Genomic DNA, 57,671 nt, shown 5'->3' with positions numbered 1-57,671 from the left:
GATCGGCAGCAGAATCAGGCTCACGATCAGGCCGAAACCCGGCGCCGGGGCCGCTGGCAACTTGGCGACGATGGCGCTGGTGGACTCTTCCAGGCCCATGTGGGACTCGGCAACGCCAGCCTGCTGCACCGCTTTGTCGTTGCCGTGGGTCCAGGCCTTCAAATCGTCATTGGTGACGTGGGGGCCATAGACTTCGGCACGAATATCGTCGGTCATCGGGTAAAAGCGGCGGGTCATGCGCCCCGCCACGCGATAGCCGACGTAGCAGAGCAATGCAGTGATCGGCAGGCCGAACATCAGCACCCGACCCAAATCCGCCCCCAACTGACTGGCCGCCGCCACGGCGCCTGGATGGGGCGGCAGGAATGCATGCACCGTCAGCAGCGCCGCACACATCGGCAAGGCGAACATCAGCAGCGGTTTGCGTGCCCGGCGCGCCACGCCGTAGGCCAGCGGCATCAGGATAATCACCCCGACCTCAAAGAACACCGGCACGCCGATGATGAACCCGGCGATGGTCAGCGCCAATGGCGTGCGGCTGTTGCCGAATCGCTCGATCAGCGACTTGGCCAGGGCCTCGGCGCCACCGGAAAGCTCGATGATCCGCCCGATCATCGCGCCCAGGGCGATGATGATCGCGATATGACCGAGGGTCTTGCCCATGCCGCCTTCGATGGTCGCCACCAGGTCGGCCGGTTTCACCCCGGCCACCAGCGCCACCACGATACTCACCAGCATCAGCGCGACAAACGGCTGGAATTTGTACTTGAGGACCAGGAATAGCAGCAGCGCAATACCCGCGCCGGCAGTCAACATCAAAATCAGTGGGCTCATTCGAAAATGTCCTGTTGTTATTGTTTTTTGGCGCAAGCCGGCCCCGTCGAAATCCGCAGGCGGGTCTCGCTGGAGGCTTGCAGTGTCGGTCTACGGGTTACCAGTGCGCGCCGAACGTCTCGCGCAGTTCATCCAATGCCGCTTGATCCATCGGCGCGGGCCGAGGGTTGCTCATCAACCAGAGCCTGGCGGTTTCTTCCAACTCTTCCAGGGCATAGCTGGCCCTGGCCACTGAGCTTTCCCAGACCACCGGTCCGAGGCGTTCGAGCATCACTCCGCGCACACTGTTGGCCAGTTGCGCCACTTGCTCGGCGACCTTGGGCGAACCAGGGCGTTGATAGCCGATCAATGGAATGTGCCCGACCTTCATCACTTGGTAGGGCGTGAGCGGCGGCAGGATATCGTCGTCGCGCCACACACCGGCGAGGGTCAGCGCCACCAGATGGGTGGAATGGGTATGCACCACGCCGCCCACCGAAGGATTGCGGTCATACACCTGCCGATGCAGGGCCAGGGTCTTCGAAGGTTTATCCCCGGACACCCACTCGCCTTGCAGGTTGACCTTGGCAATTGCCGCCGGCTCAAGACGGCCGAGGCAGACGTCGGTAGGGGTAATCAGCCAACCATCGTCGAGGCGCGCGCTGATATTGCCGGCGCTGCCGACGGTGTAGCCGCGCTGATACAGGCTGCGGCCGACGTCGCAGATTTCTTCGCGCTGGGCCTGCTCGTCGATGCCGCTCATTGGGCATCTCCGGCCAGGTGCGCGAGGGCTTTGGCAAAGAAGTCGCGGCCACCGAAGTTGCCCGACTTCAGTGCCAGCGCCAGCGGTTCGGCGGAGCTGCTGAGCGTGGCCGGCACGCCGGGGTCGATCTGCGCACCGATCTGCAACAGGTTGACGCCAAGCGCCTTGACCACGGCGCCGGAGGTCTCCCCGCCCGCCACCACGAAGCGCCGCACACCTTGCTCGCGCAGGCCGGCAGCAATCTCGCCCAACGCCTCCTCCACCAGCGCCCCGGCGCGTTCGACGCCGAGTTGTTGCTGCACCGCCTTGACCTCGGAAGGGGTGCTGGTGGCGTAAATCAACACGGTTTGTGAACTGTCACGGGCAAAGGCCAGCGCCTGTGCGACCACAGGCTCACCCGCGGCCAGGGCGACGGGGTCAATGCGCAACGCCGGGCGACCGGCTTCGCACCACGCGGCCACCTGGCCGAGGGTCGCTACCGACGCACTGCCTGCCAGCACCACTTCGCCGCCGCCGACCGTGGGCAATGCGCTGACATCCAAATCACGCAGTTTACCGGCGCGTCGAAAATTGCCCGGCAGGCCCAACGCCAGGCCCGAGCCGCCCGTCAGCAACGGCAAGTCGGCGCAGGCACTGCCCAATGTGTAGAGATCCTGGTCCGACAGCGCGTCAGCGATGGCGATGCCCACCCCCTGCTCGCGCAGCTCGGCAATCTTCTGGCGTGTAGCGTCGACACCCGCGGCGACCGCGTCGTAGCGCAGCAACCCCACCGGTAATTGCGTCTGCTGTTGCAGCACCCGCACCAGGTTCGCGTCGCCCATGGGCGTCAACGGGTGGTGCTGCATGCCCGATTCGCTGAGCAACTGGTCCTGCACAAACAAGTGGCCACGAAAAATTGTCCGGCCGTTTTCCGGGAAGGCCGGGCAGGCCAGCGTGAAGTCACTGCCCAGCGCCTTGAGCAACGCCTCGCTGACCTGGCCGATATTACCGGCGGCGGTGGAATCAAAGGTGGAGCAGTACTTGAAGAAAATCTGCTCACAGCCCTGCCCGCGCAGCCACTCCAACGCGGCCAGTGATCCTTCGACGGCCTCGACAGCAGGCGTGGTGCGCGACTTGAGCGCGATGACGATGGCATCGGCATCCAGCCCATCGGCGACTTCGCGGCTGGGAATGCCAATGCTCTGCACCGTACGCATACCGCCGCGCACCAGCATGTTGGCAAGGTCGGTGGCGCCGGTGAAATCGTCGGCAATGCAGCCCAGCAACGGGCGTGCGGTGGGGTTAGTCATGGAGCGGTCCTCACACAGATTCGGGCTTGGCGGTCGGCAGATCGATGCCAGGGAAAATCTTGATCACCGCCGAATCGTCCTCGCGGCCGAAACCGGCGCTGGAGGCCTGCATGAACATCTGGTGCGCCGTGGCCGACAGCGGCAGTGGAAACTTGCTCGCACGGGCGGTATCCAGCACCAGGCCCAGGTCCTTGACGAAAATGTCCACGGCCGACAGCGGCGTGTAGTCGGCCTTGAGAATGTGCGGCACGCGGTTCTCGAACATCCACGAATTGCCGGCGCTGTGAGTGATCACCTCATACAAGGCATCGGCGTCGACCCCTTCGCGCAGGCCCAGGGCCATGGCTTCGGCGGATGCGGCGATGTGCACCCCGGCGAGCAATTGGTTGATGATCTTGACCTTGGAGCCCAGCCCGTGGACATCGCCCAGGCGATAGACCTTGCCGGCCATGCCCGCGAGTACCGCTTCGGCCTTGGCATAGGCGGCCTGCGGGCCGGACGTCATCATGGTCATTTCGCCGGCGGCGGCTTTGGCCGCACCGCCGGAAATCGGCGCATCCAGGTACAGCAGGCCGTGTTCGCCCAGGCGCTGGCCCAGTTCTACGGCGTAGGTCGGCGCCACGGTGGCACAGCCGATCAACAGGCTGTCTGGCCGCAACGCCGCCACGGCACCGCCTTCACCAAACAACACGGTCTCGGTTTGTTCGGCGTTGACCACCACCGTGATGATCACATCGCACGTGTCCGCCATGTGTGCGGGCGATGTGCACGCCACTCCGCCTTCGCCGGCGAACTGTTGGGTGACTGCCTCACGCACATCACAGGCATGCACATTGAACCCGGCGCGCAGCAGCGAGCGGGCAATGCCCAGCCCCATCGCGCCCAAACCGATCACACCGACATTCTTATTATTCATGGGTACTCCAGGGGAAAACGGCGGCTGACACCACACCGGCGAGCCGCGTTGGAATTGTGATCGATCATCCACCAATGAACGGATTATGTGAAGTATTTTTTCAATCTAACATTTTTTAACATCGACTCGATTAAATCTCACACCCGCCCTTTATCGCCTCACCTCATTTTCGCCACTTGTGCTTTGCGTATTATGGTATACCATCATACGAAATCCTCCCCCACACCTGATGGAGCCGCTCATGAGTTTCGAAATCCGCAAGATCGTCAGCTATGTAGAAGAGACCTTTATCGAAGGCGGCAAAGCCTCCGACACTCCGGTAAAAATGGTCGGCCTTGCCGTCGTACTGAAAAACCCCTGGCTCGGTCGCGGTTTCGTGGAAGACCTCAAGCCTGAGATCCGCGCCAACTGCTCCGACCTCGGTGCCCAGATGGTCGAGCGTCTGGTGAGCATCATCGGCGGCGCTGAAAAGATCGAAGCCTATGGCAAGGCAGCCGTGGTCGGTGCCGACGGCGAGATCGAACACGCCAGCGCGATCATCCACACCCTGCGCTTTGGCAACCACTACCGTGAAGCGGTCAAGGCCAAGAGCTACCTGAGCTTCACCAACAAGCGCGGCGGCCCAGGCACCTCGATCCAGGTGCCAATGATGCACAAGGACGACGAAGGCCTGCGTTCGCACTACATCACCCTGGAAATGCAGATCGAAGACTCACCGCGTGCCGACGAAATCGTCGTGGTCCTGGGTTGCGCCGACGGCGGCCGCCTGCACCCGCGCATCGGCAATCGCTACATCGACCTGGAAGAACTGGCGGCGGAAAGCGCCCAGTAAGCACGGCCGGCCACCACAACAAAAAGCATGCAGGAGCGCTCCATGATTCGGCTCACCGCTGAACACACACCGGCTGGCACCAGTTACCTGGCGACCGGCCAAGGCCAGCCTGTGGTTTTGATCCACGGCGTGGGCCTGAATAAAGAAATGTGGGGCGGCCAGGTGGTTGGCCTGGCCACGAATTACCGCGTAATCAGCTACGACATGCTGGGCCACGGCGCCAGCCCGCGCCCGGCCGCCGGCACGCCGCTGCTCGGTTACGCCGACCAGTTGCTGGAACTGCTCGACCACCTGCAACTGCCCAAGGCCACGGTGATCGGCTTTTCCATGGGCGGCCTGGTAGCGCGTGCCTTTGCGCTGCATTACCCGCAACGCCTGCAAGGCCTGGTGGTGCTCAACAGTGTGTTCAACCGCAGCCCCGAACAGCGCGAAGGCGTGATCGCCCGCACCGCCCAGGCCGCCGAACACGGCCCGGATGCGAATGCCGAAGCGGCGCTGTCGCGCTGGTTCAGCCGCGAATACCAGGCGGCCAACCCGGCGCAGATTGCTGCGCTGCGCGAAACCCTGGCGGGCAACGATCCCCAGGGCTACCTCACCACCTATGAACTGTTTGCGACCCAGGACATGTACCGCGCCGACGACCTGGGCAACATCCAGGCGCCGACCCTGGTCGCCACCGGTGAGCTGGACCCCGGCTCCACGCCGCAGATGGCCCGGCAACTGGCCGAGCGCATTCCCGGCGCGACCGTTGCGGTACTGCCCGAGCAACGGCATATGATGCCGGTAGAATCGCCGCGCCTGGTCAACCAGCTGCTGCTGGGGTTTCTTGAAACGGCACACTCCCAACAACACCCGATAAAGGGGATCGTGGCATGACGCTTGAACGCTTCCAGATGTGCATCGGCGGTGAATGGGTCGATGCCCTGTCCGGCAAGACCTTTGACAGCCTCAACCCGGCGCTGGCCGAGCCTTGGGCGCAATTGCCCGACGCCGACGAAGCGGATGTGGAGCGCGCCGTACAGGCCGCCCAAACCGCTTTCGACAGCCCGGCCTGGCGCGGCCTCACCGCCACCGCACGGGGCAAACTGCTGCGTCGCCTGGGTGACCTGATCGCCGCAAACACAGAGCGACTGGCCCAACTGGAAAGCCGCGACAACGGCAAGCTGATCCGCGAGACCCGTGGCCAGGTCAGCTACCTGCCAGAGTTTTTCCACTACACCGCAGGCCTGGCCGACAAGCTTGAAGGCGGCACCCTGCCGCTGGATAAACCCGACCTGTTCGCCTACACCGTGCACGAAGCCATGGGCGTGGTTGCCGCGATCATTCCGTGGAACAGCCCGCTGTACCTCACCGCGATCAAGCTCGCACCGGCCCTGGCGGCGGGCAACACCATTGTGATCAAACCGTCGGAACACGCCTCGGCGACCATTCTCGAACTGGCACGCCTGGCGCTGGAAGCCGGGATCCCACCGGGTGTGGTCAACGTGGTCACCGGTTACGGCCCGAGCACCGGCGCCGCCCTCACCCGCCATCCGCTGGTGCGCAAGATCGCCTTTACCGGCGGCGCGGCCACGGCGCGGCATGTGGTGCGCAGCAGCGCCGAGAACTTCGCCAAGCTGTCCCTGGAATTGGGCGGCAAGTCGCCGAACATCATCTTTGCCGATGCTGATCTGGACAGCGCCATCAATGGCGCGATTGCCGGCATCTACGCGGCGTCCGGGCAAAGCTGCGTGTCCGGCTCGCGCCTGCTGGTGCAGGCTGAAATCTACGACGAATTCGTCGACCGCCTGGTGGCACGCGCCCAGCGCATCCGCATCGGCAACCCCCAGGACGACGCCAGCGAAATGGGCCCCATGGCCACCGCGCAGCAACTGGCCGTGGTCGAAGGCCTGGTCGCCGATGCCATCGCCGAAGGCGCGCGCCTGCGCACCGGCGGCAAGCGCCCACAGAACCTCGGCGAAGGTTGGTTCTATGAGCCAACGCTGTTCGAGTGCGACCGCAATTCGATGAAAATCATGCAGGAAGAAGTGTTCGGCCCAGTGGCCTCAGTCATCCGTTTCAAGGATGAAGCCGAAGCTCTGGCCATCGCCAACGACTCGCAGTTCGGCCTCGCCGCCGGTATCTGGACCCGTGACCTGGGCCGCGCCCATCGCCTGGCGCGGGACGTGCGTTCGGGGATCATCTGGGTCAACACCTACCGTGCGGTGTCGGCGATGGCGCCCATCGGCGGTTTCAAGAACAGCGGGTACGGGCGCGAAAGCGGCATTGATTCGGTACTGGCCTACACCGAGCTGAAGACGGTGTGGATCAACCTCTCCCAGGCGCCCATGCCTGATCCTTTTGTGATGCGTTAAGAGTCCACGACCATGATCGAACCCGGCATTTATAAAGACGTCATGAGCTCCTTCCCCTCCGGCGTCACGGTGGTCACCACCCTCGACCCGGACGGCGGTATCGTCGGCATTACCGCCAGCGCGTTCAGCGCGCTGTCGATTGACCCGGCGCTGGTGCTGTTCTGCCCCAACTATGCGTCGGACACCTACCCGATCCTGCGCGACAGCAAGCGGTTTGCAATCCACCTTTTGTCTGCCGACCAGACCGCCGAAGCCTATGCCTTTGCCAGCAAGGGCAAGGAAAAGGCCAAGGGCATCGAGTGGCACTTGAGCGAACTGGGCAACCCGCTGCTGGCCAAGGCCACGGCGATCATCGAGTGCGAGTTGTGGCGCGAATACGACGGTGGTGACCACGCGATCATCGTCGGCGCGGTGAAGAACCTGATCCTGCCCGCCGAACCGGTCACGCCGATGATCTACCACAAGGGCAAGCTGGGCCCACTGCCGACGCTGGCGTGAGGCGTCCGGGGGGCCGTGAGGGTTTGTCGCTTAAAGAACGCAGCATGATAAACTTGGGCACGATTTTCGGCCCTCAATCGGCCCCCGGCCGGCCGAGGCCTCCAGTCAACCGCCACATTCAGAGCTAACCCCATGAAACGCGCGCCCCTCGACGACAGCTTCAAGGTCAATCACAACCCGGTCACCCTGCGCGAAATCGTGTTGGAAAAACTGCGCAGCGCCATCATGAACTTCCAGTTGCTGCCCGGTGACCGCCTGGTGGAGCGCGACCTGTGCGACCGTCTCGGCGTCAGCCGCACCTCGGTACGCGAAGCCTTGCGTCACCTGGAGTCCGAAGGCCTGGTGGAGTTCGCCGATGCCAAGGGCCCGCAAGTGGCAATCATCACCCTGGCCGACGCCGTCGACATCTATGAACTGCGTTGCGTGCTCGAAGGCTTGATCGTGCAGCTGTTCACCCTGCGCGCCAAGGCCAAGGACATCAAGGCCCTGGAAAAAGCCCTGGAAGAAAACCGCAAGGCCCTCAAGGACGGTGAACTGCAGCAGGTCATCGACTCGGTCCAGGGCTTCTATGACGTGCTGCTCGAAGGCTCCGGCAACCACGTGGCCGCTACCCAATTGCGCCAGTTGCAGGCCCGCATCAGCTACCTGCGTGCCACCTCCGTGTCCCAGGAAAACCGTCGCGGCACCAGCAACCAGGAAATGGAACGCATGGTCCAGGCGATCAAGAGCGGCGACCCGCTCGCGGCCCACCAAGCGTGTGTCGATCACGTGCGCGCCGCCGCCGCCGTGGCTCTGGATTACCTCAAGCGCAAACAGGAAGAGACCGGCAAGACGCCGGAAATCACCCTGCCGATCGCGCTCAAAGAACCGCGCATAGGCCGCTGACCGTGCCCAGCCCGCGCTTTTGCCCGACCTGCGGCGGCAGTGACCTCGGTCACCAACTGCCACCGGGCGATACCCATGAGCGCCTGATGTGCCGGGGCTGCGGCTATATCCATTACATCAATCCCAAGATCATCGCCGGCTGCATCATCGAGCAGGACGGCAAGTACCTGCTGTGCCAACGGGCTATTCCCCCGCGCCCCGGCACCTGGACCTTGCCCGCAGGCTTCATGGAAGGTGGCGAAACCACTGAGCAGGCGGCGTTGCGCGAGGTGTGGGAAGAAAGCGGCGTACGCGCCGAGATCGTCTCGCCCTACTCCATCTTCAGCGTGCCGAAGATCAGCGAGGTGTACATCATCTTCCGTGCGATTGCGCTGGAGATCACCGGGCAGTTCGGGCCAGAGACGCTGGATTACAAATTCTTCGCACCCGAGGACATTCCCTGGGACAGCATCTACTACCCGGCGATCCGGCAGATCCTCGAGCGTTATATCGAGGAGCGGCAGGCTGGGGTGTATGGCATTTATATCGGCAACGACGACAGCGGCAAGATTCACTTCATTCGCTGACCTCAAGGCCAAACACGAATCAAAATGTGCGAGGGGGCTTGCCCCCGATGGCGGTGGTTCAGCTACCTTATTCAGTGGCTGACACACTGCTATCGAGGGCAAGCCCCCTCCCACATTTGGACCACTATTTGGCTTGATAACTAGGGTGCCAAGCCTTCCACGATGATGATCTGCGCCACCCCCGCGCCCTTACGGTGCGCCTTGGCTTGCTGATACTCGGCAGACTCATAACACGCCACCGCCTGCTCGTAGCTATCAAACTCGATCACCACATTACGCTGCCGTGCCGGCCCGCCTTCCAGCGCCGCACTGCGCCCGCCCCTGGCCAGAAACCGCCCGCCGAACTTCGCAAACGCCGCCGGCGCGCGCTGGGTGTATTGCGTGTACTGCTCTGCATCAGACACATCCACATGGGCGATCCAATAGGCCTTCATCGTGACATCCTCTTGTTTAGATTTTGTGGTATACCATAATACATACAACCAACAAGTCGAGCATTTCACATGGCCTTCAACAGCATTGCAGACATCATCGAAGACTACCGCCAAGGCAAGATGGTGCTTCTGGTGGACGACGAAGACCGGGAAAACGAGGGTGACCTGTTGCTGCCCGCCGCCTGCTGCACCGCCGAGACTATCAGCTTCATGGCCCGTGAAGCCCGCGGCCTGATCTGCCTGACACTCACCGACGAGCACTGTCAGCGCCTGGGCCTTGAGCAAATGGTGCCGAGCAATGGCAGCGTGTTCAGCACCGCGTTTACCGTGTCCATCGAAGCCGCCACGGGCGTGACCACCGGCATCTCCGCCGCCGACCGCGCACGCACCGTGGCAGCGGCCGTGGACATCAATGCCGGACCGACCGACATCGTGCAACCGGGGCATATCTTCCCGTTGCGCGCCAAGGATGGCGGCGTGCTGACTCGCGCCGGGCATACCGAAGCCGGTTGCGACCTGGCGCGCCTCGCCGGGCACACGCCGGCCTCGGTGATCGTCGAAGTGATGAACGACGACGGCACCATGGCCCGCCGTCCGGAGCTGGAAGTCTTCGCACGCAAACATGGCATCAAGATCGGCACCATCGCCGACCTGATCCACTACCGCCTCAGCACCGAACGCACCGTGGTGCGCATCGGTGAGCGCGACCTGCCCACGGTGCACGGCACCTTCCGCCTGATCACCTTTGAAGACCGTATCGACGGCGGCGTGCACATGGCGATGGTCATGGGCCAGTTGCACCGCGATACACCTGCATTGGTGCGCGTGCATGTGATCGACCCGCTGCGCGACCTGGTCGGTGCCGACTACAGCGGCCCGTCAAACTGGACGCTGTGGGCTGCCTTGCAACGCGTGGCGGCCGAAGGCAGCGGCGTGGTGGTGGTGCTGGCCAATCATGAGTCGTCCCAGGCCCTGTTGGAGCGCGTACCGCAACTGACCCAGGCGCCGCGCCAGTTCAGCCGGTCGCAGTCGCGCATTTACTCGGAAGTCGGCACCGGAGCGCAAATTTTGCAGGACCTCGGGGTGGGCAAGTTGCGCCACCTGGGCCCACCTTTGAAATACGCAGGCTTGACGGGTTACGACCTCGAAGTAGTGGAAAGTATTCCCTTCGTTTCATGACCCGGCCAGATAGCCGGTATGGCAAAGTGCTTGCGCAAAGCTTGGAATACCATAATATGATATTCCATAGGTTGGATGACCTTTATAACGTCATCCACACCGACTGCTCCCGATAGGCGGGCATCCAAAGCCCCGCTCATAAACACAACAATGAGGGCGTAAAAATGGTGTTGAACAAAGGTGCAACCGCAGCGCTGTTTGCGGGACTACTGAGCGTGACCAGCCACGTCGCGCTGGCGGCCGAAAGCGTCAATTTCGTGAGCTGGGGCGGTAGCACCCAGGATGCGCAGAAGCAGGCGTGGGCTGACCCGTTCAGCAAGGCCAGCGGTATCACCGTCGTGCAGGATGGCCCCACCGACTACGGCAAACTCAAAGCCATGGTCGAGAGCGGCAACGTGCAGTGGGACGTGGTGGATGTGGAGGCCGACTTCGCCTTGCGCGCCGCCGCCGAAGGCCTGCTCGAACCGCTGGACTTCTCGGTGATCCAGCGCGACAAGATCGACCCGCGCTTCGTCTCCGACCACGGCGTCGGTTCGTTTTTCTTCTCCTTCGTGCTTGGCTACAACGAAGGCAAGCTCGGCGCGGACAAACCCCAGGATTGGACCGCGCTGTTCGACACCAAGACCTACCCCGGCAAACGCGCCCTCTACAAATGGCCAAGCCCTGGCGTGCTCGAACTGGCGCTGCTGGCCGACGGTGTACCCGCCGACAAGCTCTACCCTCTGGACCTGGACCGCGCCTTCAAGAAACTCGACACCATCAAGAAAGACATCGTCTGGTGGGGCGGCGGCGCGCAGTCGCAACAACTGCTGGCCTCCGGCGAAGTCAGCATGGGGCAGTTCTGGAACGGCCGTATCCACGCCCTGCAGGAAGACGGTGCACCGGTCGGCGTGAGCTGGAAGCAAAACCTGGTGATGGCCGACATTCTCGTTGTGCCTAAAGGTTCGAAAAACAAAGCGGCAGCGATGAAATTCCTGGCCAATGCCAGCAGCGCCAAGGGCCAGGCGGATTTTTCCAACCTGACCGCCTATGCGCCGGTGAACATCGACAGCGTGCAGCGCCTGGATTCAGTCCTCGCACCCAACCTGCCGACGGCGTATGCCAAGGACCAGATCACCCTCGATTTCGCCTACTGGGCCAAGAACGGCCCGGCCATTGCGACACGGTGGAATGAATGGCTAGTCAAATGAAAATGACGGCAACCACACCGACCGGGAGCGCCCTCGGCGCTGCCGGTGCGGTACCGGCCAAGACACCCTCGCCGTCCCTGGCACAGCGTTGGCGCGGATCGAGCAACCTGATCCCGGCCCTGCTGTTTCTCGGCCTGTTCTTCCTCGCGCCGCTGATCGGCCTGCTGCTGCGCGGCGTGCTGGAGCCGGTGCCGGGCCTGGGCAACTATGAACAGCTGTTCGCCAACTCGGCCTATGCCCGGGTGTTGCTCAATACCTTTTCGGTGGCGGGACTGGTGACCTTGTTCAGCCTGCTACTGGGCTTTCCGCTGGCCTGGGCAATCACTCTCGTGCCGCGTGGTTGGGGGCGCTGGATGCTGAGCATTGTGCTGCTGTCGATGTGGACCAGCCTGCTGGCCCGCACCTATTCCTGGCTGGTGTTGCTGCAAGCCTCCGGGGTGATCAACAAGGCGTTGATGGCCATGGGCATCATCGATCAGCCATTGGAGATGGTGCATAACCTCACCGGCGTGGTGATCGGCATGAGCTACATCATGATCCCGTTCATCGTGCTGCCGTTGCAGGCGACCATGCAGGCCATCGACCCGATGATCCTGCAGGCCGGCTCGATCTGCGGCGCGAGCCCGTGGACCAACTTCTTCCGTGTCTTCCTGCCGCTGTGCCGGCCGGGGTTGTTCTCCGGCGGGCTGATGGTGTTCGTGATGTCTCTCGGTTACTACGTCACCCCGGCGCTGCTCGGCGGTGCGCAGAACATGATGCTGCCCGAGTTCATCATCCAGCAGGTGCAGTCGTTCCTCAATTGGGGCCTGGCCAGTGCCGGCGCCGCGTTGCTGATCTTCATCACGCTGGTGCTGTTCTACTTCTACCTGAAGCTTCAGCCGGAATCCCCGGTTGGCGCCAGCAACGCGAGGTAAGCCGTCATGCTCCTGACCCCCAACGCCATGAGCCGCAGGATGCGCTTGGGCCTCTACACCACCACCGGGTTGATCGGCCTGTTCCTGCTGCTGCCGATCGTGTTTATCGTGCTGCTGTCGTTCGGCTCATCGCAATGGCTGGTGTTCCCGCCGCCCGGCTGGACGCTCAAATGGTACGGCCAATTCTTTTCCAACCCCGATTGGATGAACGCCGCCATGGCCAGCCTCAAGGTCGCGGTGTTGACCACGGTGTTCGCCGTCGTCCTGGGCCTGCCCACCGCATTTGCCCTGGTGCGCGGGCGCTTCCCCGGCCGCGAGTTGCTTTACGGCCTGTTCACCCTGCCGATGATCGTGCCGCTGGTGATCATCGCCGTGGCGGTGTATGCGCTGTTCCTCAAGCTGGGCTACACCGGCACGATGTTCGCCTTTGTGGTCAGCCATGTGATCGTTGCGCTGCCGTTTACCATCATCTCGATCATCAACTCGCTGAAGCTGTTCGACCAGTCGATTGAAGACGCGGCGGTGATCTGCGGCGCCTCGCGCTTGCAGGCCGTGTTCAAGGTGACGTTCCCGGCGATTCGCCCTGGGATGGTCGCCGGTGCACTGTTCGCGTTCCTGGTCTCATGGGACGAAGTGGTGCTCAGCGTGATGATGGCCAGCCCGACCCTGCAAACCCTTCCCGTAAAAATGTGGACCACCCTGCGCCAGGACCTGACGCCTGTGATCGCCGTCGCCTCGACGCTGCTGATCGGCCTCTCGGTGCTGGTCATGGTGATTGCCGCCGCCGTTCGCCGGCGCACCGAAACCCGCGCTTGAGCGCCGAGGATTAAGACATGAGTGCAGTGATCAAAGACCCCGTGCAAACACCTGGCCAAAGCCTGGTGAGCCTGCGCAACCTGAACAAGTTCTACGGCGAATTTGCTGCCGTGGACAACATCTCGCTGGACATCCAGGACGGCGAATTCCTCACCTTCCTCGGCTCCAGCGGCTCTGGCAAAAGCACCACCCTGTCGATGCTCGCCGGTTTCGAAACGCCGAGCAGCGGCGAGATCCTGGTCAGCGGCCAATCGCTGGTCAACGTGCCGCCGCACAAGCGCGACATCGGCATGGTGTTCCAGCGCTACTCGCTGTTCCCGCATTTGTCGGTGCGCGACAACATCGCCTTCCCCCTGGCGATCCGCAAACTGGCCAGCGCCGAGCGCGAAAAGCGTGTCGACGCCATGCTCAAGCTGGTGCAGCTTGAGCAGTTCGCGCATCGCCGCCCTTCGCAACTGTCCGGTGGCCAACAGCAACGAGTCGCCATCGCCCGCGCGCTGGTGTACGAACCGCGCATCCTGCTGATGGACGAACCCCTCGGCGCCCTCGACAAAAAGCTGCGTGAAGACCTGCAGGACGAGCTGCGCCAGCTGCACCGGCGCCTGGGCATCACCATCGTCTACGTGACCCACGACCAGGAAGAAGCCATGCGCCTGTCCCAGCGCATCGCGATTTTCAGTCACGGCAAGATCGTCGGCCTGGGCAGCGGCTTCGACCTGTACCAGAACCCGCCGAACGCGTTCGTGGCGTCGTTCCTCGGCAACTCCAACTTCCTCAAGCTCAAGGCCCAGGGCAACGCAGTGGCGTCGTTCGAAGGCCAATCCCTGTCGATCCGCCTGACCACCGGGTTGCGCACCGAACAGGACGTGCTGCTGATGGTACGCCCGGAAAAAGCCCTGGCGCTGAGTGTCGAACAGGCCGCCGAGCAACCGCTGGCGGCGGGCTGGAATGAAGTGTCGGCCATCGTCGGGGAAGTGTTGTTTCTCGGCGAAAGCCAGACCTGCACCGTGCGCACCCTGGGCGGCACGTCGATGACGGTCAAGGCGCTATCGGCTGCGGGTATGCCGCTCAAGGCCGGCGACCCGGTGCGTGTGCGCTGGGCGACGGCGGATGCGTGTGTGTATACCGAGTGGGCCGAAAGCGACCTGAACAAGGCCGCTGGCGCGCATTGAGTCACGGTTGTGGGGCCAATGACGATTGCCTATCTGCTCAAAAACAACGCAAATCAAATGTGGGAGGGGGCAAGCCCCCTCCCACATCCAGACGAGAATCCCGGCGCTGGCGCCCCTCGCCACAAGGTTATGACAGTCGGTAGACCGCCTTGGCCTTGCGGGTGTGTTGACGTGTCGCCAGGCAGTAATACAACGGACACGTCACCACCAAACCCACCAGCCACGACAGGTCCGCGCCTTCCACCAGGTTGGCCCACGGCCCCACGTACAGCGACGTATTGGCAAACGGCAACTGCACGATGATGCCGATGAAGTACGCCACGATCGCATGCAGGTTAAAGCGCCCATACACGCCGCCATCAGCCTGGAAGATCGAAGCGATGTCATAGACGCCGCGCTTGATGACGTAGAAGTCGATCAGGTTGATAGAAGCCCACGGCACCAGTACCAGCAACAGCGCGAGGATCAGGCCGATGAACTGCGAGATGAAATCCGCCGACGCGCCCAACGCCACCACGCAACAGCCGGCGAGGATCACGCCCGACAGCACCACGCGCACTTTGATACTGGGAGTCCAGTGGCTGGCGAAGGTCTGGATCGAAGTGACGATCGACAGCACCGCGCCGTACAGATTCAAGGCGTTGTGGCTGATGATATTGAGCAAAAACAGCACCATCAGGATCGGCCCCAGCCAACCGGTGGCCTGCTTGACCGCTACCATGGCTTCGGTGCCCTCGGGCGTGGCGAGTGCGGCAACCAGGCCAAAGGCGAAGGACAGGATCGTGCCGAGGGTGGCGCCCAGGTAGGTCGCAATGAAAGGCCGGGTAATTCCGATGTCCGCTGGCAGGTAGCGCGAGTAGTCGCTGGTATAGGGCGAAAAGCTGATCTGCCAGATCACCCCCAGCGACACGGTGGCCAACCAGCCAGCCGCGTTGAAGCCGCCACGGCTCAGGAAATCCGCTGGTAGGTCATGGGCAAAGATGTAGGCAAACCCGGCGAGCAATGCGCTGCCCATCACCCAGGTGCCGATACGGTTCAAGGTGTGGATAAAGCGGTAGCCGATCACGCCGATGGCGGTGGCGCTGAGGGCGCCGATCAGGATGCTCGCCGGCACCGGCACCGACGGCACGATGCCGACGATGGATTTGCCAGCCAGCACGATGTTGGAAATAAAGAAGCCGATGTAGATCAGTGCGGCGAAGAACACAATCAGCAAGGCGCCGTAGCGGCCGAACTGGCCACGGCTCTGCACCATCTGCGGAATGCCCATGCGCGGGCCCTGGGCCGAGGCAAGGGCTATCACGATACCGCCGAGCAGGTGCCCGAGGGCAATTGCCAGCAGTCCCCAGGCCAGATTGAGGTGGAATACCTGGGCGACCATGGCGCCGGTGACGATGGGCAGCGGCGCGATGTTGGTGCTGAACCATAAAGTGAACAGGTCGCGGGCCTTTCCGTGGCGCTCTGCGAGAGGGACGTAATCGACCGTGTGATGCTCGATCAGGGGGTCTTGCCGGGACATCTGGGGCATGGAAATGAACTCGCGTTGTCTGATCTTATAGTTGTTTGACGCCATACCGGGGGGAGCTCTTCGGCCCTCTCGGATGAACACCATATTATGGTATTCCAACATTTCCACAAGACTGATCCGCTGTTTGTACCTGCAACTGATCCGGTTCCCTGTCGCCTTGAATCCTTTAAATTTCAGCCTGAACCCCAGCATTCATTGGATATTTCGCCAGAACAAGACGTTTATCGGGGGTTTAAAAAAGCGCTTGCAAGCTGTGTATTACGGTATACCATCATACCTACAAATTAATAAAAACCGCTCCACCGCCAGAGGACCGTCACATGATCGATGCCGCCATCTACAAACAAGTGATGGGTTCATTTCCGTCCGGGGTCACCGTGATTACCACGCTCGATGACGACGGCCAGATCGTCGGCCTCACCGCCAGCGCCTTCAGTTCCTTGTCCATGGACCCGGCCCTGGTGCTGTTCTGCCCCAATTACAGCTCCGACTCCTACCCCATTCTGATCAAGAACAAGCGCTTTGCCATCCACGTCCTGTCGGGCGGCCAGCAAAGCGAAGCCTATGCGTTTGCGCGCAAGGGCAAAGACAAGGCCCAAGGCATCGAATGGACGCTCAGCGCGCTGGGCAACCCGATCCTGGCGAATGCCACGGCGGTGATCGAGTGCGAGCTGTGGCGTGAATATGAAGGCGGCGACCACGCGATCATGGTCGGCTCGGTGAAGAACCTGATCGTGCCGGAACAGGCCAACGGGCCCTTGGTCTATTGCCACGGCAAAATGGGCGCCCTGCCCGTGCCTGCCTGACCTCCCAGCAAACCCGGTATTTGCGCAAAACAACAACAGATTAGAGGTAAGCACCATGAAGTTTTCGCTGTTCGTACACATGGAACGTTGGGACGAAAGTGTCAGCCATCGTCAGTTGTTCGAAGACCTGACCGAACTGACCCTGATGGCCGAGGCCGGCGGTTTCAGCACCGTGTGGATTGGCGAACACCACGCCATGGAATACACCATTTCGCCAAGCCCGATGCCGCTGCTGGCTTACCTCGCGGCCAAGACCACCACGATTCATCTGGGCGCCGGCACCATCATCGCGCCGTTCTGGCACCCGCTGCGGGTGGCGGGCGAATGCGCCTTGCTCGACGTGATCAGCAACGGGCGCATGGAAGTCGGCCTGGCTCGCGGCGCGTACCAGGTGGAGTTTGACCGCATGGCCGGCGGCATGCCCGCCTCCAGCGGCGGCCAGGCCCTGCGTGAAATGGTGCCAGTGGTGCGTGCACTGTGGAAAGGCGACTACGCCCACGACGGCGAGATCTGGAAATTCCCCACCTCCACCAGCGTGCCCAAGCCGATCCAGCAGCCCAACCCGCCGATGTGGATCGCCGCCCGCGACCCGGACTCACACAACTTCGCGGTGGCCAACGGCTGCAATGTGATGGTGACGCCGCTGATGAAGGGCGACGAAGAAGTCCTCGACCTGAAAAACAAATTCCAGGCGGCCCTCGACAACAACCCCGACGTACCGCGCCCGCAATTGATGGTACTGCGCCACACCCATGTGCACGCGGCCGATGATCCGGAAGGTTGGAAAGTCGGGGCCAAGGCAATCTCGAAGTTCTATCGCACCTTCGATGCCTGGTTCGGCAATAAAGAAGTCCCGGTGAATGGCTTCCTGGCGCCAAGCCCGGAAGAAAAATTCGCCGCCCGCCCTGAGTTCGAACTGGAAAGCCTGCACAAGACCGCGATGATCGGCACCGCCGCCGAGATCATCCCGCGCATCCAGTACTACCAGGAACTGGGCGTGGATGAGTTCAGCTTCTGGTGCGATAACAGCTTGTCTCATGCAGAGAAGAAGAAGTCGCTGGCGCTGTTTATCGAGCAGGTGGTGCCGGCGTTTCGTTGACTGCTTGCAGGCTTCGCATCAAGCAGATGCGGAGCCTGCACGTCCGGCAATCAGCTGAACAATTCGACACCCAACTGGAACGCAACCCACAGCGCCAGCCCCGTGGCAAAGAGCAGCGCGATATTTTCGAACAGGTTGTTGCGGTATTCCTTGCTCAACAGCGACTTCTGGTTGGACATGATCAGCAAGCCGAGGGAAATCACCGGCAAACCAATGATGTTCAACGCGCTGACGCCGATGGTCAGCGTGACAAAGTCCGGCATGCCCGGCAGCGACCAGATCAGTGGGGTCACCAGGATGAACAACATGAACCACTTGTGCAGCGGGTCATGGTGGAATTCTTTGCCGTAACGCTCGCGGCGTCCGGGCCGTACATGCTGGAAGGCATCGGTGATCAGCATGGGAAATGCCGTGGTTTTACCGGAGATGCTGGCAAACAACGTTGCGAACACGCCAATAAAGAAGATGTACCAGCCAATAGGGCCGAAGAAGATTTCGAGTGCCTTACCCAGGTCGCTCAGGGTCTTCACTTCAATGCCGTTGGGCCGCAGGATCTCGGCGCCTACAATCCAGATCGCCAGGTTGATCACAATGCCGACGAACACGGCAAATAGCAGGTCGTTGCGTTGGATACGCTTGTGCTGTGGGCCAACCCAGCCTTTTTGACGCATGACATAGGGGTGCACGAAGTTGGCAATCGAGCCCGCCACCGCGCCGATCACCGAGACCGCCACCAGCAATGCCCCGTGTACGCCCTCATCCGGCGGAATGCTGAAACCAATCGTCCCTTTGACAATGCCCGCCATATCCGGCCCGGACATCACCGCCAGCGCAATGAATGCGAGGGTCATGATTGCCAGCAGGCCTTTCATCACACCTTCGATCATCGAATAGATATTGCGCCCGACCAGCAACCATACGGCCAATACCACCGCCACCGAACACAGTAATGCATAGTCGGTCTTGAACAGCATGGCCAGGGCTTCCCCCGCGCCCTTGATCATGTAGGCATTCATCAAATGCCCCATCAGCAGCGCATACACCAGCAGGAACCAGGCGAAAAACGGGTTCAACTGAGCGTAACCCTGGAGGATCGTCATGCCTTGGTTATTGCACAGCTGAAACCGCGCAATGATGTTGACGATCAGGTACCTGAGCAGCAGGGACACTGCCAGCACCCACATCATGGCGTAACCATAGTTGGCGCCGGCCACGGAGGACGTAATCAAATCGCCTGCGCCCAGCCATGACAGAACCGCAATGACGCCGGGGCCAAGCAACTTGAGAAGTCGTACAACATGGCCGGGCGCAGAGGCCACAGCCTTGCCTTCGACAGAAGGAAAACCGGTCATAGAAGAGTCTCCGTTATTTTTTTTGTGAGAGCCTGGTTAGTCGAACACAATTGATATGACGTCGTACAACCATGATAGTGAGTTAAGTATTAATAAATGTTTCGTGCTAACCAGGGCGTCCGCAATGGCCTAAGACGCGTTGCAAAATGTACTATCTGGTTACTTATCTTGCTAAAATCGCGTCTTTGCCCTCTCACATTCGAGTCCTTTCGACATGAAACGAGCATCGCGCGCCCCTGGCGTCTCTAGATTCCTACTCCTGGGCCTGGGCGTTGTCATCGCCCTGCTCGGCCTTGCCCTCGCCGTCGGCGGCGCCAAACTGGTCAGTCTGGGTGGCTCCTGGTACTTCCTGATCGGCGGCGTGGCCATGGCGATTGCCGGCCTGTTGATTGCCCGGCGTAACCCCGCGGGCGCGTGGTTGTTCGCCGCATTCCTGGTCGGCACAGCGATCTGGGCCGTGGCGGATGTGGGCCTGGTGTTCTGGCCGCTGTTCTCGCGCGTATTCATGTTCGCCGCCATCGGCATGGTCGTGGCGCTGGTGTATCCGCTGCTGGTCGGCAAGCCTGCACGCGGTGCCTATGGCGTCGCTGCCGTATTGGCAGTGGGCGTAGCGGTTGCGGCGGGTAATATGTTTGTCGCCCACCCAAGTGTCGCCCCCACCGGTGCCGGCCCAGGCGTCACGCCCGTGGCCCCGGCCGATGCGCAGAAAGATTGGGCGCACTACGGCAACACCGAAGGCGGCAGCCGTTTCGCCGCGCTGGACCAGATCAACCGCGACAACGTCAACAAGCTTAAAGTCGCCTGGACCTACCACACCGGCGATGTAGCGATCAGCGACGGCAACGGTGCCGAAGACCAACTGACCCCGCTGCAGATCGGCAACAAAGTCTTCATCTGCACCCCGCACAACAACCTGATCGCCCTCGACGCCGACACCGGCAAAGAGCTGTGGAAGAACGAAGTCAACGCCAAGTCGGCGGTGTGGCAGCGTTGCCGTGGCATGGCGTATTTCGACGCCACCGCGCCGATTGCCCAGCCGACCCAGCCCAACAGCTCGCCGATCATCGCCGCCACGGTTGCGCCCGGCGCGCAGTGCCAGCGCCGTTTGCTGACCAACACCATCGACGCACGCCTGATCGCGGTCGATGCTGACACCGGCAAATTCTGCGAAGACTTCGGCACCCACGGCCAAGTGGATTTGAAAGCCGGCCTGGGCAACGTCCCGGACAGCTACTACCAGCTCTCCTCTGCCCCACTGATCGCCGGCACCACCGTTGTGGTGGGCGGCCGCGTGGCGGATAACGTGCAGACCGACATGCCAGGCGGCGTGATCCGTGGTTTTGATGTAATCAGCGGCCAGATGCGCTGGGCCTTCGACCCCGGCAACCCAGAAGACAAACAAGCCCCGACCGGCGACAGCACCTACGTGCGCAGCACGCCAAACAGCTGGGCGCCGATGTCCTACGACCCGCTGATGAACACGATTTTCCTGCCGATGGGCAGTTCGTCCACCGATATCTACGGCGTTGAGCGCACCCAGCTCAACCATAAATACGGCGCTTCGGTGCTGGCCCTGGATGCCTCCAGCGGTGCGGAAAAATGGGTGTACCAGACCGTCCACAACGACCTGTGGGACTTCGACCTGCCGATGCAGCCGAGCCTGATCGACTTCACCCCGCCTGGCAGCGACAAAGCTGTACCGGCGGTGGTGATTGGCACCAAGGCCGGGCAGATCTACGTGCTGGATCGCGCCACCGGCAAGCCGCTGACCGAGGTCAAAGACGTACCGGTCAAGGCCGCCAACATCCCCAATGAGCCCTACTCTCCAACCCAGCCTAAATCGGTGGGCATGCCGCAGATCGGCGCGCAAACCCTGACTGAATCGGACATGTGGGGCGCAACGCCGTACGACCAGTTGCTGTGCCGCATCGACTTCAAAGGCATGCGCTACGACGGTCTGTACACCGCGCCAGGCACCGATAAATCCCTGAGCTTTCCCGGCTCCCTGGGCGGCATGAACTGGGGCAGTATTTCCACCGACCCGGTGCACGGTTTTATCTTCGTCAACGACATGCGCCTGGGCCTGTGGATCCAGATGGTGCCGGCGCAGAAAAACGCCCAAACCTCCTCCGGTGGCGAAGCGCTGAACACCGGCATGGGCGCCGTCCCGCTCAAGGGCACGCCGTATGCCGTGAACAAAAACCGCTTCCTGTCGGTGGCCGGCATTCCGTGCCAGGCGCCGCCGTTCGGCACCCTGACCGCTATCGACATGAAGACCCAGAAGGTCGCGTGGCAAGTACCGGTCGGCACTGTTGAAGACACCGGCCCGCTGGGCATCCGCATGCACCTGCCAATCAAGATCGGCCTGCCGACCCTCGGCGGCACCCTGTCGACCCAGGGCGGTTTGATCTTTATCGCCGGTACCCAGGACTTCTACCTGCGCGCCTTCAACAGCGGCAATGGTGATGAAGTCTGGAAGGCCCGCCTGCCCGTCGGCAGCCAAGGCGGCCCGATGACCTACGTGTCGCCGAAAACCGGCAAGCAGTACGTAGTCATCACCGCTGGCGGTGCACGCCAATCCACTGACCGTGGCGACTACGTGATCGCCTACGCCCTGCCATAGCCCCTCTGTCCGCGCGGTGCCCTTGCACCGCGCGCTCCGGCATCGGCACCAAGCCCCTTCTACATCGCCTGCATTTCAATAGGTGGGCGGTATCGTTAGTGGCATTTGGTCATGGTTTGTAAAGGGCCAGCAAGTCGGGTCGCTTTTAATTGCAGGACGTTTCCTAGACAATTCCTGCCGCCTTGTGCCTGTTGGAATCGCTGGCTAGTCCGCCGTCCGTCACTGCCAAATCAGTGATCGGGTTTAGTCGCCTGATCTTCCAACGCGTGCATGGTCCTTCATCAGTTTTATGGTGGCTGTGCGCAGGGCACCTTCGGGTGCGCCGGTATTTTCGCGTTGGAGCCGGTCGACTAACCTGCGTACAGCCGCCACCCTCGTTTAGTCGCGAAGGGTGTCGGCCCCTCATCCAACGCGAAGGTACACCATGAATAAAGTACATCCCCGATCCACCCTTTGATCCCGCCAAAGACCGCGCCGCCTTCAACCGCGCCATCGACCACTACCTGCCCACTCAAGGCCTCCACTCGGTCAACGAAGACCTGAGTTTCGAAGATGCCCTGCTTTACACCGCCAGCTTGCTCGACAGCGCTTCCGCCACGGCGCTGGATTGCGGTGACCTGCTACCAAGCCCCGAACGGGCGAAGATTCTGGCCGTGTGGCATTTGCTGGAAATTGCAAAGACCACCGTGGATCGCTCCATCGAATGCCTGAAGCCCGCTAAAGCAACTGCCTGAACTCGTTAAAAAGGTGGGAGGGGCCAAGTCGAAGCGTCGCACCGCCCCTCCCACATTGGGTCCAGCAGTGTATGTAAGGCCTTACTCAGGCACGGGCAACTCGAACTCCGCACCCTGCTGGTACTCCCGCGGCGTACAACCCAATTCACGACGAAACACGGTATGCAGGTACTGCGCCGACTTGAAGCCGCACTTGGCCGCAATATCGGCAATCGCCAGTTCGTGGCTTTCCAGGCCCTTGGCGGCGGCGGCGAGTTTGAAGCGCAGGATCTCGTCATGCACGCTGCAGCCGCGCACCTTGCGAAAGTGCGCTTCCAGGGATGAGCGCGACACGCCGACATAGGCCGCCACCTGCGCGGTCTTGATGCCCTGGCAGGCGTACTGGCGGATAAACAGCAGCGCCTGCATCACGTACGGATTACCCAAGGGTTGATGCAAGCTGGAGGCCTGCACATTGATCGCCTCCGGCGGTACCAGGACCCGCGTGCCCACGCACGGCTTGCCATGCAGCATCTGGTGCAACAGCGCAGCGGCGGTGCGGCCCATGGTTTCGGTGCCCTGGATCACCGAACTCAATGGCACCCGCGTGAGGGTGCGGGTCAGCGGGTCGTTGTCGATGCCGATCAGCGCCACTTGCTCCGGCACGGCGATGCCGGCGGTGAGGCAGGCTTGCAGCAATTGCCGGGCACGGGCATCGGTGACGGCGATGATGCCGATGGGTTTGGGCAAACTTTCCAGCCAGGCGATCTGTTGCTCCACGGCGCTGTCCCACAACGGCGCGCTGGTGCCCAGGCCGCGATACACCTCAACGTGCAAACCATCGCGCAGCATCAGGCGGCGAAAGGCTTTTTCGCGCTCCTGGGCCCAGCGGTTGGCCTGGGCTTCAGGCAGGCTGAAACAGGCAAAGCGCGTCAGCCCGGCCTCGATCAGGTGCTCGTAGGCCAGCTTCATCAAGGCGTAATTGTCGGTGGCCACATAGGGAATGCCCTGGGGATAGGCGCGCGTATCCTCATAGGAACCGCCCACCGCCACCACCGGCAACTGGCTGCTGGCCAACGCCTCGCCGATCAGCGGGTCGTCGAAGTCGGCAATGATCCCATCGCCTTGAAAGCGCTCGATGCCTTTGAGGCGGCACAGAAAGTCTTCTTCCAGGAACAAGTCCCAGGAGACCCGTGTACTGCTCAGGTAATTGCCGATGCCGGCGATGATGCCGCGGTCGTAGATTTTGCTGCCGTTGAACAACAGCGCAATGCGGTGCACGGGCGGTAGGGTTTTCATTGTTTTTGTCCTGGGGCCTGTTTCGACAGACTAGCCCTCACTGCACAAAATCGCACTACGCCTTGGTGATTTTCATAATCGGCAGGCCTGTTGCCGTTGCTAGTATCCAGACACCGCCAAGAACAATAAGGAAAACGCCATGCTGTACTTCCCCGGTGTCGAGAAGGTTCGCTTCGAAGGCCCCAGCAGCGACTCCCCCCTCGCCTTTCGCCACTACGACGCCAACAAGCTGATCCTCGGCAAACCCATGCGTGAACACCTGCGCATGGCGGCTTGTTATTGGCACACGTTCGTCTGGCCCGGTGCGGATATGTTCGGCGTGGGCACTTTCAAGCGCCCGTGGCAGCGCAGCGGCGAGCCGATGGAGCTGGCAATGGGCAAGGCGGATGCGGCCTTTGAGTTTTTCTCCAAGCTGGGCATCGACTACTACAGTTTTCACGACACCGACGTGGCGCCCGAAGGCAGTTCGCTCAAGGAATATCGCCAGCACTTCGCACAGATGGTCGACCACCTGGAGCGCCACCAGGAACAGACCGGCATCAAACTGCTGTGGGGCACCGCCAATTGCTTCAGCAACCCGCGCTTTGCCGCCGGCGCGGCCAGTAACCCGGACCCGGAAGTGTTCGCCTATGCCGCCGCCCAGGTGTACAGCGCGATGAACGCCACCCTGCGCCTCAAGGGTTCCAACTATGTGCTGTGGGGCGGCCGTGAAGGCTATGAAACCCTGCTCAATACCGACCTCAAGCGTGAGCGCGAACAGCTCGGGCGCTTTATGCGCATGGTGGTGGAACACAAGCACAAGATTGGCTTCAAGGGCGACCTGCTGATCGAGCCCAAGCCTCAGGAGCCGACCAAGCACCAATACGATTACGACAGCGCCACGGTGTTCGGCTTTTTGCATGAGTACGGCCTGGAACATGAGATCAAGGTGAATATCGAGGCCAACCACGCGACCCTGGCCGGGCACAGTTTCCATCACGAGATTGCCACGGCCGTGTCCCTCGGCATCTTCGGCAGCATCGACGCCAACCGTGGCGACCCGCAGAACGGCTGGGACACCGACCAGTTCCCCAACAGCGTCGAGGAAATGACCCTGGCCACTTATGAGATCCTCAAGGCTGGCGGGTTCAAGAACGGCGGCTATAACTTTTATTCCAAGGGGCGGCGCCAGAGCCTGGATGACGTGGATCTGTTCCACGGCCACGTCGCGGCCATGGACACGTTGGCGCTGGCCCTGGAACGTGCGGCAGCCATGGTGCAGAACGACCGGTTGCAACAGTTCAAGGACCAGCGCTATGCCGGCTGGCAACAGCCGTTGGGCCAGGCGGTGCTGGCGGGTGAGTTCAGCCTGCAATCGCTGGCCGAGCATGCATTTGCCCAGGAGCTGAACCCGCAGGCGGTGAGTGGGCGACAGGAGATGCTTGAAGGGGTTGTGAACCGGTTTATCTACACCTGAGTGATCCTGTGCACTTTTGCCTGTGGCTGCAGTTGGGATTGTGGTTATGGTTGGGATTGGGATTGGGATTGTGGTGAGCGGGCTTGCCCCGCGCTGGGCTGCGAAGCAGCCCCAAACCAGACGACACAATTTTACCTGAAACACCGAGGTGCCTGACTTCAGGGCTGCTTCGCAGCCCAGCGCGGGGCAAGCCCGCTCACCACAACAGCAACAGCAACAGCAACAGCAACAGCAACAGCAACAGCAACAGCAACAGCAACAGCAACAGCGGTGTTCGACTAGAGTCTTCCAACAACAATAAAAGGACGCACCACCATGAAGTCATTCAAACGCACACTGCTCGCCACGGCCCTGGCCTTGCTCGCCCTGCCGGTCATGGCCGACCCTGCCCACCCGAAAATCGGCTTTTCCATCGACGACCTGCGCCTTGAACGCTGGTCCCGCGACCGTGACTACTTCGTCGCCGCTGCCGAAAAACTCGACGCGAAAGTCTTTGTGCAATCGGCCGATGCCAACGAGCAGAAGCAAATTTCCCAAATTGAAAACCTGATCTCCCGGGGCGTCGACGTCATCGTGATCGTGCCGTTCAACGCCACGGTGCTGACTAACGCGGTGGCCGAAGCCAAGAAAGCCGGGATCAAGGTGGTGTCCTATGACCGCCTGATTCTCAACGCGGACATCGACGCCTACATCTCCTTCGATAACGAAAAAGTCGGCGAAATGCAGGCCGCCGGCGTGCTGCAAGCCGCGCCCAAGGGAAACTACTTCCTGCTCGGCGGCGCGCCCACCGACAACAACGCCAAAGTGCTGCGCGAAGGCCAGATGAAGGTGCTGCAACCGGCCATCGACAAGGGCGATATCAAGGTGGTCGGCCAACAATGGGTCAAGGAGTGGAACCCCACCGAAGCCCTGAGCATCGTCGAAAACGCCCTGACGCGGAACAACAACAAGATCGACGCCATCGTCGCCTCCAACGACGCCACCGCCGGCGGTGCGATCCAGGCCCTGGCCGCGCAGAAACTCGCGGGCAAGGTGCCGATCTCCGGCCAGGACGCCGACCTCGCCGCAATCAAGCGCGTGATCGACGGCACCCAGACCATGACCGTGTACAAGCCGCTCAAGCTGATCGCCACCGAAGCCGCCAAGCTCTCGGTGCAACTGGCACGCAACGAAAAACCCACCTACAGCTCGCAGTACGACAACGGCAGCAAACAGGTCGACACCATCCTGCTCACCCCGACCCCGCTGACCAAGGCCAATATTGATCTGTTGGAGAAGGATGGGTTCTACACCAAAGAGCAGATTGCCGGGCAGTGACCGCCATGGCCGACTACCTGCTGCAAATGACCGGCATCGTCAAAACCTTTGGCGGTGTCAACGCCCTGAACGGCATCGACATCAGCGTGCGGCCGGGGGAGTGTGTCGGCCTGTGCGGTGAGAATGGCGCGGGCAAATCAACCTTGATGAAGGTGCTGTCGGCGGTCTACCCGTACGGCACCTGGGACGGCGAGATCCTCTGGGATGGGCAGCCGCTCAGGGCCCAGTCCATCAGCGAAACCGAGGCCGCGGGCATCGTGATCATCCACCAGGAGCTGACCCTGGTGCCCGACCTCTCGGTGGCCGAAAACATCTTTATGGGCCACGAGCTGACGTTGCCCGGCGGACGCATGAACTACCCGGCAATGCTCCACCGCGCCGAAGCGCTGATGCGTGAACTCAAGGTGCCGGATATGAACGTCGCCTTGCCGGTGTCGCAATACGGCGGCGGCTACCAGCAACTGGTGGAAATCGCCAAGGCGCTGAATAAAAAAGCGCGCCTGCTGATCCTCGACGAGCCCTCGTCGGCCCTGACCCGTTCGGAAATCGAGGTGCTGCTCGACATCATCCGAGACCTCAAGGCCAAGGGCGTGGCCTGCGTGTACATCTCCCACAAGCTCGATGAAGTGGCAGCGGTGTGCGACACCATTGCGGTGATCCGCGACGGCAAGCACATCGCGACCACGGCGATGGCCGACATGGACATCCCGCAAATCATCACGCAGATGGTCGGGCGGGAAATGAGCAACCTCTACCCCACCGAACCCCATGACATCGGCGAGGTGATTTTCGAAGCGCGCAACGTCACCTGCTATGACGTGGACAACCCCAGGCGCAAGCGTGTCGATGATATTTCCTTCGTGCTCAAGCGCGGCGAAATCCTCGGCATCGCCGGACTGGTCGGCGCCGGGCGCACGGAACTGGTGTCGGCGCTGTTCGGCGCCTACCCCGGCCGCTACAGCGCCGAAGTGTGGCTGGACGGCCAGGTGATCGACACACGCACGCCGCTCAAATCGATCCGCGCCGGGCTGTGCATGGTGCCGGAAGACCGCAAGCGCCAAGGCATCGTTCCCGACCTGGGCGTGGGCCAGAACATCACCCTGGCGATCCTCGACACCTATGCCCATATGACCCGCATCGATGCCGAAGCCGAACTGGGCAGCATCGACCAGCAGATCGCACGCATGCACCTCAAGACCTCCAGCCCGTTCTTGCCGATCACCAGCCTCTCTGGCGGCAATCAGCAAAAGGCCGTGCTGGCAAAAATGCTGATGGCCAAGCCCAAGGTGCTGATCCTCGACGAGCCCACACGCGGGGTGGACGTGGGCGCCAAGTATGAGATCTACAAACTGATGGGCGCGCTGGCGGCCGAAGGCGTGTCGATCATCATGGTGTCTTCGGAACTGGCCGAAGTGCTCGGCGTGTCCAACCGCGTGCTGGTGATCGGCGACGGCCAACTGCGCGGCGACTTCATCAACGAGGGGCTCACCCAGGAACAAGTGCTCGCCGCCGCGCTCAGCCATAACAACAATAATGATCGGAAGACCGCGTAGATGAATCAGGTCAAACAGCTGTTTACCCGCTACAAAATGCTCGCCCTGGTGATCGCTGTGGCGGTGATCTGGCTGTTTTTCAGCTGGCAGACCGAGGGCGGTTTCCTGACACCGCGCAACCTGTCGAACCTGCTGCGCCAGATGGCGATCACCGGGATCCTGGCGTGCGGCATGGTGCTGGTGATTATCAGCGGCGAGATTGACCTGTCGGTGGGTTCGTTACTGGGGTTGTTGGGCGGGTTGGCGGCGATCCTGGATGTGGTCTACCACATCCCGTTGCTGGCCAATCTCAGCCTGGTGGCGCTGTGCGGGCTGATGATCGGGTTGACCAACGGCTACATGACGGCCTATCTGCGCATCCCTTCGTTTATCGTCGGATTGGGCGGCATGCTGGCGTTTCGCGGGATTCTGCTGGGGATCACCGGCGGCACCACCATTGCGCCGGTATCACCGTCGCTGGTGTACGTGGGCCAGGGGTATTTGCCGCACACAGTGGGCGTCGGCCTCGGGATTTTGTTGTTTGCGCTGACGCTGTTCTTGACCTGGAAACAACGGCGCAACCGTGCGCTCCACGGGCTGGCCGCGCATTCGCTGGTGCGTGATGTGGTGCGCGTCGGGGTGATCGGCGCGGTGCTCGCCGGGTTCGTCACCACCCTCAACAGCTACGACGGCATCCCCGTGCCGGTGCTGCTGTTGCTGGTGCTGCTCGGCGTGTTCAGCTACGTCACCAGCCAGACCGTGTTCGGTCGCCGCGTCTACGCGGTGGGCAGCAACATGGAAGCCACACGCCTGTCGGGCATCAACGTGCAGGCGGTGAAACTGTGGATCTTCGGCATCATGGGGGTGATGTGCGCACTGGCCGGCCTGGTCAACACCGCACGTCTCGCGGCGGGTTCGCCGTCGGCGGGAAACATGGGCGAACTGGATGCGATTGCGGCGTGCTTTATCGGCGGCACGTCGATGCGCGGTGGCTCGGGCACGGTGTATGGCGCGCTACTCGGGGCGTTGGTGATTACCAGCCTGGATAACGGCATGTCGATGCTGGATGTGGACAGTTACTGGCAGATGATCGTCAAGGGCAGCATCCTGGTGCTGGCGGTGTGGGTGGACGTGAGTACGCGGGCGGGGCGCAGGTGAGTGATCCCAAGCACACCGCAGGCTAAATGTGGGAGGTGGCTTGCCCTCGAAGGCAGTGGGTCAGCCACACATCCATTGACTGACACTCCGCTTTCGCGAGCAAGCCCGCTCCCACAATGACTATCCGGCGTTAACTACCGAACACCAACGCCACCGCCTGAGCCCCCGCATTTTTCTGTGTGAAGTCCTTGGCCTGGGCGGCTGTCTTCAAGGTGTAGCCATAGTTGGAACTGGCCGTCCATTGGGCCTTGGGCGACTTCTGGTTGGTGATCGCCGGCACGCTGTTGGTGTCGGTGAATGTTCCGGTGCCCTTGTCATCCAACATGCCTTTGTTCTGGCTGCCCTCTCCAAAATAGTTGCTCTCAGAAAGGATGTTGGCGTTCTGCGCCAGGGTGAAACCCAGGTGGAAGTTGTTGATGTAGTTGTTGTAGACGTGGAAGTACCCGTAGCGCATCAAGCCCGGCGCGCGGACTTCCATGTTGTCGAAGCGGTTGTGACACAACGTGAGGCGCGGGTAACCATTGAACTCGGCTTTGTTGTCATCGGCCGGGTGACCGAAGATCAGGCCATATTTGTGGTTACCGAAGAAGCAGTTGCTGATGGTGGCGTAGTCAGCCTTTTCACCGATGTACACCAATTTGTCTTCGCTGCCATCCGTGGTTGACCAGATGTGGCCAACAAAGGAGCAATGATCGATCCAGTACTTGCTGCCGTAGTTCAGGTACACCTGAATATCGTCATTGGCCTTAATGCTGGCCGAATGCTTGAAGATAATATTTTGCAGAATGATGTTCTGCGACTGCGCGGTTGCACGCAGGTGAATATTCTCCAAGGTACGGTTCTGGAACGAGCCGATCAGGGTCTTGTTGGCGCCCATGTTGACCTTGGTCAGGCTCGACGCCGCGATGTTGCTGTTGATCACCAGGACCCGTGGGGTGGTGTCGCCAATGTTGGCTTTGAGTTGATCCAGCGTGGTGATACTGACCACCTGGCCAGACCAGCCGCCGGTAACTTTGGCGGCGAGTGCAAAACCGGTCAGGCCGGTGAGTTTGCTTTCTGGATACGACATGAGTTCCCTCTCTCTATAAAAACGGCTCGGTTTGACGAGCCTGTGCATTGAGTTAATCCGTTAACTTGCACACAGTGTTTGGCGTAGCTGATGGTGCCGTCCTGGTTGATCAGCGCTTAAACACTGTGTTTATGTACAGTATTATTCAATCGCCTGACCGTCAACCCTCGCGCAAAAAAAATGTGGGAGAGGCAAGCCCCTCCCACACTGGATTTCTACAACCCTGGATTACTTGGACACCGGCATCGCAAACTCCGCGCCCTGCTCGATGCTCTCCGACCAGCGCTGCATGATCGATTTTTGCTTGGTGTAGAAACGCACACCCTCGGTGCCATAGGCGTGCATGTCGCCAAACAGGCTCTTCTTCCAGCCACCAAACCCGTGCCAGGCCATCGGCACCGGGATCGGCACGTTGATGCCGACCATGCCCACCTGGATACGCCGCGCAAATTCGCGGGCAATGTTGCCGTCGCGGGTGAAGCAGCTGACGCCGTTGCCGAACTCGTGATCGTTGACCAGCTTGATCGCCTCGCCAAAATCGTTGACCCGCACACAGGCCAGGACCGGGCCGAAGATTTCTTCGCGGTAAATGCTCATTTCCTGGGTCACATGGTCGAACAGCGTCGCGCCGAGCCAGAAGCCGTTTTCCAGACCCGCTTCGGTGGGCACGTAGTCACGCCCGTCCAGCAGCAATTGCGCGCCGGACTGTACGCCCTGTTCGATGTAGCCGCTGATGCGTTCCAGCGCGGCGCGGGACACAATCGGGCCCATCTCGGCCTTGAGGTCGCGACCGTCAGTGATGCGCAGCTGCTTGGCGCGTTCGGTCAAGGCTGCAATGACTTTGTCACCGACATCGCCGACCAGCACGGCGACGGAGATTGCCATGCAGCGCTCGCCAGCACTGCCATAAGCAGCGCCCATCAGCGCGTCGACGGTTTTTTCGATGTCGGCGTCGGGCATCACCACCATATGGTTTTTCGCGCCGCCCAGGCCCTGCACACGCTTGCCGTTGCGCGCGCCGGTTTCGTAGATGTATTGGGCAATCGGTGTGGAGCCGACGAAGCTCACGGCCTTGACGTCCGGGTGTTCGATCAGTGCATCCACCGATTCCTTGTCGCCCTGGACCACGTTGAACACGCCTTTGGGCAGGCCGGCTTCACGCAGCAGCTCAGCCATGAACAGCGAGGCGCTTGGATCAGTCGGGCTTGGCTTGAGGATGAAGGTGTTGCCCGCCGCGATGGCGATCGGGTACATCCACATCGGCACCATCACCGGGAAGTTGAACGGCGTGACGCCGGCCACGACGCCCAGCGGTTGGCGCATTGTCCAGTTGTCCATGCCTCGGGAGACCTGGTCGGAGTGCTCGCCCTTGAGCAGGTTGGGGATGCCGCAGGCGAATTCCAGAATATCGATGCCACGGTCCACTTCGCCTTGGGCGTCGGTGAAGACCTTGCCGTGCTCGGCGACGATGATGCGCGCCAGGTCGTCCTTGCGCTCGCGCAGCAGGTGCAGGTACTGGAACAGCACACGGGCGCGGCGGATGGGCGGGGTGTCGGCCCAGCCGTCGAAGGCGGCTTGGGCGGCGGCAACGGCTTCGGACACGGTCTGGCGGCTGGCCAGCGCAACGCGAGCGGTTTTTTCGCCGGTGGCCGGGTTGAAGACGTCCTGATAGCGATCATCGCGAGACACGCGCTGGTCGTTGATGTAGTGCTCGATTGTAGTGGTCATGGCAGTCGATCCCGGTGGGTAGCGTTGGGACACACGATAGGCTTTCGCTTTGTTCCAAACCAGAGCAGAATCCTGAACTTATTGTCCACATACGCGAACAATACACCCATGGAAAAATCTGAGATCGAAGGGCTGTGGACCCATATCCACTGGCTTTCCATATTGGAAGAGCAAGGCACTTACACCGCAGCCGCCGCACGCCTGGGGGTGAGCAAGTCTGCGGTCAGCCAGCGGATTGCCGATCTGGAAAAGGCCACCGGCACCCAGTTGGTCACCCGCACCACGCGCAGTGTGCGGCTGACCGATGCGGGGCTGTCGCTGACCCGTGAAGTGCGTAGCGCCTATGCGCAAATCGCCCGCAGTTTCTCGTCGGTGCGTGACTCGGTGGGGGAGATTCGCGGGCTGGTGCGCCTTACCGCGCCAGTGGCATTTGCCCGACAGCAACTGGTGCCGCATCTGTCGGAATTCCTGCAGCGATACCCGCAAGTACGTATCCAGCTGGATGTGTCCGATGCGCTGAGTTCCCTGGCCGCCGAAGGCTACGACCTGGCCGTGCGCCACGGTTTCCAGGTGCCGGAAACCCACGTCGCCTGGAAACTCTGCGACACCGGCTCGGTGCTGGTGGCCACCCGCGACTACCTGCAACACCACGGCGAACCTCGCGAACCCGGCGACCTCTCGACCCACAACTGCCTGTTCTACCCTCGGGGTACCGACCAGCCTGCCTGGACCTTCGAGCGCGGCAGTAAAAACGTCGAACGCCTCACCGTGCCCATCGCCGGCAGCTTTGCCACCAATAACAGTGAGGCGCTGCGCGACTCGGCCCTCAACCATTTGGGCATTGCCTTGCTGCCGGACTTCAGCGCCCATGCCGCGCTGGCCAGCGGCAAGCTGGTGCAGGTGCTCAAGGACTGGACGCTCAAGGGCGCGTTTGCCAATGAGATCTACCTGATTCGGCCGTATTCGCCCCATGTGCCGAAGTCGGTGAGTGCGTTGGTCAGCTATTTGAAGGAGAAGCTGGCGGATGGGTTTCGCTTCGCGGGTTGAGGTTTATCGCTTGATCAACAGGACTAAAAGTCCATAATGGACAAAATAGTTTAGCTGCGGAGATTTTCATGTCCAGCACGCCTCAAGTGATTAACCAGCTCCAGGCTCGCGAATTACTCGCGCAGGTCGATGTAACGCAGATCCTGCGCAAGCTGTTTCGAGACCTGGCCGCCGGGCAAGCGGTGCAGCCGGCGCAACAGTGGGTCGAGTTCCCCCAGGGTGCCGGCGACTTTATCAACTACCTGGGCGTGCTGGCGGAGGAAGGCGTCTATGGGGTGAAAACCTCGCCGTACATCGTGCGTGAGCAAGGGCCGCTGGTCACCGCATGGACGCTGTTGATGTCGATGCAGACCGGCCAGCCGCTGCTGTTGTGTGATGCCGCTGAGTTGACCACCGCGCGCACGGCCGCGACCACGGCATTGGCGGTGGATGCACTGGCGCCACAGTCGGCGCAACGGCTGGCGATTATCGGCAGCGGCAAGGTGGCCCAGGCTCACCTGCATTACGTGAAAACCCTGCGGGACTGGCAAAGCATCAAGGTTTTTTCGCCCAGCCTGGCCGGTAAAAGCTCCGCGTTTGAACGCCTGGACCCGCGCGCAAGCATCGCCCCCACCTGCGATGCGGCCCTGGAAGATGCCGACGTGATCCTGCTGTGCACTTCATCGGCAGGCCCGGTGATCGACCCTTCGCGCTTGAACAAGCCTGCACTGATCACCTCCATCAGCACCAACGCCCCGCGTGCCCACGAAGTACCGCCGCAGTGCCTCAATGATATGGACGTGTTCTGCGACTATCGTCAGACCACCCCAGGTTCAGCCGGCGAGATGCTGATCGCCGCCGAACAGCACGGCTGGAACCCGAGTGCAGTCATGGGCGACCTGGCCGAACTGCTCAGTGACCAGGTACAGCCCCCGTCCTACGACCGCCATGTATTTTTCCGCTCCATCGGCCTGGGCCTGGAAGACATCGCACTGGCCAACGCCCTCTGGAGACGCCTATGAACCACGCAGATTTCATCATCATCGGCGGCGGTATTGCCGGCGCATCCACGGGTTTCTGGTTGTCGCAACACGGCAAGGTGCTGGTGCTGGAGCGAGAATCCCACCCGGCCTATCACTCCACGGGGCGTTCGGCAGCGCTCTACACCGCCGCCTACGGCACCCCGCAGGTGCGGGCGTTGACCCTCGCCAGCCGTGAGTTTTTCGACCAGCCGCCAACAGGGTTCTGCGAGCATCCTTTGCTGACGCCACGCGGCGAGATGACGGTGGACTTCACCGGCGACCCGGCCGAGTTGAACGCGCAATACCTCAGCGCCAAAGCCACTGTGCCGCAGGTCATACAGCTGAGTGCCGACGAGGCCTGTGCGAAGTTGCCGATCCTGCGTCGGGAAAAGGTCCACGGGGCAATCTATGACCCGACCGCCAGCGACATCGACACCGATGCCCTGCACCAAGGGTATTTGCGCGGGATCCGGCGCAACGGCGGTGACGTGCTTACCGACCGCCACGTGCTGGGCTTGAGCCGTGACAGTGCCGGTCTCTGGCACGTCAACACCCAGCACGACACCTTCACCGCCCCGATTATCATCAATGCCGCCGGCGCCTGGGCCGACCACATCGGGGGGCTGGCCGGTGCCGCCTCCATCGGCCTGCAACCCAAGCGCCGCTCGGCGTTTATCTTCGCCGGCCCTGAAGGCGTGGACAGCCACGGGTGGCCAATGCTGGTGGCCCTCGACGAAGCGTTCTACATGAAGCCCGACGCCGGCATGTTCCTTGGCTCACCGGCCAACGCCGACGCGGTCGAGCCCCAGGATATCCAGCCCGAAGAGCTGGACATCGCCATGGGCATCTACCAGATCGAAGAGGCCACCACCCTGACCATCCGCCGCCCGACCCGGGCCTGGGCCGGCCTGCGCAGTTTTGTGCACGACGGGGATTTGCTCTCGGGCTTCGACCCGCAGGTGCCGGGGCTGTTCTGGGTGGCAGCGCAAGGCGGTTATGGCATCCAGACTTCACCGGCCATGGGCCAGGCCAGCGCGGCACTGGTGCGCGGCGCGCCGCTGCCGGAGGCATTGACGCGGTTCGGGCTGGACGCTGGTATGCTCTCCCCCGCCCGCCTGGAGCCCCATTGATGAACAGCGTCGAACCCGACAACGCCTTGCAGAACTTTCGTGCGATTGCCGATGCAATCGCCACCCTGTTTTTCCCCCACGCCGAAGTGGTGCTGCATGACCTGCGCTCGCAAAAGGTCGATTACATCGCCAATAACCTGTCGAAACGCGCGATTGGCGACGACTCGGCGCTGGAGGACATGCTCAGCGATGACGTCAGCGAAGTGAATATCGGCCCGTACGAAAAGCTTAACTGGGACGGCCAGAAAATTCGCAGCCTGAGCACCGTGCTGCGCGACACCAGCGGTCGGCCCCTGGCGGTGCTATGCATCAACCTGAATATTTCACTGTTCGAAAACGCCAAGGCGGCGCTGGACCTGTTCCTGTCGCCCAGCAAGTTGATCCCACAGCCGGATGCGCTGTTTCGCGATGACTGGCAGGAACGTATCAACACCTTCCTGCATGCCTGGATGCGCGAGCGCCAGTTGAGCCTGAACCTGCTGACCCGCGACCACAAACGCGAACTGGTGCTGGCGCTGCATGCCGAAGGCGCGTTCAAGGGCAAGAGCGCTTCGAACTACGTGGCGAACGTGCTGGGCATGGGGCGGGCGACGGTCTACAAGCATCTGAAGGAATTGAAGGGCTGAACCTTCAGCCCTGTTTTTGGGTTTGGTGGTGAGCGGGCCCGTGCATCAATCGCCGTAGATATCGGCCTTGAAGTATTGCTGCGAAATCTTCTGGTATTCGCCACTGGCGCGAATGCCATCAATCGCCGTATTCAACTCGCTGACCAGCGCCTCGTTGCCCTTGCGCACCGCAATCCCCGCGCCTTCACCCACATATTTCGGGTCCTTGAGTTCCGGCCCGACAAAGGCATAGCCCTTGCCCCGTGGCATTTGCAGGAAGTCATTCAAGGGGATGGTGTCGGCAAAGATCGCATCCAGGCGCCCTGACGCCAGGTCCATGTAGATCTCTTCGTTATTGCTGTAGCGCTTGACGATGATGCCCTTGGGCTCGAACACCTCGGTGGCGTAGCGGTCAGTGGTGGTCGCACGCTGCACGCCGACGGTCTTGCCCTTGAGACTGGCGTACTGGTCATCGACGACGGCGCCGTCCTTCATCACCAGGCGTGACGAGGTGAAATAGTACTTGTGGGTGAAGTCCACCGACTTCTTGCGGTCTTCGTTGATGGTCATGGACGACAGCGCCATGTCGATTTTCTTCACCTTGAGGGAAGGAATCAGTCCATCGAACTCACCTTCAACCCACACGCACTTGACCTTCATCTGCGCGCACAGCGCATTGCCAATGTCGTAGTCGAAGCCGACGATCGTGCCTTCCTGGGTCTTGGAGGCAAACGGCGGATAGGCCGCCTCGATGCCGATGCGCAGGGTTTTCTCGGCGGCCAGTACGTGGCTGGAAGCGATCAAGGCCAGCGCGGTGATAAGCAAGCGTTTCTTCATGGGTGATCTCGCAGGTTGTTGTTGGTTTGGCAAGAGAGAAGAAAAAATGCAGCAGAAATATTTGTACTTATAATTCCATCCTGGACTTTTATGTATGAATCGTCAATCCAGCCTGTGTACACATGACTTTTTTGCACAACGCACCGGTGTTTTTGAGCGTTCATCTCCGGATTTATGCATGCCTATACTCGGTCCAGCCTGCCGGTTTAGCCGCAGGCCGTCCCTACAACAATAATCAAGGACACCGACCATGACGCATCCCTTCCTGGCCGCCCGGGATTTCCTGCTCGCCCATCGCACCGACTACGCCATCGCCGCCCGCGACTTCCGCTGGCCGCAGTTGGATGCGTTCAACTGGGCCCTGGACTATTTCGATGTGATGGCCGAGGGCAATTCGGCCAACGCGCTGTGGATCGTAGAAGAAGACGGCAGCGAGCAGCGCTACAGCTTCCAGCAGTTGGCTGCGCGCTCCAACCAGGTCGCCAACCATCTGCGCGCCGTGGGCGTGCGGCGTGGCGATCGGGTGCTGTTGATGCTCGGCAACGACGTGGCGCTGTGGGTAACCATGCTCGCTGCCTTCAAGCTCGGCGCGGTGGTCATCCCCGCCACCGCCCTGCTCAACCCGGATGATCTGCGCGACCGCATCGAGCGCGGCCAGGTGCGCCATCTGGTGGTCGGTGAGGCGCATGTGGGCAAATTCGACGGCCTGGGCGATGGCTGCAGTCGCATCTGTGTGGGCACGGCACCCGCTGGCTGGGTTGCGCACAACGCTGCGTTTGAATACCCCGAGCAGTTCGACGCCGAGGGCCGCACGTTGGCAATCGACCCGATGCTGCTGTATTTCACCTCCGGCACCACCTCCAAACCGAAGATGGTGCTGCACAGCCACCAGAGCTACCCGGTGGGTCACCTGTCGACGATGTACTGGATCGGCCTGCAACCGGGCGACCTGCACCTGAATATCTCGTCTCCAGGCTGGGCCAAGCACGCCTGGAGCTGCCTGTTCGCGCCGTGGAACGCCGGCGCGTGCATCTTTATCCATAACGTCGCACGGTTCAGCGCGCCGGCCTTGCTGACGGCGCTGGAACAATATCGCGTGACCAGCCTGTGCGCGCCGCCCACGGTGTGGCGCATGCTGATCCAGGAAGACCTGGCCAGTCACAAGACGCGCCTGAACCTGCGTGAATTGGTCGGCGCGGGCGAACCGCTGAACCCGGAGATCATCGAGCAGATCCAGCAGGCCTGGGGTTTGCCGCTGCGCGATGGCTTCGGCCAATCGGAAACCACCGCCCTGGTCGGTAACACGCCCGGCCAGTTGCTCAAGCCGGGCTCCATGGGCCGCCCGTTGCCAGGTTACCGCGTTGCGCTGCTCGACCCCGACGGCGTGCCTGCCACCGAGGGCGAAGTCGCCCTGCCCCTGGATGTGCGCCCTCTCGGTTTGATGATGGGCTACGAAGACAGCCCGGAAAAAACCGCTGAAGTGATGCGCGACGGTTACTACCGCACCGGTGACACCGCGCAGATCGACAGCGACGGCTACATCACTTTCGTCGGCCGCGCCGATGATGTATTCAAAGCCTCCGACTACCGCATCAGCCCGTTCGAGCTGGAAAGCGCGCTGATCGAACACCCGGCCGTGATGGAAGTCGCCGTAGTCCCCAGCCCCGACCCGCTGCGCCTGGCCGTGCCCAAAGCCTTCCTGATCCTGGCCCATGACGCCCCCGGCAGTGCCGAGCTGGCCAGGCAGATCCTGGCCTTCGCCCGCGAACACCTGGCGCCGTACAAGCGCGTGCGGCGCATCGAGTTTGTCAGTGAACTGCCCAAGACCATTTCCGGCAAGATTCGCCGGGTGGAATTACGGCAGATGGAAGTGGTGCGTCGCCAAGGGGCGACACGGGGTGAACAGGAGCATTTCGAGGAGGATTTTTCCTGAGCCGATACCCGGGATTGAGCGGGCTACCAGCGGTACCAGACGCTCCAGATAAATAAGCTGGCAGCCCATATGAAGCCGAAATTGGTCGGCCACAACGCCCAGCGCTTGAGGGATAAGGGGATGGCGGCCAGTTCGGCTTCGGTCACGTCCCCTCGCTTGATATGGGTCTTGGGCATTGCCAACAACTGATTGATCAAGATCATGCGATGAACCCTGTCGAGATGCGTATTTCGGCCCCAAAAACGTTTGTTATCGCAGACCACTTTGTTCTCGCTGAAGTAGCTTTCCAACGCTTCGAGCTTGGTGTATTCGACGTAGAAAGACAGCACGGCACCAATCAGGCCAGCTGCAAATACCAAAATTGTAAAGATGAGAAAGATATCCATGGTTAAGCACCCTCTGGTTGAAAGATCAGATCACCATCGATCTCCAGAATTTTCCCGCCAAGAAATGCGCCCGAGTCGCCGAATGCACTGCCCACCGTATGTCCTCCCGCAGCACCGCCAATAACAGCACAAGCCAACTCACCGTTTCCTTTAGCGGCAACGCCCAAAAAGAGCGTACAGGCGCGACGGGCTAAGTGTGAACCGAACTTCCCACCCCAATAAGCGCCCGCCACGCCGCCCACCAACTTCCCCGACTCCACATATTTCGCCCGCCGACACTGCATCTCCCGTCCGTCCACATACGTCCCTTCCCCAACCACTTCGACGTCTTCGCAATCGCCCGCACCCGCTGCGCATACCCGGCGACCTCGCCCTTGTGCAAGCGATGCGTCGCCAAGGGGCGACACGGGGTGAACAGGAGCCTTTCGAGGAGGATTTTTCCTGAGCCGATACCCGGTATTGAGCGGGCTGTCAGCGGTACCAGACGTTCCAGATAATTAAGCTGGTAAACCATATGAAGCCGAAATTGATCGGCCACAACGCCCAGCGCTTGAGGGATAAGGGGATGGCGGCCAGTTCGGCTTCGGTCACGTCCCCTCGCTTGATATGGGTCTTGGGCATTGCCAACAATTGACTGATCAAGATCATGCGATGAACCCTGTCGAGATGCGTATTTCGGCCCCAAAAACGTTTGTTATCGCAGACCACTTTGTTCTCGCTGAAGTAGCTTTCCAACGCTTCGAGCTTTGTGTATTCGACGTAGAAAGACAGTCCTGAACCAATCAGCGCCCCTGCAAATATAAAGATCGTAAAGACGAGATAAAAATCCATGATTAGGCGCCTTCTGGTTGAAAGATCAAATCACCGTCGATCTCTAGGATTTGGCCGCCAAGAAACGAACCGCGAGCGCCAACTACATCGCCCCCTACATCCCCCCCCGCAGCACCGCCAATAACAGCACAAGCCAGCTCACCGTTTCCTTTAGCGGCAACGCCCAAAAAGAGCGTACAGGCGCGACGGGCTAATTTTGCACCGAGCGGCCCGCCCCAATAAGAGCCCGCCCCCCCCCCCACCACCTCCCCCGCCCCCACATTTTCCCCCCGCCGACACTGCATCTCCCGTCCGTCCACACACGCCTCCTTGATCTCCAAACCTGCCACGCCCACATCCAGCGCCAACCCCACATACGTCCCCTTCCCCAACCACTTCGACGTCTGCGCAATCGCCCGCATCCGCTGCGCATACCCGGCGATCTCGCCCTTGCGCAAATAGCTTTTGGTTGAAATCCCGAGCACCGTCTTCAACGCCTGATTGCCCCGCAACCCCGTGCCAAATCGTGCAGCGCCCTGCAACTGCGTTTCCAGCAGCCCAAACAGCACCTGGCGCTGGCGAAAAAACGCTTGCCGGTCCAGGCCGCCGTCCCGCAAACGCTGATGCAATCGCTCGATCTCCTCCAGGGTATGCACCACCTCGTTCAGATGCCGCGACCACGCCGATGTGGCGCTGCCTATCCCCAACGAGCTGTAGCCCAGAAGGCTCTGCAGCAAGTCATAGTCATTGACCACCCGGGCTCCGGCAGCACTCTCCAGTTCTCGGCGAATCGTCTCAGCCTGACGCACCAACCAGGCTTCCTCCAGCGAACAGGTGACGCTGTAAGCATCGGGAATGACGATCAACTGCCCAGGCGTCACCAGCCCATGGCGCAGATGATGATTCAACACATCGAAATGGGCCGAACGTTCCCGGCTTATGCCGCCGCCCATCAAGCGGGATTTCAGGCTGTGATAGTCCGTGGTGCGGTCGTTGATATAGCCCTGCGCCATGCTTTACATCCCTGGATGCAATGAAGATGGCGTCGAAATATAAGCAAGCGAATGCTCCCCGGACACAAGCCCAGAGGGTCTGAATTACATTTGGGAAGTTGCCTACATCGCAGGAACGAGTCACCTACGGAAATGCCGCACTTGGGGCTTAGCGGACAACTGCCCCATCATTCGGGCAGTGCCGCCAAGCTACTTTGCGACTGCGCGAAACCGGTCACGCGCAAGCAGTGAACACGGTGCCGCCTACAGGTCGTAACGCAGCGCCATACCGAAGGTGCGCGGCGCGCCGGCGTCGATGATTTCGTCATCGCGGTTGTTGGTGACGTAGCGCTTGTCGAAGGCGTTTTTCACGAAGCCCGACACCGCTACGTTCTTGGTGACTTTGAATTCGCTGCTGAAGTTCGCCAGCACGTAGTTGTCGCTCCTGCGCTCGCCGTTGACCTTGCCCGCTGCATCGAACTCGTAAGCGGAAGGCGCGCTGCTCTGGTAAGTCACGTCAGTGTTGAAGGTCAGGCGGTCGTTGAGGCGATAAATGCCGCCCACCGAGGCCTTGTACTTGGGCGAGTAGTAGAACGCCTCGCCGCTGCGGTCCTGGCCATTGCCGACGACAAAATCCTTGTACTTGCCATCGGTGATGGCGCCGCCGACGGTCAGCGTCAGTTGCTCGCTGAGGTCTTTCTCGATGAACACTTCCAGACCCTTGATATCACTGCGACCGGCGTTGTACACGTTGATAATGTTGCTGCCGGCTTGGCGCACGCTGACCTGCTGGTCTTTCCAGTCGGTGTAATACAGGTTGGCGCGGGCGCGCAGGGTATCTTCGAGGAATGAACCGCGGTACGACAGCTCATAGTTGGTGGTGTATTCCGGGTCATACGCCTCGTGACCGCTACCGGAGCGCACGTTCACGCCGCCGCCGCGATAACCTTTCTGCACCATGAAGCCCAAGTACTGGCCGGTGGCGAGTTCGTAGTTGATACCCAGTTTTGGCAGTACGGCCGCGAACGATTTCTTGACCTTGGCGGCCTCGGACAGGTCGTCCTGCTTGATGTCGGTGTCGTTGGTTTCGTGGTCGTAGCGCAGGCCGGTGACCAGGGTCCAACGCGGGGCGAAGGTCCAGTCGACCTCACCGAACAGCGCCTTGTTTTCGATGACCGTGTCGCCTTTGACGGTGACCGCCAGCACGTTATCGAACAGCAGTCGGTCGTGGAAGTTGTTGGAGTTGTGGCCGTAATAGGCGCCGACGAAACTCTTCACCGTGTCCGAGTTGTAGTTCAGGCGCAACTCCTGGCCTAACAGGTTGCCATCCTGCTGGCGTCGGATGACTTCATTGGCGTCGGCGGTCTGGTCGAAGTCCAGGCGGTTGGTATAGTCGGACCGGGTGTTGGTGGTCAGGCTGGTCAGCGACCATTGGTCATCGAGGCGGTAGTCAACCTTGGCGCTGACGGTGTCCTGGTTGAGGTTGTCGAACGCCTGGGTATCGGAGGAAACCTTGTAGTAGCGGACCTTGTCCGGGGTGCGGGTGACCGAGTTGTCACCCTGGCGGTGCTCGTTGTGGGCGTAGGTGAGCAGGACGTCGACATCGTCGCTGGGCAGGATCAACAGCTTTCCGCGAGCATTGCTGGTGCGGTGCGGGTTGGCGTCTTTACCGAGGGCGATGTTGTCGATGTAGCCATCGCCGTCCTGATAATCCAAGGCGATACGCCCGGCGATCTTGTCATCGACGATGCTGCCACCGCCGGCCACCGCTGCGCCTTTTTCACCGTAGTTGCCCACGTTGGTTTGCGCCGAGAAGGTCGGCTGGAACGTCGGGTTGCGCGTTTGGATCACCACGGCGCCAGCCAGGGAGTTACGCCCCTGGGTGGTGGATTGCGGGCCGAGGAAGACTTCGACCTGCTCCACATCCCACAAGCCGGTCGGGCTCAAGGTCAGGGTACGGTTGGGCTGCACCGCGCCATCAACATACACCGAAACGGCACCGTTGAGGGTGGCCGGGCCCTGATCGTCGAAACCGGATACCGGTACACCGCGAATACCCCAGTTTTCGTTGCCGGCCTGGCTGTACACACCCGGCGTGCGCGCAAACACGTCGACCAGGCTGTGGTCGGCCTTGTCCCGCAGTTGTTGTTCGGTCACCACCACGACGCTGGATTGGGTCTGTTCAAGGGAGCGGTTGATTTTCTCGCCGCTCACTGTGATCGGGGCGATTTCCATTGTGTTCGGCTCAGCCGCCCAGGCACCGCCAGCCAAGCACACCGACCCGACCGCCAACGCAATTGTGTTCTGTTTGAAATTCACACCCTGCTCCCCTGCCATCCATCGTTATTGTTTTTTGCGGCGGGCTGAAGGCAGCCAAACGCCAGCGGGGCGGAGTCTAAGGGATAAGAATTCCAAAGTGAACATAATTGATAAGTGATCTCATTTGAGATAACTACGCATTCACGTATCAGCTTGAATACATTAGCGTAACGCTGACCGCCCGCTAAAAGGCGGCCCCGACACGCCCTTTACGCCGCCCTAGAAATCCACCGTGGCCGACACCTGCAACGTACGCGGATAACCCGGCGAAAACGCGCCATACGAGGCCACGCCAGACCAATACTCACGGTCGAACACGTTCTGCACCGTGGCGCGGAACGTGGTCGGCCGCCCTTCTATCTTCGTCGCATAGCGCGCGCCGGCATCAATGCGCGTCCAGGAATCCAGCGCCTGGGTATTGGCCTGGTTGACGTATTGGCTGTCGGTGTAGATCGCACCGCCGGTGAGGGTAAAGCCTTCCAGCCACGGCGTGTCGTACTCGGCCCACAGGTTGGCCTGGATCTGCGGCACGCCGACCGGTTTGTTGCCCTGGTTGGCCGCCGTGGCGGATTTTGTCAGCTCGCCATCGAGAAAGGTCACGCCGCCCATCAGACGGGTACCCGGCGCCACTTCACCGTAAACACTCAGCTCGACGCCACGGTTGCGCTGTTCGGCCTGCACTGAATACACACCGTTGGCCCCCAATTCACCGCTGGGCTTTTCGATCTGGAACAACGCCACGCTGGTCATGAAGGTGCCGTGTTCGTACTTCACGCCCAGCTCGTGTTGCCTGGATTCATACGGCGCAAAGGTTTCACCCGCGTTGCTCGCCGTGCCGGGCGCGATATCGCCCTTGCTCAGGCCTTCGACGTAGTTGTAGTAGAGCGACACGTCGTCCCAAGGCTTGACCACCACTCCCACCAAGGGCGTGGTGGCGTTGTCCTTGTAGCGGGAACTGACCGCGCCTGCGGCGTTGTAGTTGCGCGACTCAATGGCCTGGCGACGCAAGCCCAGTGTCAGTTGGATACGGTCATCCAGAACGCCCAGGGTATCGGTCAGCGCTACGCCAGACAGCTCGGATTCTGAAATGCGCAGCACCTTGGGCGTATTGATGGTTTGCTCGGGCCTGTCCACCGGATGGTAGATGTTCGAGCGAATGATCGTGCCGTTGTTGATGCCCCTGGACAGCTCGTCCTGGTAACGGGTCGCCATCAACGTGGTGGTGTGGGTCACCGGGCCAGTGGCGAACAGCGCGCGCAGGCCGACGTCGGCGGTGGAGCGGTCGACGTTGAATTTGTAATAGCCCGGAATGTTTTCGGTGTCACCGGCGTCGTTGAGGATACGCGGCACCTGGTCGGACATGCGCTTCACATCCGAGCGGCCCCCACCGGCATGGGCGAACACGGTGAGCGAGTCATTCAGGTCATATTCGCCGCCGAGCAACACCGACTGCTCCTTGGTGTCTGACCAACCCCACTTCTGCGGCAGGCTGGTGCGACCGTTCGGCGCAGAGGGCACGTCCACGCCCGGCGCGATGGTGAACGGCCGCGAGGCGCCCTCCCAGCTTTCTTTCTGGCTGATGTAATCAAGGTTCAGGCGCAGCCGTTCGCCGCGATAATCCAGGGCGATGGCGCCGATGCCGACGTCGCGGTGCTGGTCGTCGACGGCGGTGTCGCCGCCCTGGAGGCTGCCGTTGAAGCGCAGGCCAAACTGGTTTTCCTCACCGAAACGCCGGCTGATATCGAGATGGCCGCCCACTTGGGTATCGGAGGCGTAGCTGCCGGTGAAGCGCGTCAGGTCTTGATCCAGCGGGCGCTTGGGCACAATGTTGATCACCCCGCCGACGCCGCTGTTGGGTGAGATGCCGTACATCAACGCACCCGGGCCCTTGAGCACTTCGACACGTTCGGCGTACTCGGTAAACGCCCGGTAGTTGGGCGCCACGCCATACACGCCGTCATAGGCCAGCTCGCCCAGATTGCCCTCACCAATGGCAAAGCCGCGCACGAAGAACGAGTCGACAATCCCGCCGGTTTGCCCGGTCGAGCGCACCGACGGATCGCGTTCCAGGGCGTCGGCCACGGTCACGGTCTGCAGGTCGGCGAGGGTCTTGGCGGTGTAGCTGGTGACGCTGAATGGCGTGTCCATCACATCCTTGTTGCCCAGCATGCCCAGGCGTGCACCACGAGCCACCTGGCCACCGGCGAGCACCTCAGGCAAGTCGGTGGGGCCGCTGTAGCGGGCGTTGACGTTGGTCGCGTCAAGGGTCAGGCTCTGCGCGCTGTCGTCAGTCGAGCCGGCGGTGGCGGCCCAGGCGTTGCCGCTGGCAGCGGCGACAATCAGGGCGGTACGAATGGCGAGGGTTAACCGGCTGGCAACAAGCATGGCGTCGGGGTCCTTTGATCGAGAGAAAATGAGAATTACTCCTGATGCCAGCCGACGCGCGAAAAAGTATCAGCCCCTGCGCATTTTTTTGAACACTGAGAGTGATGCATGCCACCGACCCGCGTCCTGATAGCCCTGCTGTTCGCGATCCAGCTTGTGTCCATGGGCGCCATGGAAATGAGCGGGCCGTTCTGGCCCGTGCACCTGCGCGGGTTGACTACCTCCGACAGCCTGTTCAGCTTCGCCAGCGTCGCGGTGTACGTGGGCCCGATGCTTGGCATCCTGCTGACCAGCGCATTCTGGGGTCGCATCGGCGATCGTTATGGCCACAAGCTGATGATGATCCGTGCGCTGGCTGGACTGACCCTGACCCAGTTGGGCCTGGCGCTGTTCAGCGACCTGTGGGCAATCCTGATCCTGCGTTTTTTGCAGGGTGCGTTTGCCGGGTATATCGCCCCGGCCCAAGCCTACGGAGTGAGCATCGAGGTGCCTGCGCGGCGGGCGCGGCTGTTCGCGATCCTGCAGATTTCCACTAACGTCGGCTCACTATTGGGTGCGGTGGTCGGTGGCTTGATCCTCGATCACGCGACGTTCTTCTGGATCAACCTCAGCGCCGCAGCGCTCTGCGCGGTATGCACGCTGATCGCAGCGGTGACCTTGCCGGATGTGCCGCCGGTGAAAAAATCCGCGCCCGCGCCAAAGAGCGATGCCTGGCAGGCATCTGCCCTGCTGCCGTTGCTGACGGTGATGGGCATTCTGCTCTTGGCGCGGATGCTGCCGCAGACCTCATTCGCGCTGTACGTGAGCACAACGTTCACGCTCAGCAACGCCCTGGTCGGGCTGTGCTACGGCTTGCTGGCACTGGGGTTCATCCTGTCGGCGACGGCGTGGGCGCGCCACTTCGAAGGCCGGACTCAGGCCGACACCTTGCGGCGCCTCACCTGGGTCGTAATCGGTTGCATTGTGCTGACTGCAGCGGCCGGCCTCACCCGCAACCCGCTGGTGTTTGTCATCGGCTACTTCCTGTGGGGCGTGCTGCTGGGCGCCACCACGCCGGTGCTGATGGCCTTGATTTCAAAGACTGCCGACAGCGCACAACAGGGCCACGTACTGGGAATCGCCCAAGGCACCGCGCAGTTCGCCTCGATTGCCGGAATAGCGGCCGGCGGCCTGCTCAGCCAGGCCTATGGCTTGGCGTATACCTACCTGTATGTGTGCCTGGCCTACGCCGCGGCGTTGATTGCGATTCTCGCGTTGCGCTCACGGCAGGTTTCCCCTTAGCATTGGGAATACTTCTCAATTGCACGGTTGCGCGCCATGAGCGAAAGCCTTCCCGCCGATAACAACAATCACCTGCGCGCAATCGAAGCCCTGTACAGCGGGCATCACGGCTGGCTGTACGCCACGCTCAAACGCAAACTCGGCAACGCCATGGACGCGGCGGATCTGGCCCAGGACACCTTCACCCGCATCCTGGCCTCCCAGGTCACGGTCATCGACCAGCCACGGGCCTACCTGACCTGCGTGGCCAAGGGCATCCTGGTCAATTGGTACCAGCGCAAGGCCCTCGAACGCGCCTATCTGGAGGCGCTCGCCCTCGTACCGCAGCAGGAAGCGCCCTCGCCGCAAGCCCATTTCATGGTCATGGAGACCCTGCACGAAATCGACGCAATGCTCGACTCGCTGCCACCGCTGGTGAAGCGGGCGTTCCTGCTGTCACAACTCAACGGCCTCAAGTACGACACCATCGCCGAGCAACTGGGCGTGTCGCTGATTACCGTCAAGCGCTACATGAAGCAGGCGTTCGTGCAATGCCTGATGCTGGTGGAATGAATGCTCAGCCTGCGCAAAGAGCCACCGCTGCCCACGGAAGTCCTTGAAGAAGCCGCCGAATGGCTGATGCGCCTGAGCGAAAACAACCTCAGCGACAGCGAACGCGCCGAATGGCAACGCTGGAAGGTCAGCACCCCCGAGCGTGATCGCGCCTGGGCGCGGGCGCAATTGCTGCAAAGCAAGCTCGGTGGCCTGCCGCCGTCCCTGGCGATGTCGGCATTGGATCGCCCAAGCCACCCGGAACGCCGCGCCGCCCTGGGCAAACTCGCGCTGTTGCTGGCGTTGATGCCGGTGGGCTGGGGCAGCTGGAAACTCGCGCAATCCCAGCAATGGACCGCCGACTACCGCACCCGCGTCGGCGAGCGCCGCGAGCTGACCCTGGCCGATGGCTCACATATCACCCTCAACACCGCTACCGCTATCGATGTGCGGTTCGACAGCCAGCAGCGCCGGGTGCACCTGCGCGAAGGTGAAATCCTGGTGCAGACGGCACAGGACGCGTCCCGCCCGTTTCTGGTCAGCACCCGCCAAGGCCGTATGCAGGCGCTGGGCACGCGGTTTACCGTGCGCGAACTGAGCGCGCGCACGCACCTGGCCGTGCTCGAAGGGGCCGTCCAGGTCGTGCTGGCCGACGACCGCCAGACCGCGCCGAGGATCGTCAACGCCGGGCAACGCACGGAGTTTTCCGCGCAACAGTTCGGTGCGCTCACCGCCACCGACCGCAATGTCGGCGCCTGGACCCAAGGCATGCTGATGGCCGACAACATGCGCCTGGCGGACTTCGTCGCGGAACTGACGCGCTATCGCCACGGCTTCGTGCGCTACGACCCGGCGCTTGCCGACCTGCGCATCTCCGGCGCGTTCCCCATCAGCGACACCCAGCGCACCTTGAACATGTTGGTGCATACCTATCCGGTGCTCGCCAACGGACATTTGAACGGGTATTGGGTCACCCTCTCGCCGGCCTGAGCAGCCGCGAAAAATAAAACGCGCGGCGGCTGATACTTTTTCCGATCTCGGCTGGCAAACACACAGACCCCCTTTTACCTCCCGTCCATAGGGCCGCCCTCCATGCTTGTGATTCGCAGCGCGCTGCTCAGCCTGGCCCTGGCCAGCACCGCCCTCGCGGCCGTGCCAGCGCAGCTGGATACGGTGGCGGTGCGCGCCTACCACATTGCCCCGGGCCCACTTGGCGCCACGCTGTCGAGTTTTGCCGTGGACGCCGGCATTGCCCTGTCGTTCCTCCCGGCCCTCACCGAAGGCCTGACCAGCCCTGGCCTGTCTGGCACCTACTCTACCCAGCAAGCCGCTACACGGCTGTTGGCCGGGAGCGGCCTGGAAATGGTGCTGCGCAGCGATGGCAGCTACACCCTGGTGCTGCGCCGGATCACGCTGTCGGACACCACGGTCAGTGCCGCCGAACAACGCGCCAGCAGCCTGCCGCCCCTGTACTCCGGCGGCCAGGTGGCCACGGGCGGACGCCTGGGCATGCTGGGCAATACCGACGTGATGGATGCGCCGTTCAGCGTCAGCACCTACAGCGCAGCGCTGATCAAGGACCAACAGGCAACCACCGTGGGCGATGTGCTGGAGCGTGACTCCTCGGTGCGCTCCACCGGGCAGACCGGCGGGATTGTCGACTCGTTTTTTATCCGTGGTTTCCCGGTGGGCGAAGGCAATCTCGGCGAGCTGGCGTTCGACGGCGTCTACGGTGTGGCGTCCAACTACCGCGTCTTCACCGAATACGCCGAGCGTATCGAAGTGGTCAAGGGCCCCGGCGCGCTGCTGTACGGCATGTCGCCCAACAGTGCCGTAGGCGGCGTGATCAACGTGGTGCCCAAGCGCTCCCTCGACGAAGACCTGACCCGCTACACCGCCAGTTATGCCCAGGATGCCCAGTTCGGTAATCACTTGGATATCAGCCGACGCTTCGGTGAAGAGCGCCGCTTTGGTGTGCGCCTCAATGGCAGCGTGCAGCGCGGCGACACGGTGATCGACGAGCAATCGCGCGAAGTCGGCCTGGGCGCCCTGTCTCTGGACTATCAGGGCGAACGCCTGCGCAGCAGCCTGGACCTGATCTCCCAGGAAGAAGCATTTGGCGCTGCGTCGCGGCCGTTCCTGATCGAACCCGGCGTGGCCATCCCCTCTGCCGCCAATGGCCGTACCAACGTGAGCCAGGATTGGGGCTGGTCAAAAACCCGCGATAAGTCCGCCTTGCTCAGCGCTGAATACGACCTCAACGACAACCTGAGCGTATTCGCCCACGCCGGTGGCGGTCAGTCGGCGGTCGCGCGCATGTCCGACCAGACACCGAAAATCGTCAATGCCGCCGGGGACACCTCATCAACCCCCGGCTACTACCGCTTCGAAGTGCAACGCTACACCGTCGACATAGGCGCACGCCTGCGCTTCGACACAGGCCCCATCAGCCACAACGGCACCGTGCAGACCAGCCGTTACCGCGATCAACTGTCACGCGGGATTATTTCCGGGCCACCGGTGCTGTCGAATATCTACCACCCGACCGACCGTCCCGAACCGTCGATCGCCAAGCCCGATGCGCCCAAAGTCTCTGCCAGCGAATTGTCCGGCGTGGCCATCGCCGACACCCTGTCGGTGCTCGATGAGCGCGTCCAGGTCACCGTGGGCCTGCGCCAACAGCGCATCCAATCCAACAACTACAACAGCGCCGGCGCCGTGACGACGGCCTATGACGACGGCAAGACCACCCCGCTGTTCGGCGCGGTGCTCAAGCCGTGGGAGCATGTGGCGTTCTACTACAACTACCTCGAAGGCCTGAGCAAGGGTGACGTGGCACCGTCCAACGCGGCGAATGCCGGCGAAGTCTTTGCACCCTATGTTTCAAAACAGCATGAGTTCGGGGTCAAGCTCGACTACGGCACCTTCATGTCGACCCTCGCCCTGTTCCAGATCCAGAAGCCCAGCGGCGAACTGGCCTCGGGGACGTTCTCCGTGCAGGGCGAGCAGCGCAACCGTGGCCTGGAGCTGAGTGTGTTCGGTGAGGTCGCCCCAGGCACACGCCTGCTCGGTGGCGTGACCCTGCTGGATGCGCAGTTGATCAAGACCAGCGTCGCCGCCCACCAGGGCAATACCCCGGTGGGCGTGCCCGAGGTGCAAGCCAACCTCTGGGCCGAATGGGACACCCCGTGGCTCGAAGGCCTGACGCTGACCAGCGGCGCGATCTACACCGCCAGCCAGTACGTCAACCAGGCCAACACACAGCAGCTCGATCCCTGGACGCGCTTTGATATCGGCGCGCGCTACAGCACGCGCATCGCCGAGCGGCCGACCACGTTCCGCGCCACGGTGCAGAACCTGTTCGACCGCGAGTACTGGTCGGGGGTCGCCTCCTACGGCGCGTTTTCCCAAGGCTCGCCGCGCACCCTCCTCCTCTCGGCCACGGTCGATTTCTGACACCTGCAAGGGCTTAATCCATGGTTTCCATTGTTCGACGCTGCCAGGTTTTTGCGGCGCTGCTCTTTACCGGCATGCTGGGGTTGGCCAGCGCCACAATGGCGGCGCCGACCACCGTCACCGATCTGCTGGGACGCAAGGTCCAGGTAAACCTGCCGGTGCAGCGGGTGATTCTCGGCGAAGGCCGCCAGCTGTACCTGCTGGCCGCACTGGACACGCAAAACCCCATCGAACGCATCGTCGGCTGGCGCAAGGACCTGATCCAGTCCGACCCGGACACCTACAACGCCTACCTGCGTAAATTTCCCGGGATCGCCAACATTCCCACCTTCGGCGGCTTTGAGGACGGCACCTTCGACATTGAGCAAGCCATTTCACAGCGCCCCGATGTGATCATCCTCAATATCGAGGCGCAACATGCCACTGAAGATGCGCGCTATATCGAGAAGCTCGGCGCCCTGGGCATCCCGGTGGTGTACGTGGATTTTCGCAACCAGCCGATGACCAACACCGAACCGACCATGCGCCTGTTCGGCCAATTGTTCGGCAAGGAGCAGCGGGCCGAGGATTTTATTGCGTTTCGCAACCAGCAGATCCGCCGGGTCACCGACGTGATTGCGGCGCGACAACCGGCGCGGCCGACGGTGTTCATCGAGCGGATCGGCGGCTACACCGACGATTGCTGCCTGAGTTTCGGCAATGAAAACTTCGGTCTATTCGTAGAGATGGCCGGCGGCAACAACATCGCCAAAGGCATCATCCCAAGCACCTTCGGCCAATTGAACCCCGAGCAGGTGATCGTGGCCAATCCCGACCAGGTGGTGGTCACCAGCGCCAACTGGGAGGCTTTCGCCCCAGGCGGGCATTGGGTCGGCGTAGGCCCCGGCGCGGACATGGCCCAGGCGCGACGCAAACTTTCGTGGTACACCCAACGCCCGGCGTATGCCGGCATCAAGGCCCAGCAAACCCAGGCCTTCCACGCCATCTGGCATCAGTTCTACAACAGCCCTTACCAGTTCGTGGCGATTCAGCAATTGGCCAAGTGGTTTCACCCGGACCTGTTCGCCGAACTGGACCCCGAGGCGTCGTTTCGTGAACTGCACGAACGCTTTTTGCCGGTGCCTTACGCACCCGGTTATGCCGTGAGCCTCAAGCCATGAGCGCCGTGACCTACCGCAGCCTGGTGCTGCGCAAACGCCTGATCCTCGCTGCGTTGTTCGTATTATTGCTGTGCAGCGTGCTGCTCGACCTGGCGTCGGGCCCGGCGCGCTATAGCCTCAGTGAAGTGATGGGCGCCCTGCTCTCACCCGACAGCGCGGCGCCGCAAGTGCGCGTGGTGATGTGGGATATCCGCCTGCCCGTCGCGTTGATGGCCGTCGCGGTGGGCGCGGCATTATCCCTGGCCGGGGCGCAGATGCAGACCATCCTCAACAACCCGCTGGCCAGCCCCTTCACCCTGGGCCTGTCCGCCGCCGCCAGTTTTGGCGCGGCCATGGGCCTGGCGTTCGGCGTGGCGCTGTTTCCGTTGGCGGCGCAGTACATGGTGCCGGTCAATGCGTTCATCATGGCGATGCTCTGCGCCTTGCTGATTCATTTCCTCAGCCTGCGCCGCGGGGTCAGCGCCGAGACCCTCGTGCTGCTGGGCATTGCGCTGGTGTTCACCTTCAACGCGCTGCTGGCGCTGGTGCAGTTTTTTGCCACCGAGCAAGCCGTGGCCGCCGTGGTGTTCTGGACCATGGGCAGCCTGACCAAAGCCACCTGGCCCAAGCTTGGAGTGATCTGCCTGATCATCCTGCTCACCGCGCCCGTGTTCGCCCGGCGCGCCTGGGCCATGACCGCCCTGCGCCTGGGCGATGACAAGGCCGCCAGCTTCGGCATTAACGTGCGCAGCCTGCGCTTTCAGACGCTGATCATGGTCAGCCTGCTCGCCGCGTTCCCGGTGGCGTTTGTCGGCACCATCGGCTTTATCGGCCTGGTGGGCCCGCACATTGCGCGGATGTTGATTGGTGAAGACCAGCGCTTTTTCCTGCCGGCCTCGCTGCTCACCGGCGCGTTGATTTTGTCGGCCAGTTCGGTGGTCAGTAAAACCCTGATTCCGGGCGCGATCTTTCCCATCGGCGTGGTGACTTCGCTGATCGGCGTACCGTTCTTCATTTCCCTGATCCTGAGCGGGAAGAAACATTCATGGTAACCCTGCAACTGGAACATCTGGGCGCCCGCTACGGCCAGCGCAACATCATCAGCGGCGTGACCACGGCCGCCTTTACCGGCGGCCAGGTGGTGGCGGTGGTCGGCCCCAACGCTGCGGGCAAATCCACGCTGTTCAAGCGCATCGCCGGGCTGGTCGACGGGCCGGGCCGGGTGATTTTGCAGGGCTCGCAACAAGGCGCCCAGGCCATCAGCTACATGCCCCAGGGCCTGAATGGCAACGCCCGGTTGACGGTTTACGAATCGGTGCTGCTGGCGCGCAAACAACTGTCGCCAGGCTGGGTGGTACAAGACGCAGAGCTGCACCTGGTCGACGAGATGCTCGACGCCCTCGGCATCACCGACCTGGCCTTTCGTAACCTGGGCGAACTCAGCGGCGGGCAACAACAGCTGGTGTCCATCGCCCAGACCCTGGTGCGCGAACCCGAAGTGTTGCTGATGGACGAACCCACCAGCGCCCTCGATATGCACCGCCAGGTGCAGGTGCTGAGCTTCATGCGCGCCCTGGCACGCCAGCGCGAGGTCATCGTGTTTATCGCCCTGCACGACCTCAACCAGGCCCTGCGCTTTGCCGACCAGGTGCTGGTGATTGCCGACGGCACTGCCCAAGGCAGCGGGCCGAGCCATGAAGTGATCAACGAAGGAATGCTGCGGGCGGTGTACAAGGTCGAGGCGCGCATCGAGCGTTGCAGCCGTGGTCAGCTGCATATTTTGATCGATGACATCGTGTGAATAAAAAAGCCCGGTGGCGTAGCACCGGGCAAAACGAAGCGACCCGCTTCAGTAACGTGGTTTGACGGTTTTCCAATCCGGTTGATAGCGCTGCATCTGTTTCACGTCGTCGCGCTGGCGAATGCCACACGTCAGGTATTGATCATGCAGCTTGCCCAATTGGTCGTGGTCCAATTCCAGGCCCAGCCCCGGCGCACGGGTAATCGTTACGCAGCCGTCGACAATCGGCAGTTTGCCGCCCTTGATCACTTCTTCGTCCGGCTCTTGCCACGGGTAATGGGTGTCGCAGGCGTAGTCGAGGTTGGGCACCGACGCGGCCACGTGGGCCATGGCCATCAAGCTGATGCCCAGGTGCGAGTTGGAATGCATCGACACGCCCAGGCCAAAGGTCTGGCACATCTTCGCCAGAGCCTGGGTGTCGCGCAGGCCGCCCCAATAGTGGTGGTCGGCGAGCACGATCTGCACGCTGTCGAGCGCCACGCTGCGGCGAAATTCATCGAAGTCGGTGACCACCATATTGGTCGCCAGGGGCAGGCCGGTGCGTTTGTGCAACTCGGCCATGCCGTCCAGGCCGGGGGTCGGGTCTTCGTAATATTGCAGGTCGTCGCCGAGCAGTTCGGCCATGCGAATCGAGGTTTCCAGGGACCAGTTGCCGTTCGGGTCAATGCGCAGCGGCACGCCGGGGAAGGCCTTTTTCAGGGCCTTGATGCAGGACACTTCATGTTCGGGTTGCAGTGCACCGGCCTTGAGCTTGATGCTTTTGAAGCCGTACGTATCGATCATGCGCCGCGCCTGGGCGACGATCTGTTGCTCATCAAGCGCTTCGCCCCAGCTGTCGGGTTTGTAGGGTGAATCAATGTGCCGCGCATATTTGAAAAACAGGTAGGCGCTGAACGGGATCTGATCGCGGATCGCGCCGCCGAGCAGGTCCACCAACGGCACATTCAGCGAGTGCGCCTGCAGGTCGAGAAACGCCACCTCGAACGCCGAATACGCATTGCTCACCGCCTTGCTCGCATGGGAGCCCGGTGCCAGTTCGGCACCGGCCAGGCTCGCCGGTTTATGCGCGGCGACGGTGGCCTGCACAATGGCGCGCAATTGGTTGAGGTTGAACGGGTCAAGGCCGATCAGCTGTGACTGCACCTGCTGCTGGATCGCCAACGCCGGGGCATCGCCGTAGCTTTCCCCCAGGCCGATGTAGCCCGTGTCGCTTTCGATCTCGATGATCGAGCGCAGCGCGAAGGGTTCATGAATACCGCTGGCGTTGAGCAGTGGCGGGTCACGGAAGGCAATCGGGGTGACGGTAACGCGGACAATTTTCAAGAGGCGGCTCCCTGTGGACCGGAACGCAAGGCGTGAGGATGAGTGGAAGATTTGGACGCAGGCGGCACCGTGCCCCGAGGCGCGGTGCGGGCAAAAAACACCACCACCGCCGCCACCAGCGAAGTGGCCGCCAAGCCATACAGGCCGCCCTCGATGGAGCCGGTGGTCTGCTCCAGCAAACCGAAGGTGGTGGGCGCGACAAAGCCGCCCAGGTTGCCCACCGAATTGATCAAGGCAATCACCGCCGCGGCGATGCGTGCATCCAGGTAACCCTGGGGAATCGGCCAGAACAACGCCGAGGCGGCCTTGAAACCAATCGCCGCAAAACAGATGGCGACAAAGGCAAACACCGGCCCTCCGGTGGTGGACATGAACATGCCAAACGCGGCGATCACCAGCATCAGCGACACCCACGCCTGTTGGTACTTCCACTTGCTGGCCAGGGACGCAAAACCGTACATGGCGACGATGGAAATCAACCAGGGAATGGAGTTGAACAGCCCTACCTGAAAGTCCCCCAGGTTGCCCATTTTCTTGATCATGCTCGGCAGCCAGAACGTGGCGCCGTAGATGGTCAGGGCGATGGAGAAGTAGATGAAGCAGAACAGCGCAATCTGTTTGTCGGCGAGCAACTTGAACATCGACGGCCGCACGCTCTGGCTCGCCTCACGGGCCTGCTGCTCCAGCGCAATGGCGGCGACCAATACGTGCTTTTCCTCGTCGCTGAGCCACTTGGCCTGATGGGGATGGGACTGCAACCAGAACCACACGAACCCGCAGAGCACGATGGAGGCAAAGCCCTCGATCAGGAACATCCACTGCCAACCATGCAGGCTCAGGCCGCTGACATTGAGCAACGCCCCCGACACCGGCCCGGATATCACCGAGGCGATGGCCGAGCCACTGAGGAAAATCGCCATCGCCTTGCCGCGTTCGGCGGCCGGCAACCATTGGGTGAAGTAATAAATGATCCCCGGAAAAAACCCGGCTTCGGCGGCACCGAGGATAAAGCGCAGGATGTAGAAGCTGGTTTCGCCCTGCACAAACGCCATGGCCATCGCCGCCGCGCCCCAGGTGAACATGATGCGCGTCAACCAGGCCCGTGCGCCGTAGCGTTGCAGCAGCAGGTTGGACGGCACTTCGAAGATCGCGTAACCAATGAAAAACAACCCGGCGCCCAAGCCATAGGCGGCCGCGCCAATGCCCAGGTCAGTCTCCATGTGGCTGCGCACAAAGCCGATATTGACCCGGTCGATGTAATTGACGATGAACATCACCACGAACAGCGGCAGGACATGACGCTTGACCTTGGCGGCCGCGCGGGCAAGCACGCTCGGGTCTGGCGGATTCTGAAGGGTATCCACGGGCAACTCCCATTCATTGTTTTTTTAAGGGACGCAAGGATCATGGACGCCGGGGATTGTTCCCGTCTAATCTAACTTGGCATTCGATTGATACCGGGATTAGATCAATGTTCGAGCTGACGCAACTGCGCTGCTTCACCACCGTGGCCACCGAGCTGAATTTCCGTCGTGCTGCCGAGCGGCTGAACATGACCCAGCCGCCACTGAGCCGGCAGATCCAATTGCTGGAGCACCACCTGGGCGTGGAGCTTTTTACCCGCACCACCCGCAGCGTCGCCCTCACCGCAGCGGGCCGTGCGTTTTTCATCGAAGCGCAGAACCTGCTGGAGCTGGCCCAGCAAGCGGCCGTCACTGCGCGACGCTTTGCCGAGGGCGATATCGGCACGGTCACTATCAGCTTCGTCGGCAGCGCGGTATATGAGTTCCTGCCCAAGGTGATCGCCGAAGCGCGGCTCAAGCAGCCCCACGTCAAGATCGACCTGGCCGAGATGAACACCTACCAGCAGTACGAAGCCCTGCGCGCCCGGCGCATCGACCTTGGCATCGTGCGCGCGCCCCTGCTGGAACCGGGCTACGCCACCGAATGCCTGGTGCGCGAGCCCTTCGTGCTGGCGGTGCCGAGCAGCCATCGGCTGGCCAAGGCGCAGACGGTCAGCGTGCACGACCTCGACGCCCAACCCTTCCTGATGTACGCACACGCCGCCTACCCGCCGTTCAACGAACTGCTCACCGGCCTGCTGCGCTCGGCCCGTGTCGCGCCGGACTATGTGCAGTGGCTCGGCTCGTCCCTGACCATCCTCGCGCTGGTCAACGCCGGCATGGGCCTGGCCCTGGTGCCCCGTTGCGCCAGCAGCGTGGTGTTCAAGAACGTGGTGTTCCGCGACATCGACCTGGGCGAAGGCGCGCAGAGCGAACTGCACCTGATCTGGCGCGAAAACAACGACAACCCGGCGTTTGCGATGCTGCTGGAAGGGATTCGCAGTGCAGTGCGCGAGGGGTGGGCCTGAAGAGCGGCGAACATCGGCTGTTG

Annotated in this window: 50 protein-coding genes and 1 pseudogene (1 of these 51 cut by a window edge); 32 read left to right on the top strand and 19 right to left on the bottom strand. The window is 61.8% G+C overall.

Annotated features, from left to right (window positions below; translation table 11 throughout):
• The 4 genes from AOA60_RS11700 to ltnD form a co-directional block, all read right to left on the bottom strand.
• Positions 1 to 834 carry the 5' portion of an SLC13 family permease gene (locus AOA60_RS11700; protein ID WP_099584579.1) on the bottom strand. The gene continues 627 nt to the left of window position 1, outside the view, so only the first 834 of its 1,461 coding nucleotides appear in the window; it begins with the start codon at positions 832 to 834; its stop codon lies off the left edge, out of view.
• A gap of 97 nt (positions 835 to 931) precedes the next feature.
• On the bottom strand, positions 932 to 1,576 hold the full coding sequence (locus AOA60_RS11695) for an aldolase (protein WP_099584578.1): 645 nt from the start codon (positions 1,574 to 1,576) through the stop codon (positions 932 to 934).
• Positions 1,573 to 2,865 carry a 3-oxo-tetronate kinase gene (otnK, locus tag AOA60_RS11690; protein WP_099584577.1) on the bottom strand — a complete coding sequence of 431 codons (1,293 nt, stop codon included), beginning with the start codon at positions 2,863 to 2,865 and terminating at the stop codon, positions 1,573 to 1,575. The genes AOA60_RS11695 and otnK overlap by 4 nt, the downstream gene beginning before the upstream one ends.
• A gap of 10 nt (positions 2,866 to 2,875) precedes the next feature.
• Positions 2,876 to 3,865: an L-threonate dehydrogenase gene (ltnD, locus tag AOA60_RS11685; RefSeq protein ID WP_256592826.1), complete on the bottom strand. Its 990-nt coding sequence runs from the start codon at positions 3,863 to 3,865 to the stop codon at positions 2,876 to 2,878.
• A 157-nt stretch (positions 3,866 to 4,022) separates the two neighbouring features.
• On the opposite strand from ltnD, the gene AOA60_RS11680 reads away from it, so the two are divergent.
• The 6 genes from AOA60_RS11680 (at position 4,023) to AOA60_RS11655 (ending at position 8,916) form a co-directional block, all read left to right on the top strand.
• Positions 4,023 to 4,613, top strand: coding sequence for an amino acid synthesis family protein (locus tag AOA60_RS11680; RefSeq protein ID WP_099584575.1), 591 nt, complete (start codon positions 4,023 to 4,025; stop codon positions 4,611 to 4,613).
• A 42-nt stretch (positions 4,614 to 4,655) separates the two neighbouring features.
• Positions 4,656 to 5,489: an alpha/beta fold hydrolase gene (locus tag AOA60_RS11675; protein WP_099584574.1), complete on the top strand. Its 834-nt coding sequence runs from the start codon at positions 4,656 to 4,658 to the stop codon at positions 5,487 to 5,489.
• Positions 5,486 to 6,967 (top strand): aldehyde dehydrogenase, encoded by a 1,482-nt coding sequence (locus tag AOA60_RS11670; RefSeq protein WP_099584573.1) that lies wholly within the window; start codon positions 5,486 to 5,488, stop codon positions 6,965 to 6,967. The genes AOA60_RS11675 and AOA60_RS11670 overlap by 4 nt, the downstream gene beginning before the upstream one ends.
• Before the next feature lie 12 nt (positions 6,968 to 6,979).
• Positions 6,980 to 7,465 carry a flavin reductase family protein gene (locus AOA60_RS11665; protein ID WP_099584572.1) on the top strand — a complete coding sequence of 162 codons (486 nt, stop codon included), beginning with the start codon at positions 6,980 to 6,982 and terminating at the stop codon, positions 7,463 to 7,465.
• A gap of 132 nt (positions 7,466 to 7,597) precedes the next feature.
• Complete coding sequence (locus tag AOA60_RS11660; protein WP_099584571.1) at positions 7,598 to 8,350, top strand: GntR family transcriptional regulator; 753 nt, start codon at positions 7,598 to 7,600, stop codon at positions 8,348 to 8,350.
• A 2-nt stretch (positions 8,351 to 8,352) separates the two neighbouring features.
• The gene (locus AOA60_RS11655; RefSeq protein ID WP_099584570.1) at positions 8,353 to 8,916 is read left to right on the top strand and encodes an NUDIX hydrolase; all 564 of its coding nucleotides are present in this window, start codon (positions 8,353 to 8,355) and stop codon (positions 8,914 to 8,916) included.
• A gap of 140 nt (positions 8,917 to 9,056) precedes the next feature.
• Here AOA60_RS11655 and AOA60_RS11650 read toward each other — a convergent pair whose 3' ends face one another.
• A complete protein-coding gene (locus tag AOA60_RS11650; protein ID WP_099584569.1) occupies positions 9,057 to 9,350 on the bottom strand; it encodes a DUF1330 domain-containing protein in 294 nt (97 codons plus the stop codon).
• Between the two features lie 69 nt (positions 9,351 to 9,419).
• Between AOA60_RS11650 and ribBA the strand changes: the two genes are divergently transcribed.
• From ribBA to AOA60_RS11625, 5 genes are all read left to right on the top strand, one after another.
• Positions 9,420 to 10,529: a bifunctional 3,4-dihydroxy-2-butanone-4-phosphate synthase/GTP cyclohydrolase II gene (ribBA, locus tag AOA60_RS11645; protein ID WP_099584568.1), complete on the top strand. Its 1,110-nt coding sequence runs from the start codon at positions 9,420 to 9,422 to the stop codon at positions 10,527 to 10,529.
• A gap of 164 nt (positions 10,530 to 10,693) precedes the next feature.
• Positions 10,694 to 11,719 carry an ABC transporter substrate-binding protein gene (locus AOA60_RS11640; protein WP_099584567.1) on the top strand — a complete coding sequence of 342 codons (1,026 nt, stop codon included), beginning with the start codon at positions 10,694 to 10,696 and terminating at the stop codon, positions 11,717 to 11,719.
• Entirely contained in the window at positions 11,716 to 12,633 is a 918-nt protein-coding gene (locus tag AOA60_RS11635) for an ABC transporter permease (RefSeq protein WP_099584566.1), read from the top strand. Before AOA60_RS11640 ends, AOA60_RS11635 begins: the two co-directional genes overlap by 4 nt.
• 6 nt (positions 12,634 to 12,639) lie before the next feature.
• Positions 12,640 to 13,449 (top strand): ABC transporter permease, encoded by an 810-nt coding sequence (locus AOA60_RS11630; RefSeq protein WP_099584565.1) that lies wholly within the window; start codon positions 12,640 to 12,642, stop codon positions 13,447 to 13,449.
• Positions 13,450 to 13,466: 17 nt separating this feature from the next.
• Entirely contained in the window at positions 13,467 to 14,621 is a 1,155-nt protein-coding gene (locus AOA60_RS11625) for an ABC transporter ATP-binding protein (RefSeq protein WP_099584564.1), read from the top strand.
• 127 nt (positions 14,622 to 14,748) lie between these two features.
• On the opposite strand, the gene AOA60_RS11620 is transcribed toward AOA60_RS11625, so the two are convergent.
• Positions 14,749 to 16,149 carry a cytosine permease gene (locus AOA60_RS11620; protein ID WP_099584599.1) on the bottom strand — a complete coding sequence of 467 codons (1,401 nt, stop codon included), beginning with the start codon at positions 16,147 to 16,149 and terminating at the stop codon, positions 14,749 to 14,751.
• 320 nt (positions 16,150 to 16,469) lie between these two features.
• Between AOA60_RS11620 and AOA60_RS11615 the strand changes: the two genes are divergently transcribed.
• Together AOA60_RS11615 and AOA60_RS11610 are read left to right on the top strand one after the other, a co-directional pair.
• Positions 16,470 to 16,955, top strand: a complete 486-nt coding sequence (locus AOA60_RS11615; RefSeq protein ID WP_003173304.1) for a flavin reductase family protein — start codon at positions 16,470 to 16,472, stop codon at positions 16,953 to 16,955.
• A gap of 55 nt (positions 16,956 to 17,010) precedes the next feature.
• The gene (locus tag AOA60_RS11610) at positions 17,011 to 18,054 is read left to right on the top strand and encodes an LLM class flavin-dependent oxidoreductase (RefSeq protein ID WP_099584563.1); all 1,044 of its coding nucleotides are present in this window, start codon (positions 17,011 to 17,013) and stop codon (positions 18,052 to 18,054) included.
• A 50-nt stretch (positions 18,055 to 18,104) separates the two neighbouring features.
• On the opposite strand, the gene AOA60_RS11605 is transcribed toward AOA60_RS11610, so the two are convergent.
• On the bottom strand, positions 18,105 to 19,406 hold the full coding sequence (locus AOA60_RS11605) for an Nramp family divalent metal transporter (RefSeq protein WP_099584562.1): 1,302 nt from the start codon (positions 19,404 to 19,406) through the stop codon (positions 18,105 to 18,107).
• A gap of 214 nt (positions 19,407 to 19,620) precedes the next feature.
• Between AOA60_RS11605 and AOA60_RS11600 the strand changes: the two genes are divergently transcribed.
• Positions 19,621 to 22,029 (top strand): glucose/quinate/shikimate family membrane-bound PQQ-dependent dehydrogenase, encoded by a 2,409-nt coding sequence (locus tag AOA60_RS11600; protein WP_099584561.1) that lies wholly within the window; start codon positions 19,621 to 19,623, stop codon positions 22,027 to 22,029.
• A gap of 428 nt (positions 22,030 to 22,457) precedes the next feature.
• Positions 22,458 to 22,763: a hypothetical protein gene (locus tag AOA60_RS33895; RefSeq protein WP_099584560.1), complete on the top strand. Its 306-nt coding sequence runs from the start codon at positions 22,458 to 22,460 to the stop codon at positions 22,761 to 22,763.
• Positions 22,764 to 22,844: 81 nt separating this feature from the next.
• On the opposite strand, the gene AOA60_RS11590 is transcribed toward AOA60_RS33895, so the two are convergent.
• Positions 22,845 to 24,041 (bottom strand): XylR family transcriptional regulator, encoded by a 1,197-nt coding sequence (locus AOA60_RS11590; protein ID WP_099584559.1) that lies wholly within the window; start codon positions 24,039 to 24,041, stop codon positions 22,845 to 22,847.
• A 139-nt stretch (positions 24,042 to 24,180) separates the two neighbouring features.
• Here AOA60_RS11590 and xylA point away from each other — a divergent pair, with 139 nt between their 5' ends.
• The 4 genes from xylA to AOA60_RS11570 all read left to right on the top strand — a co-directional run bounded on the left by xylA (position 24,181) and on the right by AOA60_RS11570 (position 29,504).
• A complete protein-coding gene (xylA, locus tag AOA60_RS11585; protein WP_099584558.1) occupies positions 24,181 to 25,497 on the top strand; it encodes a xylose isomerase in 1,317 nt (438 codons plus the stop codon).
• Positions 25,498 to 25,812: 315 nt separating this feature from the next.
• Positions 25,813 to 26,814 (top strand): D-xylose ABC transporter substrate-binding protein, encoded by a 1,002-nt coding sequence (xylF, locus tag AOA60_RS11580; protein ID WP_099584557.1) that lies wholly within the window; start codon positions 25,813 to 25,815, stop codon positions 26,812 to 26,814.
• A gap of 5 nt (positions 26,815 to 26,819) precedes the next feature.
• The gene (gene xylG, locus AOA60_RS11575) at positions 26,820 to 28,367 is read left to right on the top strand and encodes a D-xylose ABC transporter ATP-binding protein (RefSeq protein WP_177411523.1); all 1,548 of its coding nucleotides are present in this window, start codon (positions 26,820 to 26,822) and stop codon (positions 28,365 to 28,367) included.
• The gene (locus tag AOA60_RS11570) at positions 28,368 to 29,504 is read left to right on the top strand and encodes a sugar ABC transporter permease (protein ID WP_099584555.1); all 1,137 of its coding nucleotides are present in this window, start codon (positions 28,368 to 28,370) and stop codon (positions 29,502 to 29,504) included.
• 130 nt (positions 29,505 to 29,634) lie between these two features.
• Here the strand turns inward: AOA60_RS11570 and AOA60_RS11565 are convergent, their stop codons facing one another.
• Both AOA60_RS11565 and AOA60_RS11560 read right to left on the bottom strand, forming a co-directional pair.
• Positions 29,635 to 30,573, bottom strand: a complete 939-nt coding sequence (locus AOA60_RS11565; protein ID WP_099584554.1) for a pectate lyase — start codon at positions 30,571 to 30,573, stop codon at positions 29,635 to 29,637.
• 228 nt (positions 30,574 to 30,801) lie between these two features.
• The gene (locus AOA60_RS11560) at positions 30,802 to 32,301 is read right to left on the bottom strand and encodes a CoA-acylating methylmalonate-semialdehyde dehydrogenase (RefSeq protein WP_099584553.1); all 1,500 of its coding nucleotides are present in this window, start codon (positions 32,299 to 32,301) and stop codon (positions 30,802 to 30,804) included.
• Positions 32,302 to 32,409: 108 nt separating this feature from the next.
• Between AOA60_RS11560 and AOA60_RS11555 the strand changes: the two genes are divergently transcribed.
• The 4 genes from AOA60_RS11555 to AOA60_RS11540 all read left to right on the top strand — a co-directional run bounded on the left by AOA60_RS11555 (position 32,410) and on the right by AOA60_RS11540 (position 36,105).
• A complete protein-coding gene (locus tag AOA60_RS11555; RefSeq protein WP_099584552.1) occupies positions 32,410 to 33,348 on the top strand; it encodes a LysR family transcriptional regulator in 939 nt (312 codons plus the stop codon).
• A gap of 68 nt (positions 33,349 to 33,416) precedes the next feature.
• The gene (locus AOA60_RS11550; RefSeq protein WP_099584551.1) at positions 33,417 to 34,349 is read left to right on the top strand and encodes an ornithine cyclodeaminase family protein; all 933 of its coding nucleotides are present in this window, start codon (positions 33,417 to 33,419) and stop codon (positions 34,347 to 34,349) included.
• Positions 34,346 to 35,479, top strand: coding sequence for an FAD-binding oxidoreductase (locus tag AOA60_RS11545; RefSeq protein WP_099584550.1), 1,134 nt, complete (start codon positions 34,346 to 34,348; stop codon positions 35,477 to 35,479). Before AOA60_RS11550 ends, AOA60_RS11545 begins: the two co-directional genes overlap by 4 nt.
• Positions 35,479 to 36,105, top strand: a complete 627-nt coding sequence (locus AOA60_RS11540; RefSeq protein WP_099584549.1) for a transcriptional regulator — start codon at positions 35,479 to 35,481, stop codon at positions 36,103 to 36,105. The genes AOA60_RS11545 and AOA60_RS11540 overlap by 1 nt, the downstream gene beginning before the upstream one ends.
• A gap of 45 nt (positions 36,106 to 36,150) precedes the next feature.
• Here AOA60_RS11540 and AOA60_RS11535 read toward each other — a convergent pair whose 3' ends face one another.
• Positions 36,151 to 36,921 carry an ABC transporter substrate-binding protein gene (locus AOA60_RS11535; protein WP_099584548.1) on the bottom strand — a complete coding sequence of 257 codons (771 nt, stop codon included), beginning with the start codon at positions 36,919 to 36,921 and terminating at the stop codon, positions 36,151 to 36,153.
• A gap of 250 nt (positions 36,922 to 37,171) precedes the next feature.
• Between AOA60_RS11535 and AOA60_RS11530 the strand changes: the two genes are divergently transcribed.
• A complete protein-coding gene (locus AOA60_RS11530) occupies positions 37,172 to 38,854 on the top strand; it encodes an AMP-binding protein (RefSeq protein ID WP_099584547.1) in 1,683 nt (560 codons plus the stop codon).
• Positions 38,855 to 38,877: 23 nt separating this feature from the next.
• Here the strand turns inward: AOA60_RS11530 and AOA60_RS11525 are convergent, their stop codons facing one another.
• From AOA60_RS11525 to AOA60_RS11500, 6 genes and pseudogenes are all read right to left on the bottom strand, one after another.
• The gene (locus AOA60_RS11525) at positions 38,878 to 39,240 is read right to left on the bottom strand and encodes a hypothetical protein (RefSeq protein WP_099584546.1); all 363 of its coding nucleotides are present in this window, start codon (positions 39,238 to 39,240) and stop codon (positions 38,878 to 38,880) included.
• A 2-nt stretch (positions 39,241 to 39,242) separates the two neighbouring features.
• Positions 39,243 to 39,622, bottom strand: a pseudogene (locus tag AOA60_RS33890) (hypothetical protein); the annotation flags it as partial.
• Positions 39,623 to 39,711: 89 nt separating this feature from the next.
• Complete coding sequence (locus tag AOA60_RS11515; protein WP_099584545.1) at positions 39,712 to 40,071, bottom strand: hypothetical protein; 360 nt, start codon at positions 40,069 to 40,071, stop codon at positions 39,712 to 39,714.
• A 2-nt stretch (positions 40,072 to 40,073) separates the two neighbouring features.
• Positions 40,074 to 41,063, bottom strand: coding sequence for a hypothetical protein (locus AOA60_RS11510; RefSeq protein ID WP_099584544.1), 990 nt, complete (start codon positions 41,061 to 41,063; stop codon positions 40,074 to 40,076).
• Positions 41,064 to 41,306: 243 nt separating this feature from the next.
• A complete protein-coding gene (locus tag AOA60_RS11505; protein WP_099584543.1) occupies positions 41,307 to 43,361 on the bottom strand; it encodes a TonB-dependent receptor in 2,055 nt (684 codons plus the stop codon).
• 219 nt (positions 43,362 to 43,580) lie between these two features.
• Entirely contained in the window at positions 43,581 to 45,746 is a 2,166-nt protein-coding gene (locus tag AOA60_RS11500; RefSeq protein ID WP_099584542.1) for a TonB-dependent siderophore receptor, read from the bottom strand.
• Between the two features lie 108 nt (positions 45,747 to 45,854).
• Between AOA60_RS11500 and AOA60_RS11495 the strand changes: the two genes are divergently transcribed.
• The 7 genes from AOA60_RS11495 to AOA60_RS11465 all read left to right on the top strand — a co-directional run bounded on the left by AOA60_RS11495 (position 45,855) and on the right by AOA60_RS11465 (position 53,954).
• Positions 45,855 to 47,027: an MFS transporter gene (locus AOA60_RS11495; protein WP_099584541.1), complete on the top strand. Its 1,173-nt coding sequence runs from the start codon at positions 45,855 to 45,857 to the stop codon at positions 47,025 to 47,027.
• 36 nt (positions 47,028 to 47,063) lie between these two features.
• On the top strand, positions 47,064 to 47,579 hold the full coding sequence (locus AOA60_RS11490; RefSeq protein ID WP_099584540.1) for a sigma-70 family RNA polymerase sigma factor: 516 nt from the start codon (positions 47,064 to 47,066) through the stop codon (positions 47,577 to 47,579).
• Positions 47,580 to 48,548: a FecR domain-containing protein gene (locus AOA60_RS11485; protein WP_099584539.1), complete on the top strand. Its 969-nt coding sequence runs from the start codon at positions 47,580 to 47,582 to the stop codon at positions 48,546 to 48,548. It begins immediately after the preceding gene.
• Between the two features lie 102 nt (positions 48,549 to 48,650).
• The gene (locus tag AOA60_RS11480; RefSeq protein ID WP_099584538.1) at positions 48,651 to 51,014 is read left to right on the top strand and encodes a TonB-dependent receptor; all 2,364 of its coding nucleotides are present in this window, start codon (positions 48,651 to 48,653) and stop codon (positions 51,012 to 51,014) included.
• Between the two features lie 20 nt (positions 51,015 to 51,034).
• Entirely contained in the window at positions 51,035 to 52,174 is a 1,140-nt protein-coding gene (locus AOA60_RS11475; RefSeq protein ID WP_099584537.1) for an ABC transporter substrate-binding protein, read from the top strand.
• A complete protein-coding gene (locus tag AOA60_RS11470) occupies positions 52,171 to 53,205 on the top strand; it encodes an iron ABC transporter permease (RefSeq protein WP_099584536.1) in 1,035 nt (344 codons plus the stop codon). The genes AOA60_RS11475 and AOA60_RS11470 overlap by 4 nt, the downstream gene beginning before the upstream one ends.
• Complete coding sequence (locus AOA60_RS11465; protein ID WP_099584535.1) at positions 53,199 to 53,954, top strand: ABC transporter ATP-binding protein; 756 nt, start codon at positions 53,199 to 53,201, stop codon at positions 53,952 to 53,954. Before AOA60_RS11470 ends, AOA60_RS11465 begins: the two co-directional genes overlap by 7 nt.
• 48 nt (positions 53,955 to 54,002) lie before the next feature.
• Here the strand turns inward: AOA60_RS11465 and AOA60_RS11460 are convergent, their stop codons facing one another.
• On the bottom strand, positions 54,003 to 55,277 hold the full coding sequence (locus tag AOA60_RS11460; RefSeq protein ID WP_099584534.1) for a glucarate dehydratase family protein: 1,275 nt from the start codon (positions 55,275 to 55,277) through the stop codon (positions 54,003 to 54,005).
• Positions 55,274 to 56,641 carry an MFS transporter gene (locus AOA60_RS11455; protein ID WP_099584598.1) on the bottom strand — a complete coding sequence of 456 codons (1,368 nt, stop codon included), beginning with the start codon at positions 56,639 to 56,641 and terminating at the stop codon, positions 55,274 to 55,276. Before AOA60_RS11455 ends, AOA60_RS11460 begins: the two co-directional genes overlap by 4 nt.
• A 107-nt stretch (positions 56,642 to 56,748) precedes the next feature.
• Between AOA60_RS11455 and AOA60_RS11450 the strand changes: the two genes are divergently transcribed.
• Complete coding sequence (locus AOA60_RS11450) at positions 56,749 to 57,648, top strand: LysR family transcriptional regulator (protein WP_099584533.1); 900 nt, start codon at positions 56,749 to 56,751, stop codon at positions 57,646 to 57,648.
• Positions 57,649 to 57,671 lie beyond the last annotated feature (23 nt).

This window comes from Pseudomonas sp. 2822-17 (assembly GCF_002742485.1).
Classification (GTDB): Bacteria; Pseudomonadota; Gammaproteobacteria; order Pseudomonadales; family Pseudomonadaceae; genus Aquipseudomonas; species Aquipseudomonas cyclaminis.
Note: the sequence above shows the minus strand (reverse complement) of the source record. Positions and strands in the feature narration are given on the sequence as shown.

Bases quoted from the DNA above. Each gene is read 5' to 3' on its own strand.
- AOA60_RS11695 (WP_099584578.1), bottom strand. From the start codon at position 1,576: ATGAGCGGCATCGACGAGCAGGCCCAGCGCGAAGAAATCTGCGACGTC.
- otnK (WP_099584577.1), bottom strand. From the start codon at position 2,865: ATGACTAACCCCACCGCACGCCCGTTGCTGGGCTGCATTGCCGACGAT.
- AOA60_RS11680 (WP_099584575.1), top strand. From the start codon at position 4,023: ATGAGTTTCGAAATCCGCAAGATCGTCAGCTATGTAGAAGAGACCTTT.
- AOA60_RS11675 (WP_099584574.1), top strand. From the start codon at position 4,656: ATGATTCGGCTCACCGCTGAACACACACCGGCTGGCACCAGTTACCTG.
- AOA60_RS11670 (WP_099584573.1), top strand. From the start codon at position 5,486: ATGACGCTTGAACGCTTCCAGATGTGCATCGGCGGTGAATGGGTCGAT.
- AOA60_RS11665 (WP_099584572.1), top strand. From the start codon at position 6,980: ATGATCGAACCCGGCATTTATAAAGACGTCATGAGCTCCTTCCCCTCC.
- AOA60_RS11660 (WP_099584571.1), top strand. From the start codon at position 7,598: ATGAAACGCGCGCCCCTCGACGACAGCTTCAAGGTCAATCACAACCCG.
- AOA60_RS11650 (WP_099584569.1), bottom strand. From the start codon at position 9,350: ATGAAGGCCTATTGGATCGCCCATGTGGATGTGTCTGATGCAGAGCAG.
- ribBA (WP_099584568.1), top strand. From the start codon at position 9,420: ATGGCCTTCAACAGCATTGCAGACATCATCGAAGACTACCGCCAAGGC.
- AOA60_RS11640 (WP_099584567.1), top strand. From the start codon at position 10,694: ATGGTGTTGAACAAAGGTGCAACCGCAGCGCTGTTTGCGGGACTACTG.
- AOA60_RS11635 (WP_099584566.1), top strand. From the start codon at position 11,716: ATGAAAATGACGGCAACCACACCGACCGGGAGCGCCCTCGGCGCTGCC.
- AOA60_RS11630 (WP_099584565.1), top strand. From the start codon at position 12,640: ATGCTCCTGACCCCCAACGCCATGAGCCGCAGGATGCGCTTGGGCCTC.
- AOA60_RS11625 (WP_099584564.1), top strand. From the start codon at position 13,467: ATGAGTGCAGTGATCAAAGACCCCGTGCAAACACCTGGCCAAAGCCTG.
- AOA60_RS11620 (WP_099584599.1), bottom strand. From the start codon at position 16,149: ATGCCCCAGATGTCCCGGCAAGACCCCCTGATCGAGCATCACACGGTC.
- AOA60_RS11615 (WP_003173304.1), top strand. From the start codon at position 16,470: ATGATCGATGCCGCCATCTACAAACAAGTGATGGGTTCATTTCCGTCC.
- AOA60_RS11610 (WP_099584563.1), top strand. From the start codon at position 17,011: ATGAAGTTTTCGCTGTTCGTACACATGGAACGTTGGGACGAAAGTGTC.
- AOA60_RS11605 (WP_099584562.1), bottom strand. From the start codon at position 19,406: ATGACCGGTTTTCCTTCTGTCGAAGGCAAGGCTGTGGCCTCTGCGCCC.
- AOA60_RS11600 (WP_099584561.1), top strand. From the start codon at position 19,621: ATGAAACGAGCATCGCGCGCCCCTGGCGTCTCTAGATTCCTACTCCTG.
- AOA60_RS11590 (WP_099584559.1), bottom strand. From the start codon at position 24,041: ATGAAAACCCTACCGCCCGTGCACCGCATTGCGCTGTTGTTCAACGGC.
- xylA (WP_099584558.1), top strand. From the start codon at position 24,181: ATGCTGTACTTCCCCGGTGTCGAGAAGGTTCGCTTCGAAGGCCCCAGC.
- xylF (WP_099584557.1), top strand. From the start codon at position 25,813: ATGAAGTCATTCAAACGCACACTGCTCGCCACGGCCCTGGCCTTGCTC.
- xylG (WP_177411523.1), top strand. From the start codon at position 26,820: ATGGCCGACTACCTGCTGCAAATGACCGGCATCGTCAAAACCTTTGGC.
- AOA60_RS11570 (WP_099584555.1), top strand. From the start codon at position 28,368: ATGAATCAGGTCAAACAGCTGTTTACCCGCTACAAAATGCTCGCCCTG.
- AOA60_RS11565 (WP_099584554.1), bottom strand. From the start codon at position 30,573: ATGTCGTATCCAGAAAGCAAACTCACCGGCCTGACCGGTTTTGCACTC.
- AOA60_RS11560 (WP_099584553.1), bottom strand. From the start codon at position 32,301: ATGACCACTACAATCGAGCACTACATCAACGACCAGCGCGTGTCTCGC.
- AOA60_RS11555 (WP_099584552.1), top strand. From the start codon at position 32,410: ATGGAAAAATCTGAGATCGAAGGGCTGTGGACCCATATCCACTGGCTT.
- AOA60_RS11550 (WP_099584551.1), top strand. From the start codon at position 33,417: ATGTCCAGCACGCCTCAAGTGATTAACCAGCTCCAGGCTCGCGAATTA.
- AOA60_RS11545 (WP_099584550.1), top strand. From the start codon at position 34,346: ATGAACCACGCAGATTTCATCATCATCGGCGGCGGTATTGCCGGCGCA.
- AOA60_RS11540 (WP_099584549.1), top strand. From the start codon at position 35,479: ATGAACAGCGTCGAACCCGACAACGCCTTGCAGAACTTTCGTGCGATT.
- AOA60_RS11535 (WP_099584548.1), bottom strand. From the start codon at position 36,921: ATGAAGAAACGCTTGCTTATCACCGCGCTGGCCTTGATCGCTTCCAGC.
- AOA60_RS11530 (WP_099584547.1), top strand. From the start codon at position 37,172: ATGACGCATCCCTTCCTGGCCGCCCGGGATTTCCTGCTCGCCCATCGC.
- AOA60_RS11525 (WP_099584546.1), bottom strand. From the start codon at position 39,240: ATGGATATCTTTCTCATCTTTACAATTTTGGTATTTGCAGCTGGCCTG.
- AOA60_RS11515 (WP_099584545.1), bottom strand. From the start codon at position 40,071: ATGGATTTTTATCTCGTCTTTACGATCTTTATATTTGCAGGGGCGCTG.
- AOA60_RS11510 (WP_099584544.1), bottom strand. From the start codon at position 41,063: ATGGCGCAGGGCTATATCAACGACCGCACCACGGACTATCACAGCCTG.
- AOA60_RS11500 (WP_099584542.1), bottom strand. From the start codon at position 45,746: ATGCTTGTTGCCAGCCGGTTAACCCTCGCCATTCGTACCGCCCTGATT.
- AOA60_RS11495 (WP_099584541.1), top strand. From the start codon at position 45,855: ATGCCACCGACCCGCGTCCTGATAGCCCTGCTGTTCGCGATCCAGCTT.
- AOA60_RS11490 (WP_099584540.1), top strand. From the start codon at position 47,064: ATGAGCGAAAGCCTTCCCGCCGATAACAACAATCACCTGCGCGCAATC.
- AOA60_RS11485 (WP_099584539.1), top strand. From the start codon at position 47,580: ATGCTCAGCCTGCGCAAAGAGCCACCGCTGCCCACGGAAGTCCTTGAA.
- AOA60_RS11480 (WP_099584538.1), top strand. From the start codon at position 48,651: ATGCTTGTGATTCGCAGCGCGCTGCTCAGCCTGGCCCTGGCCAGCACC.
- AOA60_RS11475 (WP_099584537.1), top strand. From the start codon at position 51,035: ATGGTTTCCATTGTTCGACGCTGCCAGGTTTTTGCGGCGCTGCTCTTT.
- AOA60_RS11470 (WP_099584536.1), top strand. From the start codon at position 52,171: ATGAGCGCCGTGACCTACCGCAGCCTGGTGCTGCGCAAACGCCTGATC.
- AOA60_RS11465 (WP_099584535.1), top strand. From the start codon at position 53,199: ATGGTAACCCTGCAACTGGAACATCTGGGCGCCCGCTACGGCCAGCGC.
- AOA60_RS11450 (WP_099584533.1), top strand. From the start codon at position 56,749: ATGTTCGAGCTGACGCAACTGCGCTGCTTCACCACCGTGGCCACCGAG.